55 protein-coding genes (2 of these 55 cut by a window edge) are annotated in these 55,372 nt (G+C 71.3%); 23 read left to right on the top strand and 32 right to left on the bottom strand.

The window, feature by feature from the left end; genetic code table 11:
* On the bottom strand, window positions 1-956 hold the 5' portion of the coding sequence (locus tag ACIBQ1_RS49640) for a PQQ-dependent sugar dehydrogenase (RefSeq protein ID WP_397288859.1). It extends 244 nt beyond the left edge of the window; only the first 956 of its 1,200 coding nucleotides appear in the window; the start codon lies at window positions 954-956; its stop codon lies beyond the left edge, outside the window.
* A 25-nt stretch (window positions 957-981) separates the two neighbouring features.
* Between ACIBQ1_RS49640 and ACIBQ1_RS49635 the strand changes: the two genes are divergently transcribed.
* Entirely contained in the window at window positions 982-1,731 is a 750-nt protein-coding gene (locus tag ACIBQ1_RS49635; RefSeq protein WP_397288857.1) for an SDR family NAD(P)-dependent oxidoreductase, read from the top strand.
* A gap of 134 nt (window positions 1,732-1,865) precedes the next feature.
* On the opposite strand, the gene ACIBQ1_RS49630 is transcribed toward ACIBQ1_RS49635, so the two are convergent.
* A complete protein-coding gene (locus ACIBQ1_RS49630) occupies window positions 1,866-3,077 on the bottom strand; it encodes an ABC transporter ATP-binding protein (RefSeq protein WP_397288855.1) in 1,212 nt (403 codons plus the stop codon).
* A 179-nt stretch (window positions 3,078-3,256) separates the two neighbouring features.
* Between ACIBQ1_RS49630 and ACIBQ1_RS49625 the strand changes: the two genes are divergently transcribed.
* Window positions 3,257-4,315 (top strand): LacI family DNA-binding transcriptional regulator, encoded by a 1,059-nt coding sequence (locus ACIBQ1_RS49625; RefSeq protein ID WP_397288853.1) that lies wholly within the window; start codon window positions 3,257-3,259, stop codon window positions 4,313-4,315.
* 15 nt (window positions 4,316-4,330) lie between these two features.
* Here ACIBQ1_RS49625 and ACIBQ1_RS49620 read toward each other — a convergent pair whose 3' ends face one another.
* The 3 genes from ACIBQ1_RS49620 to ACIBQ1_RS49610 form a co-directional block, all read right to left on the bottom strand.
* The gene (locus ACIBQ1_RS49620; protein ID WP_397288851.1) at window positions 4,331-5,482 is read right to left on the bottom strand and encodes a hypothetical protein; all 1,152 of its coding nucleotides are present in this window, start codon (window positions 5,480-5,482) and stop codon (window positions 4,331-4,333) included.
* Window positions 5,483-5,550: 68 nt separating this feature from the next.
* On the bottom strand, window positions 5,551-6,333 hold the full coding sequence (locus tag ACIBQ1_RS49615) for an SDR family oxidoreductase (protein ID WP_397288849.1): 783 nt from the start codon (window positions 6,331-6,333) through the stop codon (window positions 5,551-5,553).
* An 84-nt stretch (window positions 6,334-6,417) separates the two neighbouring features.
* Window positions 6,418-6,903: a glutathione peroxidase gene (locus ACIBQ1_RS49610; RefSeq protein ID WP_397288847.1), complete on the bottom strand. Its 486-nt coding sequence runs from the start codon at window positions 6,901-6,903 to the stop codon at window positions 6,418-6,420.
* 446 nt (window positions 6,904-7,349) lie between these two features.
* Here ACIBQ1_RS49610 and ACIBQ1_RS49605 point away from each other — a divergent pair, with 446 nt between their 5' ends.
* Window positions 7,350-7,814, top strand: coding sequence for a transglycosylase SLT domain-containing protein (locus ACIBQ1_RS49605; protein WP_397288845.1), 465 nt, complete (start codon window positions 7,350-7,352; stop codon window positions 7,812-7,814).
* A 27-nt stretch (window positions 7,815-7,841) separates the two neighbouring features.
* On the opposite strand, the gene ACIBQ1_RS49600 is transcribed toward ACIBQ1_RS49605, so the two are convergent.
* On the bottom strand, window positions 7,842-8,489 hold the full coding sequence (locus ACIBQ1_RS49600; protein ID WP_397288843.1) for a TetR/AcrR family transcriptional regulator: 648 nt from the start codon (window positions 8,487-8,489) through the stop codon (window positions 7,842-7,844).
* Window positions 8,490-8,578: 89 nt separating this feature from the next.
* Here ACIBQ1_RS49600 and ACIBQ1_RS49595 point away from each other — a divergent pair, with 89 nt between their 5' ends.
* Window positions 8,579-9,694, top strand: coding sequence for a ferritin-like domain-containing protein (locus tag ACIBQ1_RS49595; RefSeq protein ID WP_397288841.1), 1,116 nt, complete (start codon window positions 8,579-8,581; stop codon window positions 9,692-9,694).
* Here the strand turns inward: ACIBQ1_RS49595 and ACIBQ1_RS49590 are convergent.
* Together ACIBQ1_RS49590 and ACIBQ1_RS49585 are read right to left on the bottom strand one after the other, a co-directional pair.
* A complete protein-coding gene (locus tag ACIBQ1_RS49590; RefSeq protein ID WP_397288839.1) occupies window positions 9,691-11,037 on the bottom strand; it encodes a sensor histidine kinase in 1,347 nt (448 codons plus the stop codon). The two genes, ACIBQ1_RS49595 and ACIBQ1_RS49590, sit on opposite strands and share 4 nt — an antisense overlap.
* Before the next feature lie 52 nt (window positions 11,038-11,089).
* On the bottom strand, window positions 11,090-11,563 hold the full coding sequence (locus ACIBQ1_RS49585) for a nucleoside deaminase (protein WP_397288837.1): 474 nt from the start codon (window positions 11,561-11,563) through the stop codon (window positions 11,090-11,092).
* 178 nt (window positions 11,564-11,741) lie between these two features.
* Here ACIBQ1_RS49585 and ACIBQ1_RS49580 point away from each other — a divergent pair, with 178 nt between their 5' ends.
* Window positions 11,742-13,526, top strand: a complete 1,785-nt coding sequence (locus tag ACIBQ1_RS49580) for an ABC transporter ATP-binding protein (RefSeq protein WP_397288835.1) — start codon at window positions 11,742-11,744, stop codon at window positions 13,524-13,526.
* Window positions 13,523-15,355: an ABC transporter ATP-binding protein gene (locus ACIBQ1_RS49575; protein ID WP_397288833.1), complete on the top strand. Its 1,833-nt coding sequence runs from the start codon at window positions 13,523-13,525 to the stop codon at window positions 15,353-15,355. Before ACIBQ1_RS49580 ends, ACIBQ1_RS49575 begins: the two co-directional genes overlap by 4 nt.
* A 4-nt stretch (window positions 15,356-15,359) precedes the next feature.
* Here the strand turns inward: ACIBQ1_RS49575 and ACIBQ1_RS49570 are convergent, their stop codons facing one another.
* The 4 genes from ACIBQ1_RS49570 to ACIBQ1_RS49555 form a co-directional block, all read right to left on the bottom strand.
* Window positions 15,360-15,779 (bottom strand): hypothetical protein, encoded by a 420-nt coding sequence (locus tag ACIBQ1_RS49570; protein ID WP_397288830.1) that lies wholly within the window; start codon window positions 15,777-15,779, stop codon window positions 15,360-15,362.
* 487 nt (window positions 15,780-16,266) lie between these two features.
* On the bottom strand, window positions 16,267-16,602 hold the full coding sequence (locus ACIBQ1_RS49565; RefSeq protein WP_397288828.1) for a DUF202 domain-containing protein: 336 nt from the start codon (window positions 16,600-16,602) through the stop codon (window positions 16,267-16,269).
* A gap of 17 nt (window positions 16,603-16,619) precedes the next feature.
* Entirely contained in the window at window positions 16,620-16,946 is a 327-nt protein-coding gene (locus ACIBQ1_RS49560) for a DUF202 domain-containing protein (protein ID WP_355367239.1), read from the bottom strand.
* A gap of 46 nt (window positions 16,947-16,992) precedes the next feature.
* A complete protein-coding gene (locus tag ACIBQ1_RS49555) occupies window positions 16,993-17,382 on the bottom strand; it encodes a hypothetical protein (RefSeq protein ID WP_397288826.1) in 390 nt (129 codons plus the stop codon).
* Between the two features lie 72 nt (window positions 17,383-17,454).
* Between ACIBQ1_RS49555 and ACIBQ1_RS49550 the strand changes: the two genes are divergently transcribed.
* The 4 genes from ACIBQ1_RS49550 (at window position 17,455) to ACIBQ1_RS49535 (ending at window position 20,953) form a co-directional block, all read left to right on the top strand.
* Complete coding sequence (locus ACIBQ1_RS49550) at window positions 17,455-18,081, top strand: winged helix-turn-helix domain-containing protein (RefSeq protein ID WP_397288824.1); 627 nt, start codon at window positions 17,455-17,457, stop codon at window positions 18,079-18,081.
* A complete protein-coding gene (locus ACIBQ1_RS49545) occupies window positions 18,074-19,342 on the top strand; it encodes an MFS transporter (protein WP_397288822.1) in 1,269 nt (422 codons plus the stop codon). The genes ACIBQ1_RS49550 and ACIBQ1_RS49545 overlap by 8 nt, the downstream gene beginning before the upstream one ends.
* 96 nt (window positions 19,343-19,438) lie before the next feature.
* A complete protein-coding gene (gene bla, locus ACIBQ1_RS49540) occupies window positions 19,439-20,356 on the top strand; it encodes a class A beta-lactamase (RefSeq protein WP_397288820.1) in 918 nt (305 codons plus the stop codon).
* Window positions 20,357-20,590: 234 nt separating this feature from the next.
* Window positions 20,591-20,953: a hypothetical protein gene (locus ACIBQ1_RS49535; protein ID WP_397288818.1), complete on the top strand. Its 363-nt coding sequence runs from the start codon at window positions 20,591-20,593 to the stop codon at window positions 20,951-20,953.
* Between the two features lie 87 nt (window positions 20,954-21,040).
* Here the strand turns inward: ACIBQ1_RS49535 and ACIBQ1_RS49530 are convergent, their stop codons facing one another.
* The 6 genes from ACIBQ1_RS49530 to ACIBQ1_RS49505 are packed head-to-tail and all read right to left on the bottom strand — an operon-like array spanning window position 21,041 to window position 27,721.
* Window positions 21,041-22,330, bottom strand: a complete 1,290-nt coding sequence (locus tag ACIBQ1_RS49530; RefSeq protein WP_397288816.1) for an ABC transporter substrate-binding protein — start codon at window positions 22,328-22,330, stop codon at window positions 21,041-21,043.
* Between the two features lie 13 nt (window positions 22,331-22,343).
* Entirely contained in the window at window positions 22,344-23,510 is a 1,167-nt protein-coding gene (locus ACIBQ1_RS49525; protein ID WP_397288814.1) for a branched-chain amino acid ABC transporter permease, read from the bottom strand.
* Window positions 23,507-24,394, bottom strand: coding sequence for a branched-chain amino acid ABC transporter permease (locus tag ACIBQ1_RS49520; protein ID WP_397288812.1), 888 nt, complete (start codon window positions 24,392-24,394; stop codon window positions 23,507-23,509). Before ACIBQ1_RS49520 ends, ACIBQ1_RS49525 begins: the two co-directional genes overlap by 4 nt.
* Window positions 24,391-26,211, bottom strand: coding sequence for an AMP-dependent synthetase/ligase (locus ACIBQ1_RS49515; protein ID WP_397288810.1), 1,821 nt, complete (start codon window positions 26,209-26,211; stop codon window positions 24,391-24,393). The genes ACIBQ1_RS49520 and ACIBQ1_RS49515 overlap by 4 nt, the downstream gene beginning before the upstream one ends.
* A complete protein-coding gene (locus ACIBQ1_RS49510) occupies window positions 26,208-26,972 on the bottom strand; it encodes an ABC transporter ATP-binding protein (protein ID WP_397288808.1) in 765 nt (254 codons plus the stop codon). The genes ACIBQ1_RS49515 and ACIBQ1_RS49510 overlap by 4 nt, the downstream gene beginning before the upstream one ends.
* A complete protein-coding gene (locus ACIBQ1_RS49505) occupies window positions 26,960-27,721 on the bottom strand; it encodes an ABC transporter ATP-binding protein (RefSeq protein WP_397288806.1) in 762 nt (253 codons plus the stop codon). The genes ACIBQ1_RS49510 and ACIBQ1_RS49505 overlap by 13 nt, the downstream gene beginning before the upstream one ends.
* A 126-nt stretch (window positions 27,722-27,847) precedes the next feature.
* Between ACIBQ1_RS49505 and ACIBQ1_RS49500 the strand changes: the two genes are divergently transcribed.
* A complete protein-coding gene (locus tag ACIBQ1_RS49500) occupies window positions 27,848-28,105 on the top strand; it encodes a UBP-type zinc finger domain-containing protein (protein WP_350722476.1) in 258 nt (85 codons plus the stop codon).
* Window positions 28,106-28,124: 19 nt separating this feature from the next.
* On the opposite strand, the gene ACIBQ1_RS49495 is transcribed toward ACIBQ1_RS49500, so the two are convergent.
* Together ACIBQ1_RS49495 and ACIBQ1_RS49490 are read right to left on the bottom strand one after the other, a co-directional pair.
* Complete coding sequence (locus ACIBQ1_RS49495) at window positions 28,125-29,699, bottom strand: Na+/H+ antiporter (RefSeq protein ID WP_397288804.1); 1,575 nt, start codon at window positions 29,697-29,699, stop codon at window positions 28,125-28,127.
* A 66-nt stretch (window positions 29,700-29,765) separates the two neighbouring features.
* Window positions 29,766-31,052, bottom strand: coding sequence for a hypothetical protein (locus tag ACIBQ1_RS49490; RefSeq protein ID WP_397288802.1), 1,287 nt, complete (start codon window positions 31,050-31,052; stop codon window positions 29,766-29,768).
* Window positions 31,053-31,342: 290 nt separating this feature from the next.
* Between ACIBQ1_RS49490 and ACIBQ1_RS49485 the strand changes: the two genes are divergently transcribed.
* The gene (locus ACIBQ1_RS49485) at window positions 31,343-33,283 is read left to right on the top strand and encodes an ATP-dependent DNA helicase (RefSeq protein ID WP_397288800.1); all 1,941 of its coding nucleotides are present in this window, start codon (window positions 31,343-31,345) and stop codon (window positions 33,281-33,283) included.
* 120 nt (window positions 33,284-33,403) lie between these two features.
* Here the strand turns inward: ACIBQ1_RS49485 and ACIBQ1_RS49480 are convergent, their stop codons facing one another.
* From ACIBQ1_RS49480 to ACIBQ1_RS49445, 8 genes are all read right to left on the bottom strand, one after another.
* The gene (locus ACIBQ1_RS49480) at window positions 33,404-34,156 is read right to left on the bottom strand and encodes an SGNH/GDSL hydrolase family protein (protein WP_397288798.1); all 753 of its coding nucleotides are present in this window, start codon (window positions 34,154-34,156) and stop codon (window positions 33,404-33,406) included.
* The gene (gene aroQ, locus ACIBQ1_RS49475) at window positions 34,153-34,587 is read right to left on the bottom strand and encodes a type II 3-dehydroquinate dehydratase (RefSeq protein WP_397288796.1); all 435 of its coding nucleotides are present in this window, start codon (window positions 34,585-34,587) and stop codon (window positions 34,153-34,155) included. Before aroQ ends, ACIBQ1_RS49480 begins: the two co-directional genes overlap by 4 nt.
* The gene (aroB, locus tag ACIBQ1_RS49470) at window positions 34,584-35,654 is read right to left on the bottom strand and encodes a 3-dehydroquinate synthase (protein WP_397288794.1); all 1,071 of its coding nucleotides are present in this window, start codon (window positions 35,652-35,654) and stop codon (window positions 34,584-34,586) included. Before aroB ends, aroQ begins: the two co-directional genes overlap by 4 nt.
* Window positions 35,651-36,172, bottom strand: a complete 522-nt coding sequence (locus ACIBQ1_RS49465) for a shikimate kinase (RefSeq protein ID WP_397288792.1) — start codon at window positions 36,170-36,172, stop codon at window positions 35,651-35,653. Before ACIBQ1_RS49465 ends, aroB begins: the two co-directional genes overlap by 4 nt.
* A gap of 66 nt (window positions 36,173-36,238) precedes the next feature.
* Window positions 36,239-37,420, bottom strand: coding sequence for a chorismate synthase (gene aroC / locus ACIBQ1_RS49460; RefSeq protein ID WP_397288790.1), 1,182 nt, complete (start codon window positions 37,418-37,420; stop codon window positions 36,239-36,241).
* A 43-nt stretch (window positions 37,421-37,463) separates the two neighbouring features.
* Window positions 37,464-38,066: a prepilin peptidase gene (locus ACIBQ1_RS49455; RefSeq protein ID WP_397288788.1), complete on the bottom strand. Its 603-nt coding sequence runs from the start codon at window positions 38,064-38,066 to the stop codon at window positions 37,464-37,466.
* A gap of 68 nt (window positions 38,067-38,134) precedes the next feature.
* Window positions 38,135-38,668, bottom strand: a complete 534-nt coding sequence (locus ACIBQ1_RS49450) for an SseB family protein (RefSeq protein ID WP_397288786.1) — start codon at window positions 38,666-38,668, stop codon at window positions 38,135-38,137.
* Between the two features lie 119 nt (window positions 38,669-38,787).
* A complete protein-coding gene (locus ACIBQ1_RS49445; RefSeq protein ID WP_397288784.1) occupies window positions 38,788-39,879 on the bottom strand; it encodes a ring-opening amidohydrolase in 1,092 nt (363 codons plus the stop codon).
* 198 nt (window positions 39,880-40,077) lie between these two features.
* Between ACIBQ1_RS49445 and ACIBQ1_RS49440 the strand changes: the two genes are divergently transcribed.
* From ACIBQ1_RS49440 to ACIBQ1_RS49430, 3 genes are all read left to right on the top strand, one after another.
* Window positions 40,078-40,746 carry an alpha/beta fold hydrolase gene (locus tag ACIBQ1_RS49440; protein WP_397288782.1) on the top strand — a complete coding sequence of 223 codons (669 nt, stop codon included), beginning with the start codon at window positions 40,078-40,080 and terminating at the stop codon, window positions 40,744-40,746.
* A gap of 127 nt (window positions 40,747-40,873) precedes the next feature.
* The gene (locus ACIBQ1_RS49435) at window positions 40,874-42,181 is read left to right on the top strand and encodes an aromatic acid exporter family protein (protein ID WP_397288780.1); all 1,308 of its coding nucleotides are present in this window, start codon (window positions 40,874-40,876) and stop codon (window positions 42,179-42,181) included.
* Window positions 42,182-42,207: 26 nt separating this feature from the next.
* Complete coding sequence (locus ACIBQ1_RS49430) at window positions 42,208-43,419, top strand: aromatic acid exporter family protein (protein ID WP_397288778.1); 1,212 nt, start codon at window positions 42,208-42,210, stop codon at window positions 43,417-43,419.
* Between the two features lie 100 nt (window positions 43,420-43,519).
* Here the strand turns inward: ACIBQ1_RS49430 and ACIBQ1_RS49425 are convergent, their stop codons facing one another.
* Entirely contained in the window at window positions 43,520-44,686 is a 1,167-nt protein-coding gene (locus ACIBQ1_RS49425; protein ID WP_397288776.1) for a pyridoxal phosphate-dependent aminotransferase, read from the bottom strand.
* Between the two features lie 191 nt (window positions 44,687-44,877).
* Between ACIBQ1_RS49425 and ACIBQ1_RS49420 the strand changes: the two genes are divergently transcribed.
* Genes ACIBQ1_RS49420 through ACIBQ1_RS49390 form a run of 7 tightly spaced genes read left to right on the top strand, consistent with a single transcriptional unit; the run spans window position 44,878 to window position 51,486 of the window.
* Window positions 44,878-46,491 carry an alpha/beta fold hydrolase gene (locus ACIBQ1_RS49420; protein ID WP_397288774.1) on the top strand — a complete coding sequence of 538 codons (1,614 nt, stop codon included), beginning with the start codon at window positions 44,878-44,880 and terminating at the stop codon, window positions 46,489-46,491.
* Window positions 46,488-47,408, top strand: a complete 921-nt coding sequence (locus ACIBQ1_RS49415; RefSeq protein WP_397288772.1) for a DUF418 domain-containing protein — start codon at window positions 46,488-46,490, stop codon at window positions 47,406-47,408. Before ACIBQ1_RS49420 ends, ACIBQ1_RS49415 begins: the two co-directional genes overlap by 4 nt.
* The gene (locus ACIBQ1_RS49410; RefSeq protein ID WP_397288771.1) at window positions 47,368-48,144 is read left to right on the top strand and encodes a carbon-nitrogen hydrolase family protein; all 777 of its coding nucleotides are present in this window, start codon (window positions 47,368-47,370) and stop codon (window positions 48,142-48,144) included. The genes ACIBQ1_RS49415 and ACIBQ1_RS49410 overlap by 41 nt, the downstream gene beginning before the upstream one ends.
* 26 nt (window positions 48,145-48,170) lie before the next feature.
* Window positions 48,171-48,617 (top strand): hypothetical protein, encoded by a 447-nt coding sequence (locus tag ACIBQ1_RS49405; protein ID WP_397288770.1) that lies wholly within the window; start codon window positions 48,171-48,173, stop codon window positions 48,615-48,617.
* The gene (locus tag ACIBQ1_RS49400; protein ID WP_397288769.1) at window positions 48,614-49,030 is read left to right on the top strand and encodes a hypothetical protein; all 417 of its coding nucleotides are present in this window, start codon (window positions 48,614-48,616) and stop codon (window positions 49,028-49,030) included. The genes ACIBQ1_RS49405 and ACIBQ1_RS49400 overlap by 4 nt, the downstream gene beginning before the upstream one ends.
* A 33-nt stretch (window positions 49,031-49,063) precedes the next feature.
* A complete protein-coding gene (locus tag ACIBQ1_RS49395) occupies window positions 49,064-49,561 on the top strand; it encodes a sigma-70 family RNA polymerase sigma factor (protein ID WP_397288768.1) in 498 nt (165 codons plus the stop codon).
* Window positions 49,558-51,486 (top strand): hypothetical protein, encoded by a 1,929-nt coding sequence (locus ACIBQ1_RS49390; RefSeq protein ID WP_397288767.1) that lies wholly within the window; start codon window positions 49,558-49,560, stop codon window positions 51,484-51,486. Before ACIBQ1_RS49395 ends, ACIBQ1_RS49390 begins: the two co-directional genes overlap by 4 nt.
* A 38-nt stretch (window positions 51,487-51,524) precedes the next feature.
* On the opposite strand, the gene ACIBQ1_RS49385 is transcribed toward ACIBQ1_RS49390, so the two are convergent.
* Together ACIBQ1_RS49385 and ACIBQ1_RS49380 are read right to left on the bottom strand one after the other, a co-directional pair.
* Window positions 51,525-53,009 (bottom strand): carboxyl transferase domain-containing protein, encoded by a 1,485-nt coding sequence (locus ACIBQ1_RS49385; RefSeq protein WP_397288766.1) that lies wholly within the window; start codon window positions 53,007-53,009, stop codon window positions 51,525-51,527.
* A gap of 74 nt (window positions 53,010-53,083) precedes the next feature.
* Window positions 53,084-54,241, bottom strand: coding sequence for a CaiB/BaiF CoA transferase family protein (locus tag ACIBQ1_RS49380; RefSeq protein ID WP_397288765.1), 1,158 nt, complete (start codon window positions 54,239-54,241; stop codon window positions 53,084-53,086).
* Window positions 54,242-54,318: 77 nt separating this feature from the next.
* Between ACIBQ1_RS49380 and ACIBQ1_RS49375 the strand changes: the two genes are divergently transcribed.
* Window positions 54,319-54,852 carry a uridine kinase gene (locus ACIBQ1_RS49375; RefSeq protein ID WP_397288764.1) on the top strand — a complete coding sequence of 178 codons (534 nt, stop codon included), beginning with the start codon at window positions 54,319-54,321 and terminating at the stop codon, window positions 54,850-54,852.
* Window positions 54,853-54,941: 89 nt separating this feature from the next.
* Here ACIBQ1_RS49375 and ACIBQ1_RS49370 read toward each other — a convergent pair whose 3' ends face one another.
* A protein-coding gene (locus tag ACIBQ1_RS49370) for a histidine phosphatase family protein (RefSeq protein ID WP_397288763.1) crosses the window boundary here: on the bottom strand, window positions 54,942-55,372 show its 3' portion. Its footprint extends 229 nt past the window's final position; 431 of the gene's 660 nt are visible here — the last part of the coding sequence; its start codon lies off the right edge, out of view; its stop codon occupies window positions 54,942-54,944.

Raw genomic sequence — 55,372 nt, 5'->3', positions numbered from 1 at the left:
TCGTCCAGGGAGTACGTGATCACCGGGTCGACCATGTCGCGGCCCTTCGCGCCCCGATAGCGGCTCTTGCCCTCGCGGGCGTTCCAGCCGTAGTTCTCGCCGCCCCGCGATCCGGCCGGCTGGTGGTCGACCTCCTCCCAGGCGTTCTGCCCGACGTCGCCGATCCACAGGTCTCCCGTGTCGCGGTCGAAGCCGAACCGCCAGGGGTTGCGCAGCCCGTAAGCCCATATTTCGGGCTTTGCGCCCTGCTCGCCGACGAACGGGTTGTCCTCCGGGACCTGGTACGGCCGGCCGCCGCGCGGGTCGATGCGCAGGATCTTGCCGAGCAGGGTCGTCAGCTTCTGGCCGTTGCCCTGGGGGTCGCCGGCGCTGCCGCCGTCGCCGAGCGCGATGTAGAGGTGGCCGTCGGGGCCGAAGGCCAGTTGGCCGCCGTTGTGGTTGGCGTAGGGCTGGTCCTGGGTGAGCACGTCGCGCCTGGCCGTGGCCTTGGACCCGTCGAAGGCCCATTCGGTGACGTGGGTGTCGCCCCGCGCGTCGGTCCAGTCGAGGTAGACCCAGCGGCCGGAGGGATGGAAGGCGACGCCGAGCAGGCCCTGCTCGTTGCCGCCGCTCACCTCGCGGGACAGGTCGATCACCACGTCGCCGTCGGAGGTGCGTAACCTGCCGGTCTGCTCGGCGACGTAGAGGCGGTCGTCGCCCTCGCGCACGGCGAACGCCACCGGCTTGTCCAGCCTGGCGATCTCCTTGAAGCGCAGCTTCCCGCGCCGCGGGGGCCCGGTCTCGGCGGGCTCCGTCTCGGCGGGATCCGGTGCCGGGGCGGCGCTCTCCGTCGAAGCGCCCTCGGCGGGGTCGCTCTCCGCGGGGGCGAGCGGGACCGGCGCGGGCTCCCGCGCGCACGCGGTGAGGGTCACGAGGACGAGGGCCGTTGAGACCGCCACGAGTCGCACGACGCCCATCCTCGCACGGCATTAAGGTTCAGGCATGCCTACCGCATTGATCACCGGCGCGACCTCCGGCATCGGCGCCGCCTTCGCCCGGCGCCTGGCCGCCGACGGCTTCTCGCTCGTCCTGGTGTCCCGCGCCGAGCAACGGCTCTCCGAGAGCGCTGACCAGCTCAAGCTCAGGTACGGCGTGAGCGTCGAGGTGCTGCCCGCCGACCTCGGCACCGAGGAGGGGCTGGCCAGGGTGGAGTCCAGGCTGGCCGGCGGGGTCGACCTGCTGGTCAACAACGCCGGGTTCGGCCACCAGGGCAGATTCCCCGAGGTGCCGGTCGAGGACGAGGTGCGCATGCTCAAGGTGCACTGCGAGGCCGTGCTGAGGCTGACGCTGGCCGCGCTGCCCGGCATGCGGGAGCGCGACCGGGGCGCGATCGTCAACGTGGCCTCGGTGGCGGCGTTCTTCCCGCGGGGCACGTACAGCGCGTCCAAGGCATGGGTGGTGAACTTCAGCGAGTCCGCCGCGCACGACGTGGGCAACCCGCGCATCAAGATCATGGCACTCTGCCCCGGTTTCGTGCGGACCGAGTTCCACCAGCGGGCCGCGATGGACGTCTCGGGGATCCCCGGGTTCCTGTGGCTGAAGGCCGACGACGTGGTGCGGGAGGCCATGCGCGACCTGGCGCTGGGCAAGCGGGTGTCCGTGCCCGACCTGCGTTACAAGGCCATCGTCGCGGTCGGCAAGCTGGTGCCGCGCGGCCTGCAGGCCCGCGTGTCGGCGAGCATCGGCCGCTGAGCCCGTACCGACGCAGGCCGTACCGACGCAGGCCGTACCGAAGCGCAATGGAACGGGCCCCCGCCGCGGGAGGGGGTCGCGGTGGGGGCCCGAGCGGTCGTGAGCGGGGCTCACGGCCGGGAATCAGGAGTCGGCTAGCGGTTGGCCTCGTGGCCGATCGACAGGCCGCTCTCGGGGTCGAAGAAGTGCAGGTTGTGCGTGTCGACGACCAGGTCGATGTTCTGGCCGGGGCGGGCGTGGCTGCGGGCGTTGACGCGGGCGGTCCACAGGGACTTGTCGCCCGACAGCGGCAGCGCGGCCTCCTCGTCGTCACCCGCGTCGGCGGCGGCGACGGTGTCCTTGTGCTCGACGGGCGGGGCGTCGATCAGGAACAGCACGTTGATCTCGGAGCCCAGCTCCTCGGTGACCTCCGCCTTGACCGCCAGCGTGGCCCAGCCGTTGGCGTGGTTGCCGGCCGAGGCCGCGTCCTCGAAGTCGGACGGGCGGATGCCGAGGATGATCTTCTTGCCCACGTACTGGTCGAGGCCCGGCTTCTCGGTGAAGGTCGAGTCGGGGATCGACAGCTTGATGTCGGCGAAGGTCACCGCGGCGCCGCCGTCGCGGACGAGCTCGGCGGTGACGAAGTTCATCGAGGGCGAGCCCATGAACCCGGCCACGAACAGGTTGACCGGCTTGTCGAACAGGTTCTGCGGGGTGTCGACCTGCTGGAGCAGGCCGTCGCGCAGCACGCAGACGCGGTCGCCGAGGGTCATGGCCTCGACCTGGTCGTGGGTGACGTACACGGTGGTGACGCCGAGGCGCTCGTGCATCTGGTTGAGCGAGGCGCGCATGGAGACGCGGAGCTTGGCGTCCAGGTTGGACAGCGGCTCGTCCATGAGGAAGGCCTGCGGCTCACGCACGATGGCGCGGCCCATGGCGACACGCTGGCGCTGACCACCGGAGAGGGCGGCCGGCTTGCGCTTGAGGTACGTCTCGAGGCCGAGCATCTTGGCGGCGTCGTTGACCCGCTTCTGGATCTCCGGCTTGGGCATCTTGCGGAGCTTGAGGCCGAAGGCGAGGTTCTCCTCGACCGTCATGTGGGGGTAGAGCGCGTAGTTCTGGAAGACCATCGCGATGTCGCGGTCCTTGGGCGGCAGGTGGTTGACCACCTTGTCGCCGATGGAGATCTCGCCGCCGCTGATGTCCTCGAGGCCCGCGATCATCCGGAGGGCGGTCGACTTACCGCAACCGGATGGGCCTACCAGCACCATGAACTCGCCGTCCTTGATCTCAAGGTTGAGCCCGTTCACGGCCTTCACGCCACCGGCGTAGACCTTGTCGACGTTCGTCAGAATGATGGATGCCATGACATTCCTTCGCGCTCCAGGGCGGGTGGCCCGGACGTTGTTACCGTGACCCACTCACGTGGATACGTTTTCAAGCATCTCACCCGAAACGGACATCGGTGTCAAGGGTTGCCGTGTGACCAGCCATTGTTGGTACGCAAGTCTTCCCGTTTTCCGGAAGCCATGATGGAATCGTTTCCATGGAGAAGCGGGCGACGATCAAGGATGTGGCCGAGGCGGCCGGCGTGGGCGTCGCGACCGTGTCCAGGGTGCTGTCCGGCGGGTCGGCCAGCCCGGCGACCCGGGAGCGCGTCCTGGCCGTCGCCGCCCAGCTCGACTACCGCCCCAGCGCCCTGGGCCGCAACCTGCGCCAACGCCGCACGGGCGGCATGGGCCTGCTCGTCCCCGACCTGACCGACACCTTCTACGGCCAGCTTTCCGAGGGCGTGCTCGCCTGCGCCCGCTCGGCCGGCGAGCCCGTCGTGATCGGCTCCACGGGCGGCGACCCCGAGCAGGAGGCCGACCTCATCGGCATGCTCCTGGAGCAGAGCGTGGACCGCGTGATCGCCGTGCCGTCGGGAGACGCGGACACCTGGTCCCCGGCGCTCCGCGCGGGCATGACGGTGGTCTTCGCCGACCGCCTGCCGGTCCACTCCTCCCCCGAGGACGTGCGGGCGGCGGCCGTCGCCGACCTCATGGCCCTGGACGGCCTGTCCGCCGCCGCCCCGGCCCGCCCGCTGGACGTCCCCGCCGTGGTGGCCGACGACCGGGCCGGCATCCGCACGGCCGTGCGCTACCTGCGCGGCCTGGGCCACAAGCGCATCGCCTTCCTCGGCGGCCCCGGCCAGGACAGCCGGGTCAACGCCTTCAGGGAGGCCGTGGGGGCGCCCGTGGACGAGGAACTGGTCGTGTTCGGCACCGGCAGCCGCGACTCCGCCTACGCCGCCGCCTCCGGCCTCTTCCAGAGCCGTCCCGACCTGTCGGCGGTGGTCGCCGGGGGCAACGTGCTGGGCGAGGCGGCGGTGCTGGCGGCCAGGGAGCTGGACCTGCGGGTGCCCAGGGACGTCTCCCTGGTGATGTACGACGACGTGCCCTGGGCCGAGCTGTGCTCCCCGCCCCTGACGGTGATCGCCCAGCCGGGCCGGGACATGGGCTACCGGGCGGCGGAGCTGGTGCTCCGGGCCGGCGGCAGGAAGCCGCGCAGCGTGGTCCTGCCGACCGAGCTCATCATCCGCGGCAGCTGCGGCCCCCGCCGCTAGACGGCTCCCCCGCCGTCAGGCGACACCGGCACCGACACCGGCTCCGGCTCCGGTGTAGCGGCGGGGCAGGATCATGATCGGGTTGTCGTCGAGGATCACGTCCGGCGGGCCGAACCGCGCCGCGACCTCCCTGATCTCCGGCTCGTCGAGCATCAGCAGGCGCCCGTTCTCGACGAACAGCTCCCCGTCCACCAGCACGGTGGGCCGGTCGACCTGGCAGTCGCAGTGCGCGAAACCCGGGCCCGTCGTGACCGGCAGCCCGTCGGTCAGGCCGTCGATGCCGCAGTAGAAGGCCCCGGCGTGCTTCTCCCGCTCGAACTGGCTCCCCCCGGCCACCCGCACCTTCGGGTTCAGCCCGAGCAGGCCGTGGCGCATGTAGAAGCCGCCGGGCGCGTAGCGCCGCAGCTGCTCGGCCGCGGCCCCGCCCTCGATCTTGCGGACGAGGTTGCCCTCCAGCGTGATGCGCAGGGACTCCTCGGGCACGCCGGTCACCGTGCTGTCCTCGATCATGATGACGCCCTCGGTGTCGGTGGGCCAGAAGTTGGCGCCCCCGTACGGGAAGGGCCGCCAGTCGCCGGGCCGCATCGCGCCGGGGTCCGGGTCGAACGTCAGCCCCGAGAACGTCACGTCCGTCCCCCGCGCGGAGGTGACCCTGATCGACCGGGCGCCCGACACCTGCCGCAGCGTCCGGCGCAGCAGCGCGTAGAAGACCTCGGCGGGCAGCCGCCCCCCGGTGAGCAGCGCCCCCGCGGTGGCCGTCATGTGCAGGGACAGGAAGCGGGAGGAGCGCGACTTGATCTGGTCGAAGAACAGCGGCGCGGTGTGCACCTCGCCCCACCAGGTGCCGCTGATCACCAGGTCGGCCTCGCGGAAGGCGGCCGTCTCGATGTGCAGCGACGCCTCCCGGTCCCACCCCCCGGGGCTGAACGGCGGCACGGACAGGATGCGAACGTCGGCGCCCCGGTAGGCCGCGGCCGCCGCGATGGCCTGGACGACGACGGGGTCGACGGTGTGCTCCATGAGCAGCAGCACGCGCTCGCCCGCCTCCAGCCCGGCGTACTCCAGCAGGTTCCGGACGCCGGGCATCAGCTCCACGATCGAGTACGGTCCCACGGCCGGCTCGGTGGCATAGCTGAACGGCGAGCCGGCGTACGGATTGTTCGTCATCGCATGCTCCCTGCGGGACGTCAGGCCAATGCCTGGACCAGTACCCATCACTGAGAGAAATCACACGATTACGGAACCCAGCGGCGGAACCCTCCCTCGACGTTGATCACCTGCCCGGTGATCCAGGCGGCCTCGTCCGAGGCCAGCCAGCGCACCACCCGGGCCACCTCCTCCGGCCGCCCCCAGCGCCCGGCCGGGAGCGAGCGGCCGACCCGCCGGGTGAGCTCGGGGTCGGCCCAGCCCGTGTCGACCGGGCCCGGATTGACGGTGTTGACGGTGATGCCCCGGTCCGCGAGCGCGTCGGCCAGGCTGAGCGTCATCTGCTGGATCGCGCCCTTGCTGATCGCGTACGGCAGCTCGCCCGGCATCGGCGCCAGATGCTGGCCCGAGGTGAACATGATCACCCTGCCGCCGGGCCGCCGGTCGTCGTGCTGGGCCGCGAACGCCTGCGTCAGCAGCACGCCGGCCCGCGCGTTCACCGCCCACGACAGGTCGAGCTCGGCGGCCGTCACCTCCTCCAGCGACTGCCGGTTGCTGCGGGCGTGGTTGGCCACGAGCACGTCCACGTGCCCGAACCTGTCGAGCGCCTGCTCCATCACCCACGCCGGCGCCGCCGGGTCCGCGAAATCGGCCTCCACGTGGTGCAGCCGGTCGCCGACGCCGCCCAGCGACTCCAGCACGCCGTCCATGCCCGCGGGGTCGCTGCCCCACGGCTGCTCGGCGTCGTGCGGGGTCCACGACTGCGCGAACACCTTCGCGCCCGTCGCCAGCAGCTCCCGCGCGATGGCGTAGCCGATCCCGATCCGCCTGCTCACCCCGGTCACCACGGCGACCCTCGTCCCGGACGTCATCCGATCATCCTCGCCGACGGCACGCCGGGCGTCGAAAGGTTTTCCGGCCCGGCGGCGCGGCTCCGGGCCGCGCCGCCGGAGCCCTCAGAGGAGCTTCTCGATGGCCGCGGTGACCGCCGGGTCGTCGGGGGTGGTGCGGGGGCGGAAGCGGGCCACGGCGTTGCCCTCCCGGTCCACCAGGAACTTCTCGAAGTTCCACTGCACGTCGCCCGCCTCGCCCTGCTCGTCGAGGGTCCGCGACAGCTCCTCGTAGAGCGGGTGCCGGCCGGGGCCGTTGACGTCGGCCTTCTCCAGGAGCGGGAAGTCCACCCCGTACGTCGCCGAGCAGAACTCCTGGATCTCCTCGGCCGTGCCCGGCTCCTGGCCGGCGAACTGGTTGCAGGGCATGCCGACCACGGTGAAGCCGCGCGGGCCGTACTGCTCCTGGAGCTTGACCAGGGCGCCGTACTGCGGGGTGAGGCCGCATCGGGAGGCCACGTTGACGACCAGGACGGCCTTGCCGGCCGCCAGCTCCCCCAGGGTGGTGGGGGCGTCGTCGAGAGTGCGGAGCTGGATGTCAGTGAGGCTCATGAGTCGCACCCTACGCCTGCGGAACGTGATTCGGTTTCTCGCCCTCCTGGGACCGGAGGCCGTGCTTACCCGCGGGCCGCGCTCGGCGCTTACCCGCGGGCCGCGCTCGGCCAAACCCCATAGTTGGTCGCGGTTTGCGGCAAGGGCCGTTCAGGCGGACGGCGGGGCGGGCAAGGGCGGGCCTGCGAGAGGGGCTTTTCTCCGCAACGCTCGCGCAAACACCTCTCCACCGCGTGTCGAGATGTGTGACCCACGGTGACCGAACGTAATAGGAATCGTGCTAGAGGACACGTCGCGGCGCCCTTCGGGCCGCCCAGCGGGATCGGGCGGTGCCAGATTCCCGGAGGGCCGCGCGGACCCTCCGCGTCCGATCCATGGACGCGGATCGGCAGGGGCGCCGGATACGGTGCGCCCCGTCCGCACGCGACCCGACAGCAAGGATCGACTTGGACAGCAAACGCGCGCTCAGCGGCACACTCGTCACCGCCGCGGCGTTCACCACGTTCACCGCGCCCGGAACGCCCGCGGCCCGGGCCGAAAGCCGCCCGCCCGTGGTGCGGATCGGGACCTGGACGACGAAGGCACAGCCCAAGGTCGCGGTGGCCACGCCGAACAGGAACAAGAGAATCGCGCTGGACCAGGTGGTCCAGCGATCGTGGAACCTGCAGGAGTTCCGCTGCCTGGACAACCTATGGACCAGGGAGAGCAACTGGAACCATCACGCGACCAACCGCTCGTCCGGCGCGTACGGCATCCCGCAGGCACTGCCCGCGGGCAAGATGCGCGGCGCCGGACGCGACTGGAAGTCCAACCCGGAGACGCAGATCCGGTGGGGACTGTCCTACATCAAGGGGAGGTACGGCAGGCCGTGCGGCGCCTGGGGACACTGGAGATCGCACAACTGGTACTAGCCGGAGACAGGAGAGGGCACCCGCGGCTCACCGGGTGCCCTCCCTGCGCGCCACGTGCACCTCGATCGCCTGGATGAGCAGCTCCAGCCCGAACTCGAACTCCGCGTCGTGATCGCACTGGTCCAGCAGCGGCGCCAGTGAGTGGACCTCGGGGAACAGCGCGGGATCGACGCTCTCGGCCTTGACCAGCCGGTCGTGGACGGGCGCGAACGTGGGCGTCACCCCCACCTCCCGCAGCAGCGAGCCCACGATGTACGCGATGAACATCCGCAGCATCCTGACCGCCTCCGCCCCGTCGAACCCGGCGCCGCGCAGCGTCGCGAGCGCCCGCTCGACCGGCAGCAGCCCCGCCGTGGAGTGGAGCTGGCGGCTGACGACCACCATGGTCGAGCGCGGGTGGTCGTGGGCGATCTGGCGGAACGCCCGCGCCTGCATGCGCACCCGGTCGGTCCAGTGCGCGCCGGGGTCGTCGGTGAACTCGATCCCGCTCAGCACCGCCTCGGCCACCCCGTTGAGCAGGGCTTCCTTGTTGGGCACGTGGTTGTAGAGGGACATCACGCCGACGCCGAGCTCGGCCGCGATGCGCCGCATGGAGACCGCGTCGGCCCCCTCGCGCTCGATGAGGTCGATGGCCGTGGCGACGATGCGGCCTCGCGAGAGGGGCTCCGTGGGCATACCTCATTCTATTGACGTACGTACGGTGTACGTGCCAGTCTCAGGATGCGGACGTACGTACGGTGTACGTAACCCCCTTGGGAGGTTCCATGTCGACGCACGATCTCTACACCATCCCCGCCGAGCTCTCCACGTGGAACGTCGAGATGGCCGGCGCGAGCCGATTCACCTGGGAGTACGACGACGGCCGGGATCGCATGCTGGCCCTGTACCAGAAGGGCAAGGACAAGCAGTGGGACTCGGCCAAGCGCATCGACTGGGACCTTGACGTCGATCCGTACGACGTCCTGGGCGTCCCCGACCAGACCATCGCGATCCACGGCACCCCGCTCTGGGAGCGGATGAGCGAGCAGACCCGCAACGAGGTGCGGCGGCACGGCGCGGCATGGCAGTTCTCCCAGTTCCTGCACGGCGAGCAGGGCGCGATGATCTGCTCGGCCAAGATCGTGGAGTCGGTCCCCGACCTCGACTCGAAGTTCTACGCGGCCACCCAGACGATGGACGAGGCGCGCCACGCCGAGACGTACGCGCGCTTCCTCCAGGAGAAGGTGGGCCTGGCGTACCCGATCAACGAGCACCTCAAGGCCCTGCTCGACAGCACGTTGAGCGACTCCCGCTGGGACATGCCCTACCTCGGCATGCAGGTGCTCATCGAGGGGTTAGCGCTGGCGGCGTTCGGGGTGATGCGCGACATCACGACCAAGCCCCTGCCCAGGCAGATCCTGGCGTACGTGATGCAGGACGAGGCCAGGCACGTGGCCTTCGGCCGGATGGCGCTGCGTGACTACTACCGGAGCCTGTCGGAGACCGAGCTGCGCGAGCGCGAGGACTTCGTCATCGAGGGCTGCTACCTCATGCGCGACCGGCTGCGCGGCCGGGAGACCTGGGAGAACCTGGGCCTGTCGAAGGCCGAGGTCGACGAGGCCATGGAGGCCACGGACCACTCCGAGTACCTGAGGCTGTTCAGGTCGCTACTGTTCAGCCGGATCGTGCCGTGCGTCAAGGACATCGGGCTGTGGAGCCCGCGGCTGCAGGAGGCGTACGCGGAGATGGGCGTGCTGGAGATGGCGGGCCAGTCGCTGGACGCCCTGATGCGCCAGGACGAGGACATCGCCGACAAGCTGGACGCGGATCGGTTCGCCCAGGAGGAGGCCGAGCGGCACGCCGAGGTGGCCGAGACCATCGAGCTCGGCGAGTCGTCCTAGAGCTTCTTCGCGCCGGGCGCGGAGTGCGGGAGGCCCTGCGGCAGGCTCAGGATCATCCGGCACCCGGGACCGTCCCCGATCTCCAGCGTCCCGCCGTGGGCCTTGGCGATGTCACGGGCGATCGGCAGCCCCAGCCCCGTGCCACCGGTGTCCCGCGACCGGGTGTGATCGAGGCGGGTGAACCGCTCGAACACCCGCTCCCGCATCTCCGCGGGGACCCCCGGCCCGTCGTCCAGCACCTCCACCACGGCCTGATCCGCCCATCCGCGCACGGAGACCCAGATCCGGGAGTCCCCGTACCGGTCGGCGTTGGACAGCAGGTTCGTCAGCAGCCGGGCGAGCCGGAGCCGGTTGCCGCGGACGAAGATCCCCCGTTCCACGTCGGTCGTGAGCGGCAGCCGGCACGGCCGCCGCGCGATCTCCTCCTCGACCAGCCGCCCCAGCTCGATCCGCTCGTGCTCGGGCTGCACCCCCGCGTCCAGCCGGGCCATCAGGAGCAGGTCGTGGACGATGTCCGACAGCCGCTGGGCGTCCTTGATCGCCGCCCGCCACTCGCTCTCCTCCAGGTCCGCGAGCCCGGCCTCCAGCCGCACCATGAGCCCGGTGATCGGCGTGCGCAGCTCGTGGGAGGCGTCGGAGACGAAGCGCCGGTGCCGGTCCACGGCGTCCTCCAGCCGCTCCAGGGTCGCGTTGACGGTGGCGGCCAGCTCGGCGACCTCGTCCTCGGTGTCGGGGACGTCGACGCGCCGGCCCAGGTCGTGGGCGCTGATGCGTTCCAGCCCCGTCCGGATCCGCTCCACGGGGGCGAGCACCCGGCCGACCCCGTACCAGGCGCCCCATCCCATCAGCGCCACCAGCGCCGCCCCGAAGGCCGACAGCACCAGGGGCAGGAACGGCGACCTCAGCAGGAACGGCTCGCGCATGGCCGCGTAGGCGACGACGGAGCCGTACGCGCTGGTGGGGTTGCTCGTCCCCACCACGATCATGCACCCGCCGGGACGGCACACGCGGGTCTGGACCTGCGAGCCGCCTCCGGTGGGCCGGGCCCGGGTGAGGGGCGGCCGGCCGGCGAGCCCGGTGTTGGCGGCCAGCACCTGGCCGGAGGAGTCCACGACCTGGAAGATGAAGACGCCGTTCCGCGACGGGATGGGGCCGCTCAACCGACGCTCACCGATGGCGAGGGCCAGGTGCCGGCTGGCGTCGGCGGCCTGCTCGGCGAGGTCCTCCCGCGCCCGTACGGGGTAGGTCAGCGAGATCGTCAGCACCCCCAGGAGGACGACGGCCCCGAAGACCACCACCGCCGCCGTCGTCATCCGGGCCCTGATGGAGCGGCCGAACAACATGGCCACACTCTGTCACGGACCGTACAAACCCCAGGCAAAACGGCATATGTGCTCAGCCGTGGAAGCGCCGGTGCAGTTCGTGGACCTCCTCGGCCAGCTCCGGCACCGGGCCCTCGACCACCACGCCGGGCGCGACCTCGTTGATCGGCAGCGTGCGTACGGGCGGCTGCGGGACGCCGAGCTCCGACAGCCACGCGGCGAGCTGCTCCGACGAGGCCACGTACACGACGCGGCCCAGCCCGACCCAGGCGTGGGCGGCGGCGCACATCGGGCAGTGCTCGCCGGAGGTGTAGACGGTGGCGGCCGCCCGCTCCCCGGGCGTCAGGTGCGCCGCCGACCAGCGCGCCAGGGCGAACTCCGGGTGCTGGGTGTTGTCGCCGGAGGCCACCCGGTTGTGGTCCTCGGCCAGCACTGCCCCATCGGCGGAGACCAGCACCGAGCCGAACGGCTCGTCGCCCACCTCAAGCGCCCTGGCGGCCAGCTCGACGCACCGGCGCAGGTGCGGCATCTCCGATTCGACGATCATGAATCCCCCATCGTGGACGGCCGCGGAGCAGGGCGAAGAACATACACCAACAGATCACAACAAAAGTAACAGTCCGCCGAATGTGCAAGATCTTTCACTGTTTCCGCACGTCACGTACAAGAACCGCACTCTTGAGGCTACTGAAAATCGGTTGAACCCTCGTATTAGCCTAGAAGGGATGCCTCCCGATACGCACATACCTCAACGTCCCCTGCTCTCCTCCAACTCCCTGTGGCGGATGAAGTCCTACCTCCGCCCCTACGTCGTCAGATTGGTGTTCATCTGGCTGGCGGCGATCGTCGGCATCGCGGCCGGCATCGCGCTCCCGCTCATCAGTGAGAAGGTCATCGACGGTCCCGTGGCCCACGGGGACTCCGGCGCGCTGCTCCCCCTCGGGCTGCTCGCGATCGGCGTCGGCGTCGTCGAGGCCCTGCTGATCCTCCTGCGGCGGTGGGCCCAGGTGAAACCGGTGCTCGGCCTGGAGACCGCGATCCGCGACGACCTCTACGAGCACCTGCAGCGGCTGCCCATGGGCTTCCACGGCGACTGGCAGTCCGGCCAGCTGTTATCCCGGGCCACGACCGACCTGTCGACCATCCGCCGCTTCCTCGGCTTCGGCATGCTCTTCCTGGTCATGAACATTCTGCAGCTGATCACGGTGACCGTGCTGCTGCTGAACAAGTACTGGCCGCTCGGGCTGCTGGTGCTCGCCTCGGCCGTGCCGATCGTGTGGCTGTCGCTGCGGTTCGAGAAGCGCTACATCAAGACCTCCCGCCAGGTGCAGGACGAGCAGGGCGACCTCGCCACGCTCGTCGAGGAGTCCGCGCTCGGCATCCGTACGATCAAGGCCTTCGGCCGCCGCCACTACGTCTTCGACCGCTACGACGAGGGCGCGCTCAAGGTCTACGGCACCTCCATGGACAAGGCCAGGCTGCTGGCCAAGTTCTTCGCCTTCCTCGAGATCATCCCCAACATCACGCTGGCCCTGGTGCTGCTGCTGGGCGCGCTGGCCGTCGGCACGGGCTCGCTGACGCTGGGCGCGCTGGTCGCGTTCACCACGCTGATGCTCCAGCTCGTCTGGCCGATCGCGAGCCTGGGCTACATCCTGGCCATGGCCCAGGAGGCCATGACCTCCGCCGACCGCCTCATGGAGGTCATGGACACCGTCCCCGCCATCGAGGGCGGCACGGAGTCCATCGACCGGCCCCGCGGGCACCTGCGCTTCGAGGGCGTCGGGTTCCGCTTCCACGACTCCGAGGAGCCGGTGCTGCACGACGTCTGGCTGGACGTGCGCCCCGGCGAGACGGTGGCCGTCGTCGGCGCGACGGGCTCCGGCAAGACCACGCTGACCGCCCTGGTGCCGCGGCTGATCGACCCCACCGAGGGCCGCGTCACGATCGACGGGCACGACGTGCGCGACCTGGAGCTGACCAGCCTCCGCTCGGTGGTGGCCACGGCGTTCGAGGAGCCGACGCTGTTCTCGATGAGCGTGCGGGAGAACCTCACGCTCGGCCGGCTCGACGCCACAGAAGAGGAACTGGCCGAGGCCATCCAGACCGCGCAGGCCATGTTCGTCTACGACCTGCCATGGGGCCTCGACACCCGCATCGGCGAGCAGGGCCTGTCCCTGTCCGGCGGCCAGCGGCAGCGCCTGGCCCTGGCGCGGGCCGTGCTGAGCAGGCCGCGGGTCCTCGTGCTCGACGACACGCTCTCCGCGCTCGACGTGGAGACCGAGGCGCTCGTCGAGGAGGCGCTGCGGCACGTGCTGCGCGACGCGACCGGCATCGTGGTCGCCCACCGCGCCTCCACCGTGCTGCTGGCCGACAAGGTGGCGCTGCTGCGCGGCGGCACGATCACGCACGTCGGGCTGCACCACGAGTTGCTGGCCGAGGTGCCCGAATATCGCGAGCTGCTGGCCCAGGACGCCGACTTCGACGACGCCGCGGAAGGAGCGCTGCGATGACCACGACCACCACGGCGTCCTGGCGGGGCGTGTCCTCCGAAGACCAGGACGAGCTGCCGGAGAAGGTGTCCGTCCTGCTCCGGGAGCGCTCCCGGCGGCTGCTCGGCACCCTGCTCAGGCCGTACCGGAAGCAGATCGGGCTGCTGGTCGCGATCATCGTCGTCTCCAACGCGGCCGGGCTCTCGATCCCCTTCCTGGTCTCCGTCGGGATCGACGAGGGCATCCCGCCGATCACGAGCGGGGCCGGCCCCACCGTCCTGCTGACCGTGGTCGGGGTGATCCTGGCCGCGGCGATCACGCAGGCGCTCACGCGGCGGGCGTTCCTGACCCTGTCGGGCCGGATCGGCCAGGGCACCCTGCTCGAACTGCGCAGGAGGGTGTTCGACCACTTCCAGCGCCTGTCGCTGAGCTTCCACGAGCAGTACACCTCCGGGCGGGTCATCTCGCGGCTGACCTCGGACATCGAGGCCATCGCCGAGCTGCTCCAGTCGGGGTTCGACGCGCTGGTCAAGGCCGTGCTGACCATGGCGGGCACGGCCGTGCTGCTGCTGGTGCTGGACCTGCACCTGGGCCTGCTGGCGCTCGTCCCGCTGCCGTTCCTGCTGCTGTTCACCCGGTGGTTCCGGCAGCAGTCGGCGATCGTCTACCGGCGTACGCGGGAGACGGTGGCCCTGGTGATCGTGCACTTCGTGGAGTCGATGACCGGCATCCGCGCGGTGCAGGCCTTCCGCAGGGAGCCGCGCAACCAGGAGATCTTCGAGCAGCTCAACGACGACTACCGGGGTGCGAACGCGCGCAGCATGCAGCTCGGCGCGACGTTCATGACCGGCATCAAGCTGATCGGCAACCTGACGATCGGCGGCGTGCTGCTGTACGGCGGCTGGCTGGCGGTGCAGGGCGAGGTCAAGGTCGGCGTGCTGGCCGCCTTCCTGCTCTACCTGCGTCAGTTCTACGAGCCGATGCAGGAGGTCAGCCAGTTCTACAACACCCTGCAGTCGGCCGGTGCGGCGCTGGAGAAGCTGTCGGGCGTGCTGGAGGAGGAGCCCTCCGTGCCCGAGCCGCGCGAGCCGGCCAGGCTGCCGGACGGCAGGGCGCGCGGCAAGGTGCGCTTCGAGGGCGTCCGGTTCGCCTACGTCGAGGAGATGCCGATCCTGCCCCGGCTCGACCTGACGATCCCGGCCGGGCAGAGCGTGGCGCTGGTCGGGGCGACGGGCGCGGGCAAGACGACGCTGGCCAAGCTGATCTCCCGCTTCTACGACCCCACCGAGGGCCGCGTGCTGCTCGACGGCGTCGACCTGCGCACGCTGGACGAGCCGGCGCTGCGCCAGGCCGTGGTCATGGTGACGCAGGAGAACTTCCTGTTCAGCGGCACGGTCGCCGACAACATCCGGTTCGGCCGGCCCGACGCCACCGACCGGGAGGTGCGTGAGGCGGCCAAGGCCATCGGGGCGCACGAGTTCGTGTCGAGCCTGCCCGACGGCTACGACACCGAGGTCGGCAAGCGCGGCGGCCGGATGTCCGCCGGACAGCGCCAGCTCGTCGCGTTCGCCAGGGCGTTCCTCGCCGACCCCGCCGTGCTGATCCTCGACGAGGCCACCTCCAGCCTCGACGTGCCGAGCGAGCGGCTGGTGCAGCGCGCGCTGCGGACGATCCTGGCCGACCGGACGGCGCTGATCATCGCGCACCGGCTCTCGACGGTGGAGATCGCCGACCGGGTGCTGGTGATGGACCGGGGCGAGATCGTCGAGGACGGCCCGCCGGACCGGCTCATCGCGGCCTCGGGCCGGTACGCCGGGCTGCACCAGGCGTGGCTGGAGAGCCTCAGCTAGCCGCCTAGTGGTGTGCCGCTGCGACGGCGTTGACGTACAGCTCGTACCCGACGAACAGCGCCAGCGGCACCCCTAGCGCGATCAGCAACCTGCCGGGCAGGTGCGTCCGCGGCGCGGACACCCTGCCCGGCTCCGCCGCCACGGCGGCGAGGACCGGCTCGGGCTCCGGGTCGGGGGCGGGCACGAGTTCGGGATGCCGGGCTAAGTAGCCCTTCGGGAAAGAGGTCACGTGGTACGCGCCGCAGTGCGGGCAGCAGGCGCCCGACCAGGGCGGCGGCACGGTCACTCCCGCGCTGAGCCAGATGTCGACCTCGTTGCCGTGCACGTCGGTGAGGCGTCGGACGACGTAATCCTCTTCCCAGACGTATAAGCAGCGAAGGCACTCGAAAGGCCACGTCTCGCGGGTGTCGAACCCGTCGGTCACTCGGACCACCCCCCGGCTTCTGATCGCCGTTCGATCCTGAGTGTCCGCTCGACTCCGCGCGCCCGCAAGACCGCCTTTATGACACTTGGCGCTACGAAATGCTCACCAAGTGTCAGGTTAGTCGTTCGTAAAGTGACTTCCGGACCGGGCTGAGCAGCGGAGTCGCGTCTGGCGCGGGGGGCTCCGCCGGTGGGATCAGCTCCGGATGCCGGGACAGGTAACCGTCCGGGAACGTCGTGGCCTGCTGGCTCCCGCACCTCGGGCACATGACGCCCCCCGGGGACGGCGGCAGCACGGGGAGCCCGGCGCGCAGCCAGATCTCCCGCTCGTTTCCGTGACGGTCATCGATGCGCCTGACGAGGTATTCCTCTTCCCAAACATGCCAGCAACCCCGGCACTCGAAAGGCACGATCCTGTGTTCTTCCTCCAATGAGGTCACCCCCTCACTCCGAGTGTGTGCCCCCTTCTCCGGATCTGGCAACCGCGCTTACCGGATTGCGAAAACAAAGGTGACGGCGCCGGCCACCACGCACAGGGTGCCGAGCCAGGCGACCAGCACGTCGAGCCCCGGATCCAGGGGCCTGCCGCCGTGCAGGGCCGCCTGCACGCGGCGGAACCGTACCCCTGTCCTGATCAGCAGCACGGCGCCGCAGAGCGCGGCCAGCGCGAACGCCACCATCGCGGGCACGGGCAGGCCGTGCCTGAGGGACAACCCGGCCGCGCCGAGCCCGCCGGTGGCCAGCGCCACGGCCGTGCGCACCCAGGCCAGCCGGGTGCGCTCGCTCTGCAGCCCCTGGTCCCAGATCTCCTTCTCCGGTGCCACCTGTCCCGGCCTCAGGCTCAGGCGGCCAGGATGATCAGGATGAGGGCGATCACCGCCACGGCCGCCACGCCGTAGCCGAAGACCGCCGCGAGCGCGGGCGGCGGCAGCGGCGCCTGCTGACGCAGGGCGCGCTGGATGTTGCGCCAGCGCGGATACGCCATGCCCGCCGCGAGCGCCGAGAGCGTCACCAGCACGACGGCCAGCGCGGTACGGATCCAGGAGACGAACACGTGCTCCGGCACCGCCGCCATCGCCACCCCACCCGCACTGAGCGCCAGCGCCGTGCTCAGCCAGGTGAGGAAGGTTCGTTCATTGGCCAAGGTGAAACGCGGGTCGGGTTCCATAGAAGAAACGGTAATTCGTCCCCATTTCCCCTAGAGAAGCCGGGATTCAGCCAGTACAGGCCTTGGCCACCTTCTCGGCATAGGCCGCGCTCTCGGTGAGGACCTTCTGGGTCGCGTCCACGGCGTCGTTGACGTCGTTGACGTTGATGCCGCCCAGGGTCTTGGCCAGGTCGTCGGAGGCTTCCTTGATCGTGGTGTTGGCGGCCTTGTCGGCCACGTCGTTGAGCTTGGTCGCGGCGTCGTCGAGGGCCTTGTCCATGGCCTTGGGATCGTCGGCGAGCGTCTTGAGCTGCGCGCCGAGGTCGGCGACGATCTTCGGGGCTTCAAGGCACGCTTGGGCCTTGTCGATGGTGCTGTTGACCTCACCGCATCCGGCGGCGAAGACACAGACGGCGAAGGCGGCCAGAGGCACGAGTCGGCTCTTGAGGAGTCGCATACATCGACCCTACCCAACGTATTCCAAAGGATTCCTTGACATCGTCGGCGACCGCCGCCCAGGATTCCAAGCATGTCTTTGGAATCTTCGGGGCGGCAGTCGCTCGGCGAGGGGCCGCTACCCGGCGACCGGCGACGGCTCAGCGACCCGGCCGCGATGCGGGCGTTCGCGCATCCGGTGCGGCTGGCGCTGCACGAGCTGCTGCTGAGGGCGGGCGCGACGACCGCCGCCGACGCCGCGCGGGAGGTGGGCATCAGCCAGGCGCTGGCCTCCTATCACCTGCGGCAGCTGGCCAAGTACGGCTTCGTGGAGCAGGCGGAGGCGCGCGACGAGCGCGAGCGGCCCTGGAAGGCGACCGAGACCGTCCAGGAGTGGGACGACGACGCCGCCGAGCCCGAGCACGCGGCCGCCCGGAGCCTGCTGGAGCAGGTGATCGCCGAGCGCGCGCTGACGCGCCTGGCCGAGTGGCAGCAAAGCCGCGGGGACGAGCCGGAGGCGTGGCGGGGGGTGGGCGGCGTGGACAACAGGTACCTCTACGTCACGCCGGAGGAGCTGGCGGCGCTGGGCGCGGCCATGACGGAGCTGCTCGAACCCCTGATGTCCCGCGTCGACGCCCCCGCCTCCCGCCCCGCCGCCGCCCGCCCCGTGCTGATGACACAACTGATCGTCCCCCTGCCACCCACAGGTTCCGGTGACTGACGGGGGCGGCGCGCCGTTAGTCGGCGGCCGAGAGGGGCTTCGGGCGCTGCTGGGCCGCAACCGGGACTATCGCCGCCTGCTCCTCGCCGGGCTGATCTCGCAGACCGGCGACTGGGTGATCAGCACCGGGCTGGCCTTCCACGTCTACCGCCTCACCGGCTCCACGCTGTCCACCGCGATCATGCTGCTGGTCGCGCGGCTGCCCGACGTCGTGCTCGGGTCCGTGGCCGGGGTGCTGGCCGACCGCTGGGACCGCCGCCGGGTGCTGGTCGTCACCGACCTGCTGCTCGCGCTCGGCCTGCTGCCCCTGCTCGCCGTACGCGGGCCGGACCAGGTGTGGATCGTGTACGCCGTCGCCCTGTGGACCGGCGTCCTGAGCACGATGCTCGCTCCCGCGCAGAAGGCCCTCGTGCCGCAGATCGTGGCGGAGTCGCAGCTCGTGCGCGCCAACGCCCTGCACGGCCAGACCGGCCAGGTCGCCCGCCTGCTGGGCGCGATGCTGGGCGGGCTCGCCGTCAGCGCCGGGGGTCTGGCCGCGATCGTCCTGATCGACGTGGCCAGCTTCCTGGTCTCCGCGGGGTTGCAGGCCACGCTCCGGCCGCCCGGACGCCCGGCCCGGGCCACCACCATGGGCGGGCAGTGGGCCGCCGGTCTCCGCCTGGCCTCCCGGGACGCGGGCGTCCGCCTGCTGGTGGCGTACATGATGATCACAGGGCTGGGCGAGGGGATCTTCGCCACGCTCGCCGCGCCCTTCGTGAGCGACGTTCTCGGCGGCGAGGGCGACGCCTACGGGCTGTTCCTGTCGGTGCAGGCGGTCGGCGGGATCCTCGGCGGGCTGGTCGTGGCGCTCCACCCGGGCCGCGCGGCCCCGAAGGTGCTGCTCGGCGGGGCGACGGTCGTCTTCGGGCTCGCGGACCTGGCCCTGTTCACCTACCCGCTGGCAGTACCCGCACTGTGGCCCGGATTGTGGCCCGCGCTGTGGCCATCGCTGTGGCCGGCGCTCGTGCTGATCGGGCTGGCCGGGGTGCCCGCGGCGGCGGCGATGGCGGGGTTCACGACGCTGGCCCAGAACCTCGCCGGTGATGACCGCCGGGGATCCGTGTTCGGCATCCTGGGCAGCGCCCAGGCGGCCACCGCGCTGGCGGGCATGGGCCTGGCGGGGGTGCTCGGCGAGGCGGCCGGGGTCGTGCCGGCGTTGTGCCTGCACGCGGCCGGGCTGATCGTCGCCGGAATCCTGGCTCTGAGCAGCACCCATGTGTGAACCGATATCGATCCCTTCGCGATATCGCTATTAGACATGCGGTGATCGCTTCTGCTTGGCTCCTTGCCCACTGACGGACGACCGCAAGGACGAGACATGCGAAACCGCCGCCTCACGGCAACCACCACCTTGACGATCTCCCTCCTGGCGGGCGGCGCCCTCCCGGCGAGCGCCGCCCCGGCCACGGCCTCCGTGCGGGTCGTCTCGGGCGAGGCCCAGGCGCGCAAGGAGTTGCGCGCGCTGGAGGCGTCGTTCAAGGGGCGCATCGGCGCGTACGCGATCGACACCGCCACGGGCAGGACGATCGGGTACCGGTCGAACGAGCGTTTCCCGCTGCTGTCCACGTTCAAGGCCATGGCCTGCGCGGCCGCGCTGCACAAGGCGCGCACCACCGACCCCGGGCTGATGGAGAAGGTCGTCCGCTGGACCGCCGACGACCTCAAGCCGAACTCCCCCACCACCGAGAAGCACGTGGAGGACGGCCTGACCGTCAACCAGCTGTGCGAGGCGACCATCACCCTCAGCGACAACACCGCGGGCAACATGGTGCTCAAGCAGATCGGCGGACCGGCCGGCCTGACGCGGTACTTCCGCACGCTGAAGGACCCGATCTCCCGGCTGGACCGCTGGGAGACCGAGCTGAACGACTGGACGCCCAAGGAGAAGCGCGACATCACGACGCCCGCGTCCATCGCCCGCGACCTGCGCGCGGTCACGACCGGGAACGCGCTCGACGCCAAGGACCGGGAGCGGCTCAACGCCTGGCTGATCGCGACCAAGACCGGTGACGCCCGTATCCGCGCGGGCCTGCCGAAGACCTGGACGATCGGCGACAAGACCGGTACGAACTCGGCTTTCGGCGGGGGGAACGACATCGCGGTCATCTGGCCCAAGAAGGACGCGGCTCCCATCATCATGGCCGTTTACACCAACCGCGCCGCGGGGGAATCCGGCGACGACACGGCCATCGCCCGCACCGCCACCATCCTCGCCCGCGGCCTCGGCAGGCTCTGACCGTCAGGCGCCGAATTCGATACCCCATTCGCAACCGCGCCGAACCTGAAAACAATTCTCTCCGATTTGGGCGGATAATTCCGGACCAAAGGCGCTACTTGCCCTCTGACCAGGGGAATCTTCATTCGATTCCGCTTGTTCTCGCCGATTGACGGGGTATCCTCTTGGCAAAGAAGCGGGACCGGAGATCCCTAACATCCCCGGTCCCTTACCCCAAAGGTAAGGGAGATCAACATGAGCTTCAAGGAACTCTGCACCGAATTGGACAGCGAGTTCATCCGGCTCCGGGCCGACCAGGCGGAGCTCGGCCAGCAGCTCACCGAGCGGATCAACGGGGTGGCCAACCACGTCAAGGCCCTCGACGCGAAGGTGACCCTACTGGACGCCAAGGTCATCGTCCTCGACGAGAGGGTTTCGGCGCTCGACACCAAGGTCACTGCCCTCGACGTCAAGATCGACACGAAGCTCGAGGAGATCGACAACCGGTTCGATTCCATGGACACCAAGTTCACGACCAAGTTCAACGAACTGCAGGGCAACCAGAACGAGATGATGAGCATCCTCATCGACATCCAGCGCAAGGTCAGCGCCAACTAGCGTCCGACGCGTCGTGAAAGGGCGGGCTCGTGTGTGCTTCACGAGCCCGCCCTTCGCGCGTCCGCCCCGCCGGGCGTGTCGCGCCCGCTAGAGCTTGTTGAAGCAGGGGCTATCGAAGGTGTGCGCCTGGGCGGTCGGGCCCGTGAAGAAGTCCTTGACGATGGTCACGCCCGTCGGCGCCGTCTCGTCGACCTTGTTGATCAACGTCTGCCTGAACACCGCGGCACCCGACGCCTCCGCGTAGTTGCCCGCCTCCGGCGGGAGCATGCCCTCGTAGTCCACCGTCTTCAGCGTCTTGACGGCCGCCAGCAGCCCCTTGCGGCTCACGTCCCCGCCGGCCACCATCGCGTCCAGGGCCGCCTTCATCGGGTACGCCCAGGCCCAGCCCGAGGTGTACCCGTCGTTGGGCGTCACGCCCGGCAGCGCGTCGCGCATCGCCTGGTGGCCCGGCGTGTCGGCGCCCCACGGCCTGCCCGGGGCCGACTGCTCGTACAGGGCCTTGAGTGCGGGGGCGGCGGGGGACTTCAGCAGGGCCGGGTTCCAGGTGGGGCCGGTGCCGATGAAGCGGCCCTTGTAGCCGGCCGCGGCCGCCTGCCCGATGATCGTGGCGGCGTCGGCCGGGCCGGTGGTGAGGATGACCAGGTCGGGCTTGTTCTTGGTGATCTCGGTGATGGCCCGGCCCTGTTCGGTGGCGCCCGAGGGGGTCTCGACGTTGGTGAACTTCAGGCCGTTGCGCTCGGCGGCGATCTTGGCGCCGGCGGCGGCGTCCGCGCCGTAGTCGCCGGCCAGGTGGACGGCCATGACCGACTTCGGCTTGTACGTGTCCATCGCGTAGTCGACGGAGTTCATGGCCTCGACGCAGTAGTTGGAGCCGCTCTCGATCATGACGTCCTCGAACTCCCAGGCCGAGGTCCAGGACGCGGGGGCGGCGACGACGCTGTTGGCCTTGAGGTCACCGATGATGGCGGCGGTCGTGGGCGAGCCGAGCGTCTGGGCCAGCGCGAGCACGTGGTCCTTGATCTCGTTGTAGACCTGGCGGTGCACCTCCGGGTTGTACTTGTTGTCCCGTACGTACTTGGTGACGTCGACCTCGTACTTGCCGCCGATGCCGCCGGCCTTGTTGACGCGGGCCCAGAACGCCTTCTGGGCGTCGGTGATCGGCACGGCCAGCGCGGCGAAGGGGCCGGAGGTGAGGTCGGAGACCGTGCCGAGATAGATGCAGCCCTTCTTGGCGTCCACCGCGGTGGGGCAGGGTGCGGTGGTGACACCTGGAGCCTGGGCGCCGCCCTTGCTGCCCTCGTCGTCCCCCCGGAAGACGCCACACGCGGACAGAAGGGCCACTATCGCAATAAATCCCGCTGCATAGCGACTCTTCATGAAAAATCACCTTCTAGTAGGAGAAAGGCCAGGACTTCCAGTAGTTGCGGACCCGAATCCACAGGCCGAACAGGCCCCGCGGTTCGAAGATCAGGAACACCACGATGAGCAGCCCGTACAGCACGGTCTCGACCTGGAACACGTTCGGCGTCCGCGTGGTGTCCGCGCTCACGAACGGCACCAGCGCCGGCAGCGCCCTGGTCAGCGGCTGCAGCAACGAGATGAACAGCGCCCCCGCGATCGACCCCGACACCGTGGCCACGCCGCCGATCAGCACCATCGCGATGAACTGCACGGACAGCAGCAGGCTGAACGACCCCGGCTCGACGTACCCGGAGATCGTGTAGAGCAGGCCCCCGGCGCACCCCGCGTAGAACGACGACACACCGAAGGCCAGCACCTTGTAGCGGGCCAGCGGCACCCCGATGACCTCGGCCGCGATGTCCCGGTCACGGATGGCGGCGAAGGCGCGGCCGACGCGCGAGCGGGCCAGGTTCCGGGCCGCCAGGGCGAAGACGACGAGCAGCGCCAGCATGAGCACGTACAGGGACTGCTCCTTGGTGCCGAGCGGCCCGTCCTGGTCGAGGCGCACGCCGAAGAGTTGCGGGACCGCCGCCTCGCGCCCGACCCCCGGCCCGCCGGTGAGGTCCTGCCACTCCTTGAAGACGTGCTCGCCGAGGAAGACGAGCCCGAGCGTGACGACGGCCAGGTAGAGGCCGCGCAGGCGGGTGGCCAGGGGCGCGACCAGCACCCCGGCCGCGGCGGCGACGAGCCCGGCCGCGGGCAGCCAGATCCAGATCTCCGCGAGGCCGAGGCCGAGGCGCTCGCCGTCCACGGGCCCGGACAGGGCGGCGGCGGTGTAGGCGCCGATGGCGACGAAGAACGCGTGGCCGAGCGAGACCTGCCCGGCGTAGCCGGTGACGATGTTGAGGCCGATGGCGCCGATGGCCAGCGCGTACGCGCCCGCCAGCACCTCCAGCGACCGGTCCTGCAGCAGCACCGTCAGCCCGAACGCGAGCAGCACCAGCAGCCCGGTCCACACCCGTTTCGCCCGGGTGTCGAGCAGCGCCATGTCCTGGGCGTAGGAGGTGTAGAGCAGTGGCCGCCCGCGCACCCGCCGAGACCGTCCGGTCGGTATGTCGGGGGCGGCGGAGGCCGCCGCGGATCGCGTCCCGGTCATACGCGCTCGACCTCCCGGGTCCCGAACAGGCCGTACGGCCTGACCAGCAGGACGATCAACATCACGATGTACGGCGAGACGATCGCCACGTTCTGTCCCAGCCAGGGCGCGAGCTCCCCCTGGTACGACTGGAACAGCGACTCCACGACCCCGACCACCAGCCCGCCCACGACGGCCCCGCCGAGCGAGTCGAGCCCGCCCACGATGATCGCCGGCAGCGCCTTCAGCGCGACCACCCAGGTGAGCTGCTCGATCCCCTGCCCGGTCCCGACGAACATGCCGGCCACGGCCGCCAGGAACCCGGCCAGCGCCCACGACAGCGCGAACACGGCCCCCACCGAGACCCCCTGCGCCAGGGCGATCTCCTGGTCGAACGCCGCCGCGCGCATCGCCAGCCCGTACCTCGTGTAGCGGAAGAACGCGAACAGCAGCGCCACCAGCACCGCCGTCACCAGCAGCATGGCCAGCCAGCGCCGCTGCACGACCAGCGGCCCGAGCGACACCTGTGTGAACCCCCACGGGTCGCCGACCTGCCGCACGTCCCGGCCGATGAAGCCGTTCACCACCACCCGCACCACCACGTCGATGCCGAGCGTGATGATCGCCACGACGAACACGGGCCGCCCCACCATGGGCCTGATCGCGACCCGCTCGATCCCGAGCGCGACCAGGGCGATGAGCAGCGCGGCCAGCAGGACGGCGGCGTAGAAGCCGGTCACCTCGGCCAGGTAGCTCACCGCGACGGCCCCGGCCAGCATCAGCGCGGGCTGCGCGAAGCTGATCACCCGCGTGGCCTTGTAGATGATCACGAACCCGAGCGCGAGCAGCGCGTACACCGAGCCGTTCCCCAGGCCCCTGATCACGGTCTCGAGCAGCCCCTTCACCGGGCGTACATCCCTTCCACCAGGTCCTCGTAGAGCTTGGCGACGGCGGCGCGCTTGACCTTCTGGGTGGCGGTCAGCTCGCCGTCCTCGTGGTCGAGCTCCTTGGGCAGGAACGCGAACCGCCGCACCTGCTCGACCCGGGCGAAGCGGGTGTTGACCTCGTCCACGATCCCCTGGACCAGCTCCCGCGTCTCCGGCTTCTCCGACAGATCCCGATAGGTCGTGTACGGCAGGCCGCGCCGCCGCGCCCACTCCCCCACCGTGTCCGGCTCGATCCCGATGAGCGCCACCAGGCACGGCCGCTGGTCCCCGATCACGACGGCTTCCTTCAGGTACGGCGACGCCTTCAGCGCGTTCTCGATCTCGCTGGGCGCGACGTTCTTGCCGCCGGCCGTGATGATGATGTCCTTCATCCTGTCGGTGATCCGCACGTGCCTGCCCTCGACGAACTCGCCCACGTCCCCGGTGTGCAGCCAGCCGTCCTCGTCGAGCACGTCGGCGGTGGCCCGCGGGTTGCGCCAGTACCCGGCGAAGGTCCCCGGATGCCGGGTCATGATCTCGCCGGTGGCCTCGTCGATCTTCAGCTCGATGCCGGGGTGCGGCTCGCCGACCGTGCCCAGGCGCACCCTGCCGGGCCGGTTGGCGGTGGCGATCGCGGTGTTCTCGCTCATCCCGTACACCTCGTGCATGGGGATGCCGATCCCCATGTAGAACTTGAGCACGCCGGGCGCGATCGGCGCGGCCCCCGAGGCCGCGTACCTGACCCGCCGCATCCCGAGCCGCTCGCGCAGCGAGCGGTAGCAGAACACCCACCCCACCCCGTACGCCAGCCGCGTCCCGAACGTGTGCCGGCCTCCCGAACGCACCAGCACGTCGCCGATCCGGTCGGCCACCCGCAGCCAGAACCGCGTCACCGCCCGCTTGACCGGGGACGCCGACTCCAGCCGGATGTCGACCTGGGCCAGGACCTTCTCCCAGATCCGCGGCACCCCGAACAGGATCGTCGGCTGCACCTCGCGCAGGTTGGCCTGCACGGTGTCGATGGACTCGGCGAAGTTGACCTGCACGCCGGCGGCCGAGTTGAACCACACGGTGAACGCCCGCTCGGCCACGTGGCACAGCGGCAGGTACGACAGCGCCAGGTCGCGTTCGGAGGGCGGCGGGGAGGTGAAGCCGCCGCCCAGGACGAGCGTGCTGACGGCGAACTCCACGTTCCCGATCGTGAGCATGACGCCCTTGGGCGGGCCCGTGGTGCCCGAGGTGTAGATGAGCGTCACCACGTCGCCGGGCTCGGCCTCGGCCATGCGGCGCTCCACGGCGCCGGGGTGCGCGGCGCGGTGCTCGGCCCCGAGGGCCAGCAGCTCGGGCCAGGACATCAGGACGTCGTCGTCGTAGCGGCCGCGGATGCCGCGCGGCTCCAGGTAGACGATGCGGCGCAGCTCGGGACATTCGCCGAGGACCTTGAGCGCCTTGTCCACCTGCTCCTGGTCCTCGGCGATGAGGATCTTCGCGCCGGAGTCGGAGAGGAGGTAGGCGACCTCGGCGGGCGGGTTCGTGGGGTAGAGGCCGACGGTGATGCCCCTGACGGCGACCGTGCCGAGGTCGCCGTAGAGCCACTCGGGGCGGTTCTCGGAGTGCACGGCGACGCGGTCCCCGGGCTCGACGCCCAGGGCGAGCAGGGCGTGGGCGACGAGGTCGACCTGCGTCCAGTACGCGGCCCAGGTGACCTCCCGCCAGATGCCCCGGTCCTTGTGCCGCATGGCGACCGCGCCGGGGGCGCTGCGAGCGCGGTCCCGCACCCTGGTGACGATGCTCACCGGGCCCCTCCCAAGTACGCCTCGATGACACGCGGGTCCCGCTGGACCTCGGCCGGGGTGCCGAGCGCGACCGGGCGGCCGAAGTCGAGCACGAGCACCCGGTCGGCCAGGTCCATGACCAGGGCCATGTCGTGGTCCACGAGGACGACCGGGATGCCCAGCTCGTCCCGGATGTCCAGCACGAATCTGGCCATGTCCTCGGTCTCCTCCAGGTTCATGCCGGCCACCGGCTCGTCCAGCAGGAGCAGCCGGGGCTCCATGGCCAGCGCCCGGCCCAGCTCGACCCGTTTCTGGATCCCGTACGGCAGCAGCCGCACGGGGTGGCGCCGCCAGGCCTCGAGTTCGAGGAAGTCGATGATGTCCTCGACCTTGGCGCGGGCGGCCAGCTCGGCGCGCCTGGCCCGCCCGTACCAGAGCAGCGCGGCCAGGGCGCCGTAGCGGAAGTGGTGGTGGCGGCCGAGCATGAGGTTGTCCAGGACGGTCAGGTTGTGGAACAGCTCGACGTTCTGGAACGTCCTGGCCAGGCCCATGGCGGCGATCTCGTGCGGCCGCCTGAGCAGCAGGTCCTCCCCCAGGAACGTGACCCGGCCGCGCTGGGGCCGGTAGACCCCCGAGAGCACGTTGAAGATCGAGGTCTTGCCCGCGCCGTTCGGCCCGATGATCGCCAGCAGCTCGGCCTGCCGGACCTCGAACGAGACGCCGTCGACGGCCTTGACGCCGGCGAAGCTCAGGTGCACGTCCTCGAACGTCAGGAGAGCCATCGTTTCCTCCGCTTGTAGTGCTTGACCTCGCGGAAGGACCGGACGGCCCCCAGGTAGAACTCCTTGATGTCCTCGTCGGCGAGCAGTTCGCCGGACGGCTTGTCCATGACGATCTTCCCGGTCTCCATGACGTAGCCATGGGAGGCGATGGACAGGGCCATCGTGGCGTTCTGCTCGACCAGCAGGACCGTGGTGCCCTGACGGTTGATCTCCACGATGAGGTCGCGCACCTGGGCGACCAGCGACGGCGCCAGGCCCAGGCTGGGCTCGTCGAGCAGCAGGTACTTCGGCCCGGCCATGAGCGCGCGGCCGACGGCCAGCATCTGCTGCTCGCCGCCCGACAGGTAGCCGGACACGCTCTTGCGCCGCTCCCGCAGCAGCGGGAACAGGCCGTAGACGCGCTCCAGGTGGGACTCGGCCGCCGTGTGGCCGCCGACTTTGAGGTTCTCCTCGACGGTCAGCTCGGCGAGGATGCGGCGGCCCTCCATCACCTGGCTCACCCCGCGCCGCACGATCTGGGCGGGCTTGAGGTGGTGGACGGGCTCGCCCTCCAGCGTCACCGAACCCTTGGTGATCTTGCCGTCGTGCACGTCGAGCAGCCCGGACACGGCACGGAGCAGGGTCGTCTTGCCCGCGCCGTTCGCGCCGAGCAGCGCCACGATCGCCCCAGGCGGAACGCTGAGGCTCACGCCGCGCAGCACGAGCATCACGTCGTCGTAGACGACTTCGAGGTTGCGGACCTCAAGCATGCCCAGCTCCCCGGGATGGTGTGGCCTATGTCACTCCCCCGATGAGCACAATGTCCACGCTTGCCCGGCAGCCGACAAGAGGGGCGGCGGAAATTTGATCGTGTCGCTGGTTCTAGGATTTCTCTTATGGCAATTTGCGAGCATCTTTCCCAGGCGGACGATCCGGCCGCGAAGACGCCGGAGGGCTGCGAGGAGTGCCTGGCCGTCGGGGGCCGCTGGGTGCACCTCCGGCGCTGCCTGGAGTGCGGTCACATCGGGTGCTGCGACTCCTCGCCGGCCAAGCACGCCACCCAGCACTATCACGAGACGGCTCACCCGGTGATCCAGTCCTACGAACGCGGTGAGGACTGGCGCTGGTGCTTCGTCGACAGCGCGATGGGCTGACCGGCGCGGCCCCTCCCGGCTAGCGCTCCAGGATCGCCTCCTCGAAGTCGAGCTGCGCCATCACGTCGCGCATCACCTCGTCGTCGAGGCGGCGTTCGTCGCGCAGGCGCACGAAGACCTGACGCTCGGCCTGGAGCATGTCACGGCGCAGGCGGCGGTAGAGGGCGCTGGGGGTCTCCGCACCACCCTGCCCCGTGCCGCCGCCCAGGCGCTCCCAGGCGCTCAGCGAGCGGCGCCAGGACTTCTCCCTGAGCTGGTCGATGACCTGCTTCTGGATCTCGTCGGGCTCGTCCTGCTCGTCGACGAGCCGCGTGAGCTCCTCCAGCCCGGCCTCCAGCGCGGCCTGCTGGGCCGCCGCCTCGGCCAGGCGGTCTTCGTACTGCTCGCGGTCGCTGGACACGCGCAGCCGCCTGATCAGCGCGGGGAACGTGGTGCCCTGGATGAGCAGCGTGCCGATCACGGTGGTGAACGTCAGGAACAGCAGCATCGCGCGGTCCTGCGCCGGGATGCCCGGCGGGATGGCGAAGGCGGCCGCCAGCGACACCACGCCGCGCATGCCCGCCCAGCCGAGGACCACCGCCTGCGGCCCGGTGGGCGCGCTGCTCCTGCGGAAAAGCTTCGTCAGGTACGTCACCGCGAACACCCACACGAACCTGCTGACGATCGTCACCGCCAGCACGGCGGCGGCGTAGCCCGCGACCGCCCAGGGGTCGTAGCCGGAGATGCCCTGGACGACGGTCGTGAGCTGCAGCCCGATCAGGGCGAACACGATCGTCTCCAGGAGGAAGTCGGTGACCTTCCACACGGAGTCGGACACCAGCCGGGTGCCGAACCCCTGCAGGTGCATCCGGTTGCCCAGGTAGAGGCCGACGATCACGACCGCGATCACGCCCGAGGCCTCCACGCTCTCCGCCGCGAGGTAGGTGGCGAACGGGATCAGCAGCATCAGCGTGTTCTCGACCAAAGAGTCGCGCGTGTGCCTGAACAGCCAGGCCAGCGCGAACGCCACCGCCAGCCCGATCGCCACGCCGCCCGCCGCGGCGAGCAGGAAGTGGCCGAGGCCGTGCCACAGGTCCATGGCGCCGCCCAGCGCGGCCCCGATGGCGACCCGGTACAGCGTCAGCGCCGTGGCGTCGTTGAACAGGCTCTCGCCGACCAGGATCGTCAGCGTCCTGCGCGGCAGGCCCAGCCGGCGGCCGACCGCGACGGCGGCCACGGCGTCGGGCGGGGCGATGATCGCGCCCAGCGCGAACGCCAGCGCCAGCGGGAGGTTCGGCAGCAGCAGGTGGACGACCAGCCCGACGACGGCCGTGGTGAACAGCACCAGCCCGACCGACAGCAGGGCCACCGCCCGCTTGACGTCACGCAGGCGCAGGTAGGAACTGTCGAACGCGGCGGAGTAGAGCAGCGGCGGCAGGAACACGTACAGCACCAGCTCCGGCTGCAGCGGCACCGCCGGCACCAGCGGTGACACCAGCAGGCCCGCGGCCACCAGCAGCAACGGCGCCGGCCAGCCCTTGCGCCGGGCCACGGCCGCCACGCCGATCGCGCCGCCTGCCACCAGCAACAACTGCAGGCCAATGGTCGGATCCACCGGTGCTCCTTCCGCCTCGGCCCGATCGCTTCGGGAGGAGCGTACCTGGCGGCCGGACCCGGCGTGTCACCACTCCCTGCGGTCGCTCCGCTCGTAGTAGTCCGGCTGCTGGTCGGGGCGCAGGCGCTCGCCCGTGGAGAACATGGGGTCCCCGACGTAGGGGCGGGACAGCGCGTCGGGCTGCTGCTGCTCCGGCCGGCCCATGGACATCAGCGGGTCCACCGGGTTCGGCACGGGATTCTGCTGGTAGGCGGCGTAGTCGTCGTGGACGGGCTGGGGGACGGGACGGGGCCGGCCCGCGCCCGGGATGCCGTGCATGGGGGTGCCCAGGCCCGCGGCGGCCGGGGCCTGCGGCGGCGGCGGCTGCTGCTGGTAGGCGTCGGAGCGCCCGGCGTAAGGGTCGGCCGGGTAGGGGTCTGCCGCGTAGGGGTCGCCCGGATACTGGTCGGGCCGGTGCTGGGCCTGTTGGTGCTGCTGGTACTGCGCCTGCTGGTGCTGGTGCTGCTGGTGGGGCGCGGCGGCCTGGGAGGGGAAGCCGAGCGGGTCGGTGCTCAGCGGCGCCGGGCGGCGCTGGTCGCCGGGCATCTGGTAGACGGGCTCGTTGTCGATGTACTGCGGGCCGGAGTACGGGTCGGGCTGGACGGCCGGGTTGCCGTACTGCGCCGGCTCGCCGGCGTACTGCTGCGGGCCGCTGAAGGGGTCGCCGGCGTACTGCTGCGGACCGCTGAGGGGATCGCCGGCGTACTGGGGACCGCTGAAGGGGTCACCGGCGTACTGCTGCGGGCCGCTGAGCGGGTCGCCGGTGTACCGCTGCTGCGGGGCCGTCGTCTCCACGTACTGCGGGCCGGTGAAGGGCGCGCGCTCGCCGTAGCCCGGGCTCTCCCTGGGAGGCTCGCCGTACGCCGGGGGCATGGAGTCCCTGGGGGCCGTCGTCTCGCCGTACGAGGCCACCAGCTTGTCCTGGCGGGCCGGAGGGGCGCCCCTGGCCACGAGGACGTCGTTGGGCGACAGGGCGGCCGTGGGGCGTTCGTCGGGCTGGTGCTGCGGCGGTTGCTGGATGGGCTGGGCCGGCCGCTGGTACTGGCCGGTGCCGGGCATGACCTCGGTGCCCGGCTCGTGCGCGGGCACGGCGGCGGGCTGCTCGCCCGCGGCCTCGGCGAAGCCCTCGTCGAGAGTGTCGAGCAGGCGGCCGACGTCCTCCATCGGCATGCGGAAGCTCGCTGTGCACATCTCCCCCCGCCAGAGGCTGAGGACCAGCGTGCCCTCATGCCACGTGACGCGGAGACACCGCTCCTGACCTCGCGCATCGAAGAACACTTCGCCGAACGACGGCAACGGGACAACTTCCGACATGGCAGACATACTGCTTTAACCAGCCTTTATCCGTCCACTCAACCCCGGAAAACCCTCTGTAACCGGCCTTCCCACCTACACCGGGAACCCCTCTGGTCACTCTGTGTGAAGACCTTCCCTAACCTGTCGGAGTCCCGGTCGCCCAGTGTGCCACGGGCTCCGCCGCGGGGGTCCGGGAACGCCGGGATGCATCTGGCCGATCACACCGCGTTCGGCACGGCGACCCCGGAATGCGGGTAGCGTTTACTGCCGTGCCGGACTCCCATCTTCCGTCTGCGGACGAACTCCTCATGATCGCGGTAAACGCTCTCGGAGGGAGCGAACGGCAGGGCCAGCTGACCATGGTCCAGGCCGTTCAGCAGGCCATCGACGACGAGGAGCACCTGGCGGTCCAGGCCGGCACGGGCACCGGGAAGTCGCTGGCGTACCTCGTGCCGTCGATCCGCCACGCGATGGACAGCGACTCGCCCGTCGTGGTCTCCACGGCCACGATCGCGCTGCAGCGCCAGCTCGTCGACCGCGACCTGCCCCGGCTGGCCGAGACGCTGGCCAAGGAGCTGCCGCACGAGCCGACGTTCGCGATCCTGAAGGGCCGCCGCAACTACCTGTGCCGTTACAAGGCGACGGCGGGCTGGCCCGAGGAGGACGAGCAGGACCAGCTCTTCGACCCCCGCGAGGTGAGCGCGACCGGCCGCATGGTGCAGCGCATCCAGGAGTGGGCCGAGGAGACCGAGACCGGCGACCGCGACGAGCTCGTGCCCGGCGTGAGCGAGCAGGCGTGGCGGCAATACTCCGTGAGCGCGCAGGAGTGCCTCGGGGCCGGCCGCTGCCCGAGCGGCGCCGAGTGCTTCGCCGAGCTGGCCAGGGCGCGGGCGGGCGAGGTCGACGTCGTGGTGACCAACCATGCGCTGCTGGCCATCGACGCCATGGGCGACCTGCCGGTGCTGCCCGAGCACGAGGTCGTGGTCGTGGACGAGGCCCACGAGCTGGTCGACCGGGTGACGTCGGTGGTGACCGGCGAGCTGTCGGAGCTGACCGTGTCGCTGGCGGTGCGCCGGGTGGGCAGGCTGATCGAGCAGGCGGTCGCCGACCAGCTCCTGGAGGCGGGCGAGGACCTCAAGGCGCTGCTGTCCGCCGCGCCGCCCGGGCGCATCGACGAGCTGCCGCAGGTGCTGGGCCTGACGCTGGCGCTCGTACGCGACTCGGCCGCGCGCTGCGTCACGGCCATGGGGCCGCGCGGCGCCGACAAGGACGACCCGGACAAGGCTGGGCAGCGCAAGGCGGCCTTCTCGGCGCTGGACGAGGTGCACGACACGGCGGTGCGCATGCTGGAGGCGTACGGTCACGCCTCGGAGTCCGACCGCGCCGAGGTGGTCTGGCTCGACGCGGGCACCGACCGGCGCCCGCCCGCGCTGCGGGTCGCGCCGCTGACCGTGAGCGGCATGCTGCGCGACAAGCTGTTCGGCGAGCGCACGGTGATCCTCACCTCCGCCACCCTGGCGCTGGGGGGCACGTTCGACGCGCTGGCCGCGCAGTGGGGGCTCGGCGACGGCAAGGGCTGGCAGGGCATCGACGTCGGCTCGCCGTTCGACCATCCCCGCGCGGGCATCCTGTACGTCGCCAAGCACCTCCCCCAGCCCGGCCGCGACGGGCTGCCGCAGCAGTACCTCGACGAGATCACCGAGCTGATCGAGGCGGCCGGGGGGCGCACCCTGGGCCTCTTCTCCTCGATGCGCGCCGCCAAGGCGGCCACGGAGGCGCTGCGCGAGCGGCTGGACGTGCCGCTGCTGTGCCAGGGGGACGACTCGACGATGCTGCTGGTCAAGCAGTTCGCCGAGGACGAGCCCACGTGCCTGTTCGGCACGCTGTCGCTGTGGCAGGGCGTGGACGTGCCTGGGCCGTCGCTGCGGCTGGTCATCATCGACCGGGTGCCGTTCCCGCGCCCGGACGACCCGCTGACGTCGGCCCGGCAGCGCCACGTGGCGGCCAGGGGCGGCAACGGCTTCATGGCGGTCGCGGCCAACCACGCCGCCCTCCTCCTCGCCCAGGGCGCCGGCCGCCTCCTGCGCGCCCAGGACGACAAGGGCGTCATCGCCGTCCTCGACCCCCGGCTCGCCACGGCCCGCTACAGCGGCTTCCTCCTGGGCTCTCTCCCCCCGTTCTGGCGCACCACCGACCCGGCCGTCCCCCGCGCGGCCCTCAAGCGCCTCACCGCGGAGTCCTCGGCCTGACCCCACGCCCTCCGGAACGCCTGCCGCGAACACGGTCATCCGCGCGGCAGGCGTTCGTAGCCGAAGTGCGGCGGGTGGCCTGCCCGTGCGCAGCCGTAAAGCAAGCAAGCCCTGAAGAACCTAAAAGGGAGTGAGGTCGGGGCGCTTGGGTGGGAGCCCGTCGCCGGAGGAGATGCCGCGGAGGCGGCGGGACATCCAGGGGACGAGATGCTCGCGGATCCACTGGGCGTCCTCGCGCCGCCGTGCCCGCGGGTCCACCGTGCGCGGCGGCCAGTCCTTGCGCCAGTCCTCGAACGGCACCCCCAGCACGTCCAGCGCCCGCGCCGCCACCAGCCGGTGCCCGTCCTCGTTCATGTGCAGCCGGTCCGCGCTCCACGCCCGCCAGTCGCGCAGCCCCTGCATCGACCACTGGTCCACCAGCCGGCACCCGTAGAGGTCGGCGATGGAGCGCACGTGGAGGTAGAAGACCGCGAAGCGGCCGCGCAGGCGCCGCATCAGCGGCGTGTCGCGCGGGTCCACCCCCGTGAACAGCAGCACGTCCGAGCCCGCGGCCCGCAGGTCGCGCACGGCGCGGGCGAGCTTCTTGGCCATCACGTCGGGGTCGCTGCCCGGCCTGAGCAGGTCGTTGCCCCCGGCGCAGAGGCTGACCAGGTCGGGTGCCATGTCGACGGCCGCCGGCACCTGCTCGGCGACGATCTGGTCGAGCAGCTTGCCGCGCACGGCCAGGTTGGCGTAGCGGAAGCCGGGCTCGTCGGCGGCGAGCCGTTCGGCCACCCGGTCGGCCCAGCCACGGTAGTGACCGTTCTGACCGGGGTCGTTCAGTCCTTCCGTGAAGCTGTCGCCGAGGGCGACGAAGGACTTGTAGTGCCTCATGAGGTGGTGTTCATCTCCGCGATAGCGTGCAGCGCAAGGACGTACGACTGTAGCCCGAAGCCCGCGATGGTGCCCGTCGCCACCCCGGCGACGACGGAGTTGTGGCGAAACTCTTCCCTGGTGGCCGGGTTGGAGATGTGCACCTCGACCAGCGGTGCCGTGCGCATGGCGATCGCGTCGCGCAGGGCGTAGGAGTAGTGGGTGAACGCGGCCGGGTTGAGCACGACCGGGATGCGGCCGTCGGCGGCCTCGTGGATCCAGCCGATCAGCTCGGCCTCGTCGTTGGTCTGGCGCACCTCGACGTGCTCGCCGAGCTTCCTGCCGGTGTCGCGGCAGAGCGCGGCGAGGTCCTCGAACGTCTCGGCGCCGTAGATGTCGGGCTCGCGGGTGCCGAGCCTGCCCAGGTTGGGCCCGTTGAGCACGAGGATCATGCGGAGATCTCCTTGTAGGCGGCTTCGAGCAGCTCTTCCGAGGGGCCTTCGAGCCGGCCCGGCTCGGCCAGGCCGTCGAGCACGACGAACCGTTGCTTGGCGCCGCGGTTCTTCTTGTCCAGCCGCATGTGGTCGCGCAGGGACTTCCAGGCGTCGGCGCGGTAGGCGGTGGGCAGGCCGACGCTCGTGAGGATGGACCTGGTGCGTTCGACCAGGTCGGCGCGGCCGGCGAGCTTCGACAGCTCGGCGGCGTAGACCATGCCGATGGCGACGGCCTCGCCGTGGCGGATGGCGTAGCGCTCCTCGCGTTCGATGGCGTGGGCGAGGGTGTGGCCGTAGTTGAGGATCTCCCGCAGGCCCGCCTCGCGCAGGTCGGCGCCCACGACGTCGGCCTTGACCTGGATCTTGCGCTCGATCAGCTCGCGGGTGTGGGGGCCGTCGGGCCTCGTGGCGGCCTCCGGGTCCGCCTCGACGAGCCTGAGGATCTCCGGATCGGCGATGAACCCGCCCTTGATGATCTCGGCCAGGCCGGCCACGTAGTCCCGCTTCGGCATGCTGGACAGCGTGGACAGCTCGCACAGCACCCCGGCGGGCGGCAGGAAGGTCCCCACGAGGTTCTTGCCCTCGGGCGTGTCGATGCCGTTCTTGCCGCCGACGGCCGCGTCGACCATGGCGAGCAGCGTCGTGGGCACGAGCACGACCTGTACGCCGCGCAGCCACGTGCCGGCCACGAACCCCGCCAGGTCGGTCGTCGCGCCCCCGCCCACGCCCACCACGGCGTCGGAGCGGGTCACGCCGTGGCGGCCGAGCGCCGACCAGAGCCCGGCGGCCACCTCGACGGTCTTGGCCTGCTCGCCGTCGGGCACGGGCAGCTCGACCACCTCGTAGCCGGCCTCGCGCAGCGCCTCGCCGACCGGGCCGGAGATCTCCGGCAGCGTCTCGGGGTGGATGACCGCGACCGTGCGCACGCCGGGCTTGAACAGCGTGGTCAGCTCGGCCAGCACCCCGGTGCCGACCACCACGTCGTACGGGCTGTCCCCGCGTACGGGGATCCTCGTGGCGCTCATGCGGGCAACCCCTTGATGATCTCGTCGGCGAGCTCCTCCGGCTCCCGCTTGTCGGTGACCACGGTCGCCACCGCCAACCGCTCGTAGACCGGCCGCCGCTCCTCCATCAGCTTCTTCAGCTGGCTGCGCGGGCTGAGCACGAGCAGCGGCCGGGCCGAGGCCAGCCCCACCCGCTGGACCGCGTCCGCCAACCCCACCTGCAGGTAGACGACGTGGTGGCCCGCCAGCAGGGCCTGCGTCTCCTCGTTGAGCACGGCGCCGCCGCCGAGCGACAGGATCCCGTCGTGCTCGGCCAGGGCGCGGCGCACGGCCTCGTGCTCCAGCTCGCGGAAGCGGGCCTCGCCGTCCTCGACGAAGATGTCGGAGACGGGCTTGCCCGCCACGGCCTCCACGTCGGTGTCGGTGTCGCGGAACCCGACGCCGAGCCGCTCGGCGAGCAGCCGCCCCAGCGTCGTCTTACCGGACCCGGGGGGACCGATCAAAACAGCCCTGCTCATTGGTCGCTCACCGCTCCTCATTCGCTCCGCGGAGCCCCTCCTGCGTCGGGCCTCCACTCCGCTCACTGCGTCGGGCTCGCTCCCTGCTCATTTGATCACCATCGAAGACAGGTAGCCGGACAGGTTGCGGGCGACCTCCTCCACGGAGTCGCCGCCGAACTTCTCCAGGGCCGTGTCGGCCAGCACCAGCGCGACCATGGCCTCCGCCACGATGCCGGCGGCCGGGACGGCGCACACGTCGGAGCGCTCGTGGTGGGCCTTGGCCGCCTCGCCGGTCTTGACGTCGATCGTGGCCAGCGCCCTGGGCACGGTGGAGATCGGCTTCATGGCGGCGCTGACGCGCAGGATCTCGCCGTTCGTCATGCCGCCCTCGACGCCGCCCGCGCGGTTGGTGATGCGGCGCACGCCGTCTTCGGTGGTGTACTCGATCTCGTCGTGGGCTTGGGAGCCGGGCCTGCGCGCGGTCTCGAAGCCGTCGCCGACCGCCACGCCCTTGATCGCCTGGATGCCCATGAGCGCCCCCGCGAGCCTGGAGTCGAGCCTGCGGTCCCAGTGGGTGTAGCTGCCCAGGCCGGGCGGCAGCCCGTACGCGAGGACCTCGACGACGCCGCCGAGCGTGTCGCCGTCCTTGTGGGCCTTGTCGATCACGGCGATCATGGCGGCGCTGCCCTCGGCGTCGGAGCAGCGCACCGGGTCCTCGTCGATCCTGGCCAGGTCGCCGGGCCCGGGCAGGACCTCCGCCGGGCTCTTCGCGCCGCCGATCTCGGTGACGTGGCTGACGATGTCGACGCCCAGCGCCTGCTTGAGGAAGCGCCTGGCGACCTCGCCGAGCGCGACGCGGGCGGCGGTCTCGCGGGCGCTGGCCCGGTCGAGCACCTGCCTGGCGTCGTCGAACCCGTACTTCTGCATGCCCGCCAGGTCGGCGTGGCCGGGACGCGGGCGGGACCGGGGCGCGTTACGCGCGAGGCCCTCCAGCTCGGCCGGGTCGACCGGGTCGGCCGCCATGACCTTCTCCCACTTGGGCCACTCGGTGTTTCCGATGCGGATCGCGACCGGGCTGCCCATCGTGCGGCCGTGGCGGACGCCGCCCACGATCGTCACCTGGTCCTGCTCGAACTTCATCCGGGCACCCCGGCCATAACCGAGCCTGCGGCGGCGCAGGGCCTCGTCGATGGCGGCCGTGGTCACCTCCACCCCGGCCGGCAGGCCTTCGAGGATGGCGACGAGTTCGGGGCCGTGGGACTCTCCGGCGGTCAACCAGCGCAACATGCGTACAAGTCTTCCATGTGCTGCCTAGTGAGATGTCCCGCGTTCACCAGCCGAGACAGAGTGTCGTGAACGCGCCCAGCAGCATGAACGGCCCGAACGGGAACTGGGTGTCCCTCGTCCCGCGCCTGGACAGCAGGAGCGCCAGCCCGTAGAGGGCGCCGAGCAACTGGCCGCAGAAGGCCGCGACGACCCACGCCTGCCAGCCCAGCGCCGCGGCGGCCATCCCGATGAGCCCGGCCAGCTTGACGTCCCCCAGGCCCATCGCCTCCGGCCTGACGAACCAGAGCAGCCCGTACGCGGCCGTCAGCGCCACCCCGCCGGCCAGCGCCCTGGGCAGCTCTCCCGTCGGCGCCAGGGCCAGGACCATGATCGGGTACGCCGGGAGCGTGATCGCGTCGGGCAGCAGGCTGGTACGCCAGTCGACGACCGCGAGGGCGGTGCCGATCACCGCGAAAGGCACGTACGGCAGCCCGAACCGCCAGGCGACGAGCGCGGCCACGGCGGCGGTCACCAGTTCGACGCCCGGGCCGGGGCGGTGGATCAGCGCGCCCTGGTCGTAGTGGACCGGCCCCTCGTCGTAGGAGTCGGCCAGCGCTCGGATGGGACGTCCGCAGATCAGCCCGGCGAGCGCCATGAGTGCGACCACGAGCCGACCCTAATGCGCCGCCCCGCCCACGCGGGCCGGATCACTCCACCGGATATCCCCCGCCGGGGCTATCGGCCCTTTCTGGAGAACCACCGGCGGCGCCGGACGGGCTCCACCCGGGCCACCGTCACGCCACCGAGCCGATCGACGGTCCCCGACTCGACGGCCGCCAGCGCCTCCAGCACCGTCCCCTCGATCACGAACTGGACCGGCCCGGCCACGTCCACCACGACCGCCGCCGCCTTCTCCTGCACCGCCGCCTGGCACACCTGCAGCGCCGTGGCCTGGATCGGCCGGGCGTCGGGCCGCCATCGGGCCAGCGTCTCGCTGCCGGTGAACGCGAGCACCGCCTGCCTGCCGTCCGCCCCGACGAGCTTGGGCAGCGCCATCTCGCTCTCCTTCTCCTGCCGCAGCCCGTGCGCGCCGACCTCGCTCTCGGTCAGCAGCGCCACGACGGGCACCAGCAGCCGGGCGCCGCTGAGGGCGTTCAACACGTCGGCGGCGTCCGCCGTGCCCGCCTGGTAGGAGGCCAGGGCGGCGGCCACGGCGGGCGCGGCGCTGCCGTCGTCGCTGGGATCAAGAGGTCGCGGGATGCTCGGCACAGCCCCCGAGACTACCCGCGCCCGCCCCTGCCCCCGAGCCTGGCCCGTAGCGCACCGGCGCCATCGGCCCGGCCATATCCGGCCCGAGAGCCCGAGCCGAGAGCCCGGTCCGAGGGCTCCTATCCCAGGTCGGAGATGGCCGCCACCGGGCCGCCGCCCGAGGGCCCCTGGTGGACGGCCGCCACCGAGACGAACACCGCCGGGTCGCCCGTGACCGAGGCCGCCACCCCGCCCACCGTCGCCTTGATCTGCCGGTGCCAGTGCACGTCCGAGTCGTCCAGCATGATGTTGCGCCGTCCGCGTACCCGTCCCGACGGATCGGCCTCGCACTTCATGAACACGTTCACCAGCCGCCCTCCGAGGTCCGACGGGTGCGGGCGCTCCGGCAGCGGCAGCCCCGAGTCCCTGATGGCCTCCCAGATGCCGTCGGCGTCCAGGGCGTCCTTCATGACGCTGTGGCCGATGCGGTAGCGGCCGCCGATCCCCCGTACGTTCCCCACCAGCACGATCTGGGCCCGGTCCAGCTCCACCCCGGACGAGCACGAGGCCACGGACGAGTACAGCGACAGGTCCTTGTGGATCTGGTCGGCGCGCGGCATGTCGATCTCGCCGAGGGCGACGGCGATGCCGAGGGCGGTGGTCGAGTTGGACAGGTCCATGGAGGGGCCGGTCTCCTCGATGGCGGTGTCCTGGCCACGGCTCTTGGCGTCGGTGATGGTGGCCAGGGTGAGCAGCGGCGTCTTGGTCTGCACGTAGTGGACGTCGCGCGGGTCGTCGATGCCCGCGATCTTCATGGCCTCGCGTACGCCTGCCGCGACCTTCTCCACCATGGCGGGCCTGCCGATGTCCTCGGGCAGGATCACCTCGCTCATCGCGACGCCCACCGACAGCCGCGGCTCGTCGGACGGGGGCGCGTCGCCCGTGGTGGCGAAGATGGTGGCGTGCGGGCTGAGCACGCCGTCGGTGCCGCCAGACCACACCAGGGGCACGCTCTCCGGCGCCGGGTGCCCGTGCTCCGCCAGCACCTCGCGGAAGGCCCGGTCGGCGAGGATGCGCGTGTAGTCGTTCACGCCGCCGTTGCCCTCGGTCTTGCCGACGACGGCGAGCACCCGGCGCGCCTCGATCACCCCGTCGGCGATGAGCCGGCTGAGCCCGGAGGCGTCGGTGACGCTCTCGATCGGCACCTTGTGTACTTCAATCGGGTCCGGCATATGACGCCCCTTCTCCGTTACCGGTCCTCCCCGCCTTCGCGACGCTATCCGAGCCGGTCAGCGGGGTTCATGGTCAATGTCTGCCCATGAACCCAGCCGACGATGTCAAGGTGCGCTCACCGCCACGGGGTGGCGGGCCCGTACGTGCGCCGGGCGAGGGGCCGAACCCGGCGTTCAGCGGACGGTATGGTCGCCGGTGTGATTCGCGAAGCACACGTCAACGGGATAAGGCTCGTGTACCGGGAGGAAGGCGACCCCACCGCTCCCCCGCTCCTGCTGATCCACGGCCGGACCGCCGACCACAACGACTGGAACGGCATCACCCAGCACTTCGCGGCGCGCCACCACGTCATCGCCCTCGACCTGCGCGGGCACGGGGCCAGCGACTATCCGGGCTCGTACGAGATGCCGGAGATGGCCGAGGACGTCGTCGCGCTGCTCGACCACCTGGGCATCGGGCGGGCCACGCTGGTCGGGCACTCGCTCGGCGGCATCGTGGCGTACCACCTGGCCATGAACCACCCGGACCGGGTCGAGCGGCTGGTGCTCGAGGACGCGCCGCCGCCGCTCCCCTTCCCGAACCGCCCGCCGATCGTCGAGGACGATTCGACCGGGTTCGACTGGCGCATGGTGCACGAGACGGAGCCGCAGCTGGTCGACCCCGATCCCGCCTGGCTGGCGGGACTCGGCAGGATCACGGCACCGACGCTGGTGCTGAGCGGCGGGGAGCTGAGCCACGTCAACACCGAGGAGGTGGCGGCGCGGATCCCGGGGGCGAAGCTGGTCACGATCGACGTCGGGCACCTGATCCACACCGCGGCCCGCAGCCGGTTCCTGCACGCGGTGGACGCGTTCCTGGACGGCTGACGGACCAGCCCGGCCGGGTGCGATGTGCCGCATCTCATCGCGCCGTAACCCTGGTGTCACGTATTCAGGCCAGGGTAGGGGCGTGGTTGACATGCACGTACATCAGCGTCTGGGCAGGCTGAGGCTGATGGCCCCGTCGATCGGCCAGTGCGCGGTCGGAGCCGCGACCGCCTGGCTCGTGGCCAAGGATCTGCTGGGCCACAGCCGCCCGTTCTTCGCGCCCATCGCGGTCGTGCTCTGCATCGGCGTGGGGCTGGGCCAGCGGTTGCGGCGGGTGGTGGAGCTGGTCGTGGGGGTCAGCCTGGGCGTCGGCGTGGGCGACCTGCTGGTGTCGCGGATCGGCTCGGGCGCCTGGCAGATCGCGCTGGTGGTGGCGCTGGCCATGGCCGTGGCGGTGGTGCTCGACAGCGGCTCGTTGATCGTCCTCCAAGCGGGCTCCTCAGCCGTGCTCGTCGCCACCCTCCTGCCGCCGAGCGGCAGCGGCGGGTTCGACAGGATGGTCGACGCCCTGGTCGGCGGGCTCATGGGGCTCGCGGCGGTCGCCCTGTTGCCCACCAGCCCGTCGGCGCTGGCGAGGCGGCATGCGAAGGGGATGTTCGGCGCGCTGGCCGACGTGTTGCGGCAGATCGCCGAGGCCATCGAGACGCGCGACACGCGCGTGGCCACCGACGCGCTGGAGGAGGCGCGTGGCAGCCACAAGACCGTGGAGGAGTTCAGGCAGGCGCTGGAGACGAGCATGGAGATCGCCACGATCTCGCCGCTCCACCGCCACCGCCGCACCTCTCTTGAGGGGTACGAGAAGGCGTCCGTGCCGCTCGATCACGCGCTCAGAAACGCCAGGGTGCTGGCCAGGCGGGCCATCGTGGCCCTCGACGGCCCCGGCCTCACTCCGCCCTGGCTGCCACGCGAGCTGCGCGAACTGGCCGACGCGACGCTCATGCTCCGGGACGACCTGGCCGCCGAACGATCGCCGGAAAGGGCCGCCCGGGTGATCCTGGCGGTCGCGTCGCGGCAGGGGGCGGAGCGGTGGGGCTTCTCGGCGGACGTGATGATCGCCCAGCTCCGGTCCATCATCGTGGACCTCCTCCAGGCGACCGGCATGGATCGGGACGAAGCGGCCGCGACCCTGCCGATGCTGGACGTCCACCCCGACGACCGATCAGCCGAGGCGGATCTGCCCTCCGGCTCAGACGACGAAGACTCGGACCCGGCCGGTACGACACCCCCCACCGACGGCCCTGTAGGCCGGACCGAGACGCCCGGCTCGCCTGACCCGGCCGGCACGGGTGAATCCCCAGGCTCACAGGGCTTCACCAGCCCCCGAAAAATCAACACAACACCTAACGAAAAGGACTTAGCTGGGGCAAACGTGACCTCAATGTCATATAGATCCGCCAAGGTAGAAGGGTGCGAACCAGGCTCAGCGATCATGTGAAGGAACGACTGGGCACGTTCGGCCTCATGGCACCCTCCATCGCGCAATGCGCGGTAGGTGCCGCACTGGCCTGGATCATCGCCATGGAACTGCTCGGCCACCCCCGCCCGTTCTTCGCGCCGATCTCGGTGCTGATCTGCGTGGGCGTCGGGCTGGGGCAGCGGCTGCGCAGGGTGGCCGAGCTGGTGATCGGCGTCAGCCTCGGGGTGGGCGTCGGCGACCTGCTGGTGTCCTGGATCGGCTCGGGCGCGTGGCAGCTCGCGCTCGTGGTGGCGCTGGCGATGACCGTCGCGGTGCTGCTGAACAGCGGGGCGCTGTTCGTCGCGCAGGCGGGGTCGTCGGCCGTGCTGGTGGCCACCCTGGTGCCCGGCGACGGGGCCGGAGGGCTGGACCGGATGGCGGACGCGCTCACCGGGGGCATCATCGGGATCGCGGCGGTCGCGTTGCTGCCCGCCAGCCCGTTCACGATCGCGGCCAAGCACCTGTCCGGGGTGCTCGACGCGCTGTCCACGGTGCTGGAACGGGCGGCGGAGGCGATCGAGAAGCGGGACGTGGAGCTGGCGGCGGAGGCGTTGGAGGAGGCGCGGAACACGCAGGAGGCGGTGGAGGAGTTCGAGCACGCGCTGGAGACCGCCAAGGAGATCACGATGATCTCGCCGCTGCACTGGCACAGGAAGGCCAGGCTGGCGCGCTACGAGACCGCCGCCGTGCCGGTGGATCTCGCGATGCGGAACGCCCGGGTGCTGAGCAGGCGTACCCTCGCCTCGCTCGGGGAGGCCAGCCCGCCGCCCACCGCCTTGGCCGAGGCCCTGCGCGAGGTCTCCGAGGCGGCGCTGCTGCTGCAACTGGAGCTCGGCGCCGGCCGGGAGCCCACGCTGGCGCGCCAGGCACTGCTGGCGGTGGCGGCCCGGGAGCGGCCAGAAGGGCTCGGCTTCTCGGCGCACGTGATCATCGCGCAGCTGCGTTCTGTGGTCGTCGACCTGCTGCAGGCGACCGGGATGGAGCACGAGGCGGCCACGGGCACGCTCACCCCCTTGGACGAGGACGCCGCCGACACGCTCACCCCAGCCGACGACCCCTCGGACAAGCCCAGCCCCACGGACTCCGGCCTCTCGGACTCCGGCCTCTCGGACTCTGAATCCTCGGACTCCGGCTCCTCCGGCCCCGGTCCCTCGGACGAGCCCGCCGAGGCGCTCACCCCGGTGGATGAGCCGCGCGACGAGACCAGCCGCCGCTGACCCCGGAACCGCCCCCGGCCCACTGCGCGCGGCCGGGCGCAGTCGGCGATCAGTGGGCGACGGCGAGCCGGGCGGGTGGCGGTGGGCGGGCGAGAGTGGGTCAGGTGGAGAGGTGTTTGAGGCGGGTCACGGCCTCGTCGATGACCTCGTCCTTCTTGCAGAAGGCGAACCGGACGAAGTGCCGCCCCCGGTCGGCGTGGTCGTAGAAGACCTGGGTCGGGATGGCCACCACGCCGGCGAGCTGAGGGAGGCGGCGGGTGAGTTCGAGGCCGTCGGTGAAGCCCAGCGGGCGGATGTCCGTCTGGACGAAGTACGTGCCGGAGGGCCGCAGGACCGAGAAGCCGGCGGCCGAGAGGCCCTCCATGAGGCGGTCGCGCTTGTCCTGGAGGCCGGCGCGCAGCGCGGACACCCACTCCAGCTCGTGCCGCAGCCCGTACGCCACCGCCAGCTGCCACGGCGCGCTCGACGTGAACGTGAGGAACTGCTTGACCGTCTGCACCGCCGTGACCAGGGCGGCAGGGGCGCAGATCCAGCCGGTCTTCCAGCCGGTGACCGAGAACGTCTTGCCCGCGGACGAGATCATCACCGTGCGCTCGCGCATGCCGGGCAGCGTGGCCAGCGGGATGTGCTCGACCCCGTCGAACGTCAGGTGCTCGTACACCTCGTCGGTCACCGCGATCAGCCCGCGCTCCTGGCAGAGCTCGGCGATGACCTCCAGCTCGGCGCGGGTGAACACGGTGCCGGTGGGGTTGTGCGGCGAGTTGACCAGGATGACGCGGGTGCGGGGGGTGACGGCGGCGCGCAGCTCGTCGGGGTCGAACGTGAAGCGCCCCTCCACCGGCCGCATCGTGACGGCGACCAGGCGGGCCTGGGCGAGCGCGATCGAGGCCGCGTACGAGTCGTAGTACGGCTCGAAGGCGATCACCTCGTCCCCCGGCTCGCAGAGGGCGAGGATCGCGGACGCGACGGCCTCGGTGGCCCCCACCGTGACCAGGATCTCGCCTGCCGGGTCGTAGGAGAGGTCGTAGTGGGCGGAGCGGTGTTCCGAGATCGCCCGGCGCAGCTCCAGGATCCCCGGCCCCGGCGGATACTGGTTGGCGCCCGACGTGATCGCCTGGACCGCGCGGTCGAGCATCGCCGCGGGCCCGTCGGTGTCGGGGAAGCCCTGGCCGAGGTTGATGGATCCGGTCTCGACGGCGAGCGCGCTCATCTCCGCGAAAATCGTCGTGCCGAAGGCGCGCATCCTGGCAACAAGTGGTTCGGTCACGGCACTTAGGCTATGCCCGGCGGGAAATCCGCTCATCATTCCGCCCCCTGATGTCGCGAAGGGCGTGAGGCGGCCCGGCGCCTTGTCGGTAGTCTCGTCCCGTGATCATTCGGGTCGTGCTCGCCCTCGCCTTAACAGCGCCCCCCGCGGTGACGCCGGCGGACGCCGGCCCGAGTGCCTGCCCCGTCGCCATGCCGCCCCGGACGACCTGCGCCTTTCTCGAGGTTCCCGAGCGGAGGGACGCGCCGGATCGGAAGATCAAGGTGGGGTACGCCGTCCACGCCTCCACCGCCAAGGATCGCAAGCCCGACCCCGTCGTCTACATGAGCGGCGGCCCGGGGTCGGCGTCCATGCAGCTCACGGGATTCCTGAGCCAGATGTTCCCCGATCGTGACGTGGTCGCGGTCGAGCAGCGCGGCAGCAAGTACTCCGAGCCGGCCCTGGGGTGCCCCGAGACGGCGGAGGCGCTGCTCGGGCAGCTCCGGCGGCCGCCCGCCGACCTGGGCGCGGCGGCCGTCCGCTGCCGCAAGAGGCTCCAGGAGCAGGGCGTCGACCTGCGGGGGTACAACACGAAGGAGATCGCGGCCGACGTCGTCGCGTTACGCGAGCAGCTGGGGTACGACTCCTGGAACCTGTTCGGAGTCAGCTACTCCACCCGGGTCATGATGGACGTGGCCGCCGCGGACCCTGAGGGTGTGCGGTCGGTGGTGCTGGACTCGTACCTGCCGGAGAGCGTCGGCTGGTACGACGACGCCGACCGGAACCTGGCCGACACGGCGGCGCGGCTGAACATGAAGGACGCGTTCGAGGCCATGACGGCCCGGCTGAACGCCACGCCCGCGCAGGTGACGACGACCGACCCGCTGCTCGGCAAGGCGTTCACGGCGCGGATCAGCGGCGACGACGTGGCCACGATCATGGCGGAGGCGCTGCACGAGGCGGACTTCGCGGCGGTCGCGCCCGCCATGGTCGGGGCGCTCGCGACGGGTCACGACGAGCTGCTGCGGGCGCTGGCCGACGCGGTGGGCGAGGGGCTGGTGTCGCACGAGTTCGGGCTGTATCACGCGGTGCAGTGCCAGGACGAGGTCCCGTTCAACACATACGCCACAAAATCCCGACTTTTCACTATAAATGGGGACAAGGCGGTGTGTGATGCTTGGCAGCTCCCCAAGTCCAAGCCCGTCGACGCCACCACCAAGGCCCCCGTGTACGTCCTGGGCGGCCAGTACGACCCCACCACCCCCACCAGGACCAGCAAGGCCGCGGCCGAGTCCCTCCCCGGCGCCCGCTTCGAGGAGTTCCCCCGCGCCTCCCACGCCGTCTTCCTGACGAGCCCCTGCGCCCGCCGCAAGATCGTCGAATTCCTGGCAGCGCCCAAAGACGCTTCGGCCTCGCCATGCGTCGACGACGACACCCGGCAGCCGGTCGGCCTGCACGTGACCGGCGCCCCGTACCAGATCTCGAAGTCGCCCTGGCTGGCCGCGCCCTTCGCGCTGTTCGCGCTCGTCTCCCTGCTCCAGCTGGTCATGGCCGCGCTGAAGGGCCGGGCGCTGGCGGCGTTCGGCGGGCTGGCGGGCGTGGCCTTCGCCGGGCTGGTCGGGCAGTCCGTGTACGCCCTGGCCGAACGGAACGAGACCGCGCTGGCGGTCGGCGTGCCCGGCACGGCCGTCGCCTACACCTGGATCGCCGCCGCCGCGGCCGCGCTGACCGCCGCCGCGTTCCTGCGCGACCGGCGCTGGCCGCAGATCTCGGCGGCCGTCGTCGGCGCCGGATTCCTCGTATGGTGGTTGACCTGGTTCCTGTGACGCGCATCCGTGAGCTCGACGCCCTCCGTGGTTTCGCGGTGGGCGGCATCATGCTGGTCAACACCTGGCAGCACAACGCCAAAGCCACGCGCAACGGCGTCGACCTGGTCATCGAGGGCCTGTTCCAGAGCCGGTTCTACCCGATCTTCTCGCTGCTGTTCGGCATCAGCTTCATGCTGTTCCTGCGCGGCAACAGCCGCTGGGCGCTGCTGAGCAGGCTGTTCTGGCTGTTCTGCCTCGGGCAGATCCAGCACACGTTCTACGACGGCGAGGTGCTGACCGACTACGCCGTCTACGGCGCGGCGGTGCTGCTGCCGGCCTCGTTCCTGACCGGCGGGCTGCCGGTGCTGCTGCTCGGGCTGGCGGGGCTGGCGTGGGGGCTCCAGGTGGGCGGCGGGTCGTGGCTGATCCCCGGCCTGTTCCTGATCGGCATGGGGGTGTGGCGGCTGAGCCCGCCCAGGTCGCTGCTGCTGCCCTCGTTCGTGGTCAGCGCGCTGGCCGCCGTGCTGCTGACGGCCGCCTGGGTGAGCGACGGCGGGTGGATCCTCTACAGCACGGCCGCGCTGGCGGGCGCGGCGGCGTACGTGCTGGGGCTGCTGCTCGCGCTGCGGCCATGGCTGTCGGCGGTGCTGGAGCCGCTGGGCAGGATGGCGCTGACGAACTACGTCATGGGCACCGTCGTGATCGTCCTGGCCACCCCGCTGCTGAACACCGACCCGACGCGCTGGTCGGTGGTGGCGCTGGCGGCGGTGACCGTGGCCGCGCAGGTGCTGCTCAGCAGGTGGTGGCTGGCCAGATTCAGGTACGGGCCACTTGAGTGGATCTGGCGGTGCCTGACCTGGTTTCGAGTGGTGCCCAACCGGCTAGAGTCGGGCCGTGACCGAAATCGCCCTCTGCCAGATCCCGGTGTCTCCTGATCCCTCCACGAACCTCAAACGTGCCCAGGAGGCGATCGCCAGGGCCGAGGGGGCCGACCTGGCGATCTTCCCCGAGGCCACGCTCACCCGCTACGGCCGGCGCATCACGGACCTGGCCGAGCCGCTGGACGGGCCGTTCGTGTCGGGTCTGGCGGAGGCGGCCAGGGAGCACGGGCTGCCGGTGATCGCCGGGGTCTTCGAGGCGGGCGAGGGCCGCGTGCGCAACACGGCCGTGGCCATCGACGCCCAGGGCGCGGTGCGGGCGGCGTACCGGAAGATCCACCTGTTCGACTCGTTCGGCGCGAAGGAGTCCGATCTGGTCGCGCCCGGCGCGGAGCCGGCCGTGGTGGAGCTCGCGGGGCTCAGGATCGGCCTCATCACCTGCTACGACGTGCGGTTCCCCGAGCTGGCCAGGGCGCTGGTGGACAAGGGCGCCGAGCTGTTCGCGGTGATCGCCGCATGGGGCTCCGGGCCGCTCAAGGAGGACCACTGGGTCACCCTGGTCAGGGCCCGCGCGCTGGAGAACACGATGTGGACGGCCGCCGTCGGCCAGGCGCCCAATCCGGCCGAGTCGTCCGACGGGTACGGCGTGGGCCGCAGCATGCTGGTCGATCCCCTGGGCGTGATCCGCGCCGACCTGGGCACCGCGCCCGGCGTGCAGATCGTGCGGATTGATCACGAATGGACGACAACGGCCAGGGAGACCCTGCCGTGCCTCCAACACCGGGTTCTCTGAGGTTCAACCGATCGTAAAGTAGTACCGTGAGCGGAACGCAGATGCAGAAGGTTGTCCCGCCGCGTCTGCTCGTGCCATACCTGTCGGGCAAACGCACGGTGATCTCGGGTTATGTTTACCGCGTGCAGGACTGCGTCAGGCTGACCACGCCTGAGTCGCTCTATCACGGGCTCGACCTGTCCTTCGACGGATCCGAGCTGTTCGGCGAGGTGCCCGAGCTCTACGTGATGCGCTGGTACGCCCGCGACGTCGACACGTACGCGGTCCCGTACGGGCCCCACATGGGTGGCGACTGGAGCGACGCGCCGCCGTTCGCCGGCAACGGTTTCACAACATCGTCGGATCACGTGGTGCCGCAGTTCCACACCGTTCCGATGCCGATCCCGGCCGGGGCGGAGATCATCCATGTCACCGCCGACGGCGAGCGGCCCTTCGCCGAGTACGACGGGCTGACCTGGCGGCCCACGGCATGAGCGAGGGACCCATCAGACACAGCGAGGAGATCATGCCGGTCGCCTCCGGCTTCGTGGCCCGCTTCGACGGCCGCACGCTGCCCGCCGCCCTGGGCCCCGACAACGGCCAGGTGGTGCTGTTCAGCGAAGTGGAGCTGGACGGGTTCGAGCCGGCCTCGGGCTACTGGCGCAAGGTGGCGGCCAGGTCCCAGCTGGAGTGGCTCGTGCTGATCCGCACGGTGGGGGCGTTCGGCGGCGAGCCGTGCATCGTGATCGACGAGGACGAGGACGGGCTGCACATCGCCTACACGGGGCACAGCGGGATGAAGGCGGAGGCGCTGGGCTACTGGCTGGTCGACCACGGCGCCTACGAGGTCGTGGTGCCCCGCGAGGAGGTCTTCTCGATCCGCGTCGAACGGATTCCGGTCCCCTAGTCAACCGGCTGCCGTTCCGGGTGTCTCTATGACGTGACCGAAACAGCGACCATGGCGCAGCCGTCGTTCGCCGATCTGTTCGCGGCCCAGTACCACTCCCTGGTACGCCTGGCCGGGCTGCTCGGCGCGGACGACCCTGAGGACATCGCCCAGGAGGCGTTCGCCCGGCTGCACACAAGGCGGTTGCGCGACGACGGGGCCGCTCTGGCCTACCTGCGTGCGACCGTCTGCAACCTGACCCGGAACCGTCTGCGCCACCTCAACCTCGTCCGGCTGCGCCGCCCCGACCCTCCCGAACCGGCGCGCAGCAGCGAGCACGCCGTGCTCGTCTCCGAGGAGCACCGCGAGCTGCTGGCCGCCGTGGACCGGCTGCCGCGCCGCCAGCGCGAGGCCCTGGTCCTGCGTTACTGGCTGGACCTGTCGGAGCGCGAGATCGCCGATGCCATGGGCGTCTCGCCCGGATCGGTCAAGACCCACGCACGCCGGGCCCTGGCGGCCCTGGGCAAGGCGCTGACGGAGGAGGACGCGTGAACGACCTGGAAGAGCGCCTGCGGGCCGCGCTCAACGCCCGAGCCCAGACCTACGAGCCCGACCCGCACGCCTGGGCGCGCATCACGCAGCGCCGGCCACGGCGCCGGCCGGCGCGGTGGCTGCTGGCCGCGCTGCCCGTGGCGCTGCTGTCCGTGTTCGTTCCCGCCCTGCTCAACGGGGGCTTGGGCAGGAACACCGCGATCGACCCGACCGGGATCTACCAGCAGCTCATGAAGGAGCGCACGCCCCTCGGCAAGGAGGCGGTCGTCGACAACCCCTCCGAGGGCAAGCCGCTGCGGATCTGGTTCGCCAGGGGGAAGCTGGGCTATCCCGAGATCTGCTACGTCGTCGAGCGGGCCGCCGGCGAGCCGTACGGGGCCTGCGTCAACGCCGTCGAGTGGCAGCAGGTGGACGCCTGGTACGTCGGCAGCACGGAGCGGGACGGCGCGGCGACCGCGATGGACTGGGGGCTGGCCCGCCAGGACGTGGGCGCGGTGGCCGGGGTCACGGAGGGCGGGCAGGAGTTCCCCGGCACGGTGCGGAGCCTGGACGGCGCCCCGTACCGGCTGTGGACCGTGACGTATCCGTCCCAGGAGCCCATGTCCAGGATCCGGATCTCGGACGTCAAGGGCAAGGCACTCGGGTGGTGGTCCCGCGACGGCTTGGCCGCGCCGGGCGGGCAGCCCATGAGCGCTCCCATGGAGCTGTCCCAGGGCATCTCCGTCCGGCCGTACCGGATGCCCCGGTCGAAGGGCGGGACGCAGCTGACGTGGTGGCGGCACGGCGCCGAACTCGCCTCGCAGTCACTCGGCGAGGCGGACTCGGTGGTGACGATGAGCGCCCAGAGGGACGTGATCGTCGGCTTCGCCCGCAGGGACGTCGCCAGGATCGAGGTCTCGTTCGACAGCGGGCGCACGGCGAGCGTCGAGACCAGGCCCGATCCCTGGAACCTGGGCATCGCGCTGTTCGCCGCCACGAGCCCGTCCGACGACCCGGCCGAGGGCCGCCACATCACCGCCTATGACACGGCGGGCAAGCAGATCTGGCAGCACGACGAGCCGGCCAGGACGCCGATGTACGAGGCCGACAAGGTCGCCGGCGAGGTGATGACCCTCCCGGGCACCGAAAGCTCCGGCCGCCCGGTACGCATCTGGTTCACCCAGAGGTCCGACGAGGCGAACCAGTTCTGCTTCACCGGCGGACCCGCGCCGAACGACTCGGGTATGAGCGGCTGCTCCATCACCTTCCTACAGGGCTCCTACCCCTTCCAGCAGGCGACCACCTACCTACCGGACCCCGGCGCCGACATCTACTTCGGCCCGGCCCTCGCGGACTGGGAGTCGGTCGAAGCGGTGCTCCACGACGGGCGGCGGGTCCGCGCCTCGTTCCTGCGCGGCACGGGCACCCCGCATCCGGTCTGGCACGTCAGCGTCCCGCGCGACACCGAGGTCGGGGGCTTCATCGTGAAGGCGAAGGGCAAACCGGACAAGCAGGTCCCGAATTACAGCAAGAGCTGCGCGAGGCAGGCCGCGCGATCCGAGGCCGCCCCCCAGACCCTGCCGGCGGGCATCACCGCTCTCCTCGTGCCGGGCTGCGCGGCCTTCTGGGAGAACGGCGAGATCGTGCCGGCGCTGCCCGGACAGCTGCCCGGCGCGCGGCTGAGCGATCTGCTCGACGCCGCGCAGCCGGTCCAGTGGATCAGCCTCAAAACGGCCTGGTACGGCTACGCGCCCGCGGGCACGGCCAAGGTGGAGCTCCGCACGAAGGACGGCGCCACCGCGACGGCCGAGGCCGTCCCCGATGCGTGGGGCCAGAACGTGACGCTGTTCGCGGCCCCCGCTCCCAAGGGAGGCACCGACGAAACCGTAGCCCTCACGGGCTATGACGCCGGCGGCAAGGAGCTGTGGCGGTACGAGCTGCCCTAGCGGCGCGCCAGGTCGACGGCCACGCCGGCCCCTCGCTCCTAACCGAGGTTGCGGAAGCGGGCCCGGCGGGCCGCGAAACGGTCCGCCGGGCTCAACTCCAGCAGGTTCGCGATCTCGTACTCCAGCGCCCGCCCCACCCGCTCGCAGAACTGCCTCGGCTCGTACGCGGCGTCGGGCACCTCCGGGATGACCCGGTCCACGATGCCGTCGCGGCGCAGGTCGGTGGCGCGGATGTGCTGGGCCTGGGCGATCTCGGGCGCGAAATCCACCGAGCGGTAGAGGATGGCCGAGGCGCCCTCGGGCGGCAGCGGCGACAGCCAGGCGTGCTGGGCGCAGAGCACCCGGTCGGCGGGCAGCAGCGCCAGCGCCGCCCCGCCCGCCCCCTCGCCGAGCAGCAGGCACACGGTCGGCGCGTCGAGCATGACGAGCTCGGCCAGGCAGCGGGCGATCTCGGCGGCCAGCCCGCCCTCCTCGGCCGCCTTCGACAGGTCGGCGCCGGCCGTGTCGATGACGGTGATCAGGGGCAGGCCCAGCTCGGCCGCCAGCCGCATGCCCCGCCTGGCCACCCTGAGTCCGGCCGGGCCGAGCGGCGAGTTGGCCCGCTGGACCCGCCGGTCCTGGCCGAGCACCACCGCCGGCGCCGTGCCGAACCTGGCCAGCGCGAGCAGCAGCCCCGGCTCGTTCTCGCCCTCCCCGCTGCCGCTGAGCGGGGTCACGTCGGTGGCGGCGAGCTTGAGCAGCGTACGCACGCCGGGCCGGTCGTCGCGGCGCGAGCGGGTGATCGCCTCCCACGCCTCCACCGGCCGCAGGTCCTCCTCCGGCGGCGTGCCCGCCACCACCCGCGACCTGTCGTCGGCGAGCACGCCGAGCGCCCTGATCGCGATCTCCCGCGCCTCCTGGGCCGGCACCACCGCGTCGATCAGGCCCTTGCGGTGGAGGTTCTCGGAGACCTGCACGCCTTCGGGAAACGGGTAGCCGTGCAGCGACTCGAACACCCGCGGCCCCATGAACCCGATCAGCGCCCCCGGCTCGGCCGCCGTGACGTGCCCGAGCGACCCCCACGAAGCGAACACCCCGCCCGTCGTCGGATGCCGCAGGTAGACCAGGTAGGGCAGGCCCTGGCTCCGGTGCAGCTGGATCGCGGCGGTGATCTTCACCATCTGGACGAACGCGAGCGCGCCCTCCTGCATCCGCGTGCCGCCCGACGCGGGCGCGGCCAGCAGCGGCAGCCGCTCGCGGGTGGCCCGCTCGACGGCGGCCGTGAACCGCTCGGCCGACGCCACCCCGATCGAGCCCGCCATGAACGAGAACTCGCACACCACGACGGCGACCCTGCGTCCGCCGAGCAGCCCCTCGCCGGTGACGACCGCCTCGTCGTAGCCGGACTTGACGCGGGCCGCGGCCAGCTCGTCAGCGTAGGGGGAGCCGGGCGGCGCGGGGTCGGCGGGCGGCGCGTCCCACGATTTCCACGACCCCGGATCGAGGATCGTGTCAATCAGTGTGCGCGCGTCCGGACGGCTCACTATCGCTCCCTAGATGTCGGCCAGCGTTGCAATGTTGACGCACGAGGCGACCGTCCGGTGCCGCGAAATGCGGATCATCGTTCACGGTCTTCGAGCCAGGCGAGGACGGCGTCGCCGTCCTGGCCGAGAGCGGGCGGCGCGGTGTGCTCGAACCCCTCCAGCCCGTCGAAGCGCAACGGCGGCCCGGGCAGCTCGATCGTGCCCAGCACCGGGTGCTCCACCGTGACGACCAGCCCCTGCGAGCGGGTCTGGTCCCAGGCGTAGACCTCGTCGAGCGTCCGGATCGCGCCCGCGGGCACGCCCTCCTCGCCCAGCCTGGCCAGCCAGTGGCCGCGGTCGTGGGCGGCCAGGGCCTTCTCCATCTCCGCGATCAGCTCGTCCCGGTGCGCGAACCTGTCCCTGTTCGTGGCGTATCTCGCGGCGTCGGGGTCGATGCCGAGGAGCGTGGCGACCTTCTTCCACTGGCCGTCGTTGGCCGCGGCGATCTGCAGCATGCCGTCGGCGCAGCGGAAGGCGCCGTAGGGGGCGATGGAGGCGTGGTGGTTGCCGCCGGCGACCGGCACCTTGCCGCCGACCGTCCAGGCGGTGCCGTGGTAGGCGTGGACGCCGGTGATCGCGGCCAGCAGCGAGGTGCGCACGACGCGGCCCTTGCCGGTGCGCTCGCGCTCGTAGAGGGCGCCGGCCACGCCGTACGCGCCGTGGATGCCGGCGAGCAGGTCGGCGATGGACGCGCCGACGCGGTAGGGCTCGTCGGGCGACGGGCCGGTCAGCGACATCAGGCCCGCCTCGCCCTGGGCGATCTGGTCGTAGCCGGGCCGGCCGCCCTCCGGGCCGTCGTGGCCGAAGCCGGTGATCGACAGGATGACCAGGCGGGGGTTGAGCTCGTGGAGGCGCTCGACGGAGAATCCCAGGCGGTCGAGCACGCCGGTGCGGAAATTCTCGATGAGGACGTCGCTCTGGCGTACGAGGCGCTCGATGAGCCTCTTGCCGTCGGCGGACTTGAGGTCGACGGCGACGGACTGCTTGTTGCGGTTGGCTGCCAGGAAATAAGTCGAAATTTCGTGATCCGGTCCAACGAACGGCGGTCCCCATCCGCGCGACTCGTCACCCCCGTCCGGATGCTCCACCTTGATCACCCGGGCGCCCAGGTCACCCAGCATCTGCGCCGCGTGCGGCCCGGCCAGGGCCCTGGACAGATCGAGCACGACGATGTCACCGAGGGGTCCGAGCAAGATCAACCTCCTGCTTGCATTCGGGGCGAAAGAACATTCTCTCAGTTGGCCCTACCACCCCCTCTACCCTGGGTCAGGTGAATCACCTGGCCGATCGCATCATGAGCCTGCCGCCTTCGTGCGGCCCCGTCCGACTGGTGGCCGTGGACGGACCGGCGGGGGCGGGCAAGACGACGTTCGCGGGGCGGCTGGGGGCGGCGCTCGGGTGCCAGGTGATCCACAGCGACGACTTCCCCGTGCCGTGGGAGGAGGGGCCCGGCGGCTGGTTCCACGCGCTGGAGTCGCAGGTGCTGGTCCGGCTCCGCGACGGCCTGCCCGGAGGTTTCCGCAGGTACGACTGGGTGCGCGGCGAGTACGCCGAGCACGTGGCGGTCCCGCTGGCGCCGGCCCTGATCGTCGAGGGCGTCGGCACGGCCCGCGCCTCGATCGCCCGCCTGCCGGCCTTCACCGTCTGGGTGGACGCCCCGCGGGCGGTGCGCTTCGCCCGGGTCATGGAGCGGGACGGGGCCGAGTTGGAGCCGCGGTGGCTGGAGTGGTTCGCGGCCGAGGAGAAGTGGTTCGCCGAGGACCGGACCCGGGACCGGGCCGATCTGATCGTCGAGACCGGCTGAGGATCCGCCGAGACCGGTCGAAGACCCGCGGACGGGCGACGTCGCCGGGCCGGCTGAAGATCCGAGGACGGGCGACGTCGCCGGATCGGTCAGAGGTGGCCGACGTCGTTGAAGCGGACGAGCCCGGAGCGGTCCCAGACGGAGACGGAGGCGTTCAGCACGGGCGCGAACTCCAGGACGGCGGCCAGGTCCGCGTCCGGACCGCCCGCGAGGACGTGCCGCAGGCCCAGCACCACCGAGTCGTGGGCGACGATCAGCACCCGCCGCCCGGCCGCGTGCTCGCGCAGGTCGGCGAGGAGGTCACGGAGCCGGACCACGACGTCGGCCAGGGACTCTCCGCCGGGCGGCCGGAAGGCGTAGGCGCCCTCGGCCTCCCGCCGCGCCATCTCCTCGGGGAACCGCTGCCTGATCGCGGCCAGGTTGTAGCGCGCGAACGCCCCCGGCTCTTGGTCTCTGAGCCGCGCGTCCACGGTGACCGGGAGCGGCCCGGCGCCCCACGCCTCCAGGGCCACCCCCCACG

The organism is Nonomuraea sp. NPDC050153, assembly GCF_044460125.1.
Lineage (GTDB): Bacteria > Actinomycetota > Actinomycetes > Streptosporangiales > Streptosporangiaceae > Nonomuraea.
Note: the sequence above shows the minus strand (reverse complement) of the source record. Positions and strands in the feature narration are given on the sequence as shown.

Coding starts and splice junctions, on each gene's coding strand:
- ACIBQ1_RS49585 (WP_397288837.1), bottom strand. CDS start 11,563: ATGATCGTCGAATCGGAGATGCCGCACCTGCGCCGGTGCGTCGAGCTG.
- ACIBQ1_RS49610 (WP_397288847.1), bottom strand. CDS start 6,903: ATGAGCCTCACTGACATCCAGCTCCGCACTCTCGACGACGCCCCCACC.
- ACIBQ1_RS49400 (WP_397288769.1), top strand. CDS start 48,614: ATGAGCGAGGGACCCATCAGACACAGCGAGGAGATCATGCCGGTCGCC.
- ACIBQ1_RS49435 (WP_397288780.1), top strand. CDS start 40,874: ATGGCCCCGTCGATCGGCCAGTGCGCGGTCGGAGCCGCGACCGCCTGG.
- ACIBQ1_RS49505 (WP_397288806.1), bottom strand. CDS start 27,721: ATGCTTGAGGTCCGCAACCTCGAAGTCGTCTACGACGACGTGATGCTC.
- ACIBQ1_RS49530 (WP_397288816.1), bottom strand. CDS start 22,330: ATGAAGAGTCGCTATGCAGCGGGATTTATTGCGATAGTGGCCCTTCTG.
- ACIBQ1_RS49580 (WP_397288835.1), top strand. CDS start 11,742: ATGCCTCCCGATACGCACATACCTCAACGTCCCCTGCTCTCCTCCAAC.
- aroB (WP_397288794.1), bottom strand. CDS start 35,654: ATGAGCGCCACGAGGATCCCCGTACGCGGGGACAGCCCGTACGACGTG.
- ACIBQ1_RS49480 (WP_397288798.1), bottom strand. CDS start 34,156: ATGAGGCACTACAAGTCCTTCGTCGCCCTCGGCGACAGCTTCACGGAA.
- ACIBQ1_RS49590 (WP_397288839.1), bottom strand. CDS start 11,037: ATGTTGTTCGGCCGCTCCATCAGGGCCCGGATGACGACGGCGGCGGTG.
- ACIBQ1_RS49625 (WP_397288853.1), top strand. CDS start 3,257: ATGGAGAAGCGGGCGACGATCAAGGATGTGGCCGAGGCGGCCGGCGTG.
- aroC (WP_397288790.1), bottom strand. CDS start 37,420: ATGTTGCGCTGGTTGACCGCCGGAGAGTCCCACGGCCCCGAACTCGTC.
- aroQ (WP_397288796.1), bottom strand. CDS start 34,587: ATGATCCTCGTGCTCAACGGGCCCAACCTGGGCAGGCTCGGCACCCGC.
- ACIBQ1_RS49550 (WP_397288824.1), top strand. CDS start 17,455: ATGTCTTTGGAATCTTCGGGGCGGCAGTCGCTCGGCGAGGGGCCGCTA.
- ACIBQ1_RS49490 (WP_397288802.1), bottom strand. CDS start 31,052: ATGTCGGAAGTTGTCCCGTTGCCGTCGTTCGGCGAAGTGTTCTTCGAT.
- ACIBQ1_RS49420 (WP_397288774.1), top strand. CDS start 44,878: ATGCCGCCCCGGACGACCTGCGCCTTTCTCGAGGTTCCCGAGCGGAGG.
- ACIBQ1_RS49615 (WP_397288849.1), bottom strand. CDS start 6,333: ATGACGTCCGGGACGAGGGTCGCCGTGGTGACCGGGGTGAGCAGGCGG.
- ACIBQ1_RS49465 (WP_397288792.1), bottom strand. CDS start 36,172: ATGAGGAGCGGTGAGCGACCAATGAGCAGGGCTGTTTTGATCGGTCCC.
- ACIBQ1_RS49500 (WP_350722476.1), top strand. CDS start 27,848: ATGGCAATTTGCGAGCATCTTTCCCAGGCGGACGATCCGGCCGCGAAG.
- ACIBQ1_RS49535 (WP_397288818.1), top strand. CDS start 20,591: ATGAGCTTCAAGGAACTCTGCACCGAATTGGACAGCGAGTTCATCCGG.
- ACIBQ1_RS49510 (WP_397288808.1), bottom strand. CDS start 26,972: ATGGCTCTCCTGACGTTCGAGGACGTGCACCTGAGCTTCGCCGGCGTC.
- ACIBQ1_RS49600 (WP_397288843.1), bottom strand. CDS start 8,489: ATGCCCACGGAGCCCCTCTCGCGAGGCCGCATCGTCGCCACGGCCATC.
- ACIBQ1_RS49630 (WP_397288855.1), bottom strand. CDS start 3,077: ATGGCATCCATCATTCTGACGAACGTCGACAAGGTCTACGCCGGTGGC.
- ACIBQ1_RS49525 (WP_397288814.1), bottom strand. CDS start 23,510: ATGACCGGGACGCGATCCGCGGCGGCCTCCGCCGCCCCCGACATACCG.
- ACIBQ1_RS49430 (WP_397288778.1), top strand. CDS start 42,208: ATGGCACCCTCCATCGCGCAATGCGCGGTAGGTGCCGCACTGGCCTGG.
- bla (WP_397288820.1), top strand. CDS start 19,439: ATGCGAAACCGCCGCCTCACGGCAACCACCACCTTGACGATCTCCCTC.
- ACIBQ1_RS49575 (WP_397288833.1), top strand. CDS start 13,523: ATGACCACGACCACCACGGCGTCCTGGCGGGGCGTGTCCTCCGAAGAC.
- ACIBQ1_RS49635 (WP_397288857.1), top strand. CDS start 982: ATGCCTACCGCATTGATCACCGGCGCGACCTCCGGCATCGGCGCCGCC.
- ACIBQ1_RS49595 (WP_397288841.1), top strand. CDS start 8,579: ATGTCGACGCACGATCTCTACACCATCCCCGCCGAGCTCTCCACGTGG.
- ACIBQ1_RS49620 (WP_397288851.1), bottom strand. CDS start 5,482: ATGACGAACAATCCGTACGCCGGCTCGCCGTTCAGCTATGCCACCGAG.
- ACIBQ1_RS49485 (WP_397288800.1), top strand. CDS start 31,343: ATGATCGCGGTAAACGCTCTCGGAGGGAGCGAACGGCAGGGCCAGCTG.
- ACIBQ1_RS49555 (WP_397288826.1), bottom strand. CDS start 17,382: ATGCGACTCCTCAAGAGCCGACTCGTGCCTCTGGCCGCCTTCGCCGTC.
- ACIBQ1_RS49445 (WP_397288784.1), bottom strand. CDS start 39,879: ATGCCGGACCCGATTGAAGTACACAAGGTGCCGATCGAGAGCGTCACC.
- ACIBQ1_RS49560 (WP_355367239.1), bottom strand. CDS start 16,946: ATGGAACCCGACCCGCGTTTCACCTTGGCCAATGAACGAACCTTCCTC.